Source organism: Citrobacter sp. TBCS-15 (genome assembly GCF_005280815.1).
GTDB lineage: Bacteria > Pseudomonadota > Gammaproteobacteria > Enterobacterales > Enterobacteriaceae > Citrobacter > Citrobacter werkmanii.
The window spans coordinates 229,913-283,852 of sequence record NZ_SZWK01000313.1 but is presented as its reverse complement, the minus strand read 5'-3'; the positions used below and the strand labels follow the sequence as shown (position 1 = coordinate 283,852).

72 protein-coding genes and 2 tRNA genes (2 of these 74 only partly in view) are annotated in these 53,940 nt (G+C 51.6%); 17 read left to right on the top strand and 57 right to left on the bottom strand.

Annotation, left to right across the window (positions count from 1 at the left end; all coding sequences use genetic code 11):
• The 5 genes in view from FDW96_RS24250 to prmB are tightly spaced (at most 39 nt apart) and all read right to left on the bottom strand, a layout consistent with a single transcriptional unit that may run on beyond the window.
• A protein-coding gene (locus tag FDW96_RS24250; RefSeq protein ID WP_042307050.1) for an elongation factor P hydroxylase crosses the window boundary here: on the bottom strand, nt 1–334 show its 5' portion. The gene continues 215 nt to the left of window position 1, outside the view; 334 of the gene's 549 nt are visible here — the first part of the coding sequence; it begins with the start codon at nt 332–334; its stop codon lies beyond the left edge, outside the window.
• Nucleotides 334–1,143, bottom strand: coding sequence for a sulfite exporter TauE/SafE family protein (locus FDW96_RS24245; RefSeq protein WP_038642367.1), 810 nt, complete (start codon nt 1,141–1,143; stop codon nt 334–336). Before FDW96_RS24245 ends, FDW96_RS24250 begins: the two co-directional genes overlap by 1 nt.
• Nucleotides 1,143–1,967: a penicillin-insensitive murein endopeptidase gene (gene mepA / locus FDW96_RS24240; protein WP_137366466.1), complete on the bottom strand. Its 825-nt coding sequence runs from the start codon at nt 1,965–1,967 to the stop codon at nt 1,143–1,145. Before mepA ends, FDW96_RS24245 begins: the two co-directional genes overlap by 1 nt.
• A gap of 3 nt (nt 1,968–1,970) precedes the next feature.
• On the bottom strand, nt 1,971–3,056 hold the full coding sequence (aroC, locus tag FDW96_RS24235; protein ID WP_042307046.1) for a chorismate synthase: 1,086 nt from the start codon (nt 3,054–3,056) through the stop codon (nt 1,971–1,973).
• Nucleotides 3,057–3,095: 39 nt separating this feature from the next.
• On the bottom strand, nt 3,096–4,028 hold the full coding sequence (gene prmB, locus FDW96_RS24230) for a 50S ribosomal protein L3 N(5)-glutamine methyltransferase (RefSeq protein WP_038642381.1): 933 nt from the start codon (nt 4,026–4,028) through the stop codon (nt 3,096–3,098).
• 166 nt (nt 4,029–4,194) lie between these two features.
• Here prmB and smrB point away from each other — a divergent pair, with 166 nt between their 5' ends.
• Nucleotides 4,195–4,746 carry an endonuclease SmrB gene (smrB, locus tag FDW96_RS24225; protein WP_006683613.1) on the top strand — a complete coding sequence of 184 codons (552 nt, stop codon included), beginning with the start codon at nt 4,195–4,197 and terminating at the stop codon, nt 4,744–4,746.
• Nucleotides 4,747–4,820: 74 nt separating this feature from the next.
• On the opposite strand, the gene sixA is transcribed toward smrB, so the two are convergent.
• The 4 genes from sixA to FDW96_RS24205 form a co-directional block, all read right to left on the bottom strand.
• Nucleotides 4,821–5,306 (bottom strand): phosphohistidine phosphatase SixA, encoded by a 486-nt coding sequence (sixA, locus tag FDW96_RS24220; protein ID WP_137350052.1) that lies wholly within the window; start codon nt 5,304–5,306, stop codon nt 4,821–4,823.
• Between the two features lie 209 nt (nt 5,307–5,515).
• Nucleotides 5,516–7,663, bottom strand: a complete 2,148-nt coding sequence (gene fadJ / locus FDW96_RS24215) for a fatty acid oxidation complex subunit alpha FadJ (RefSeq protein ID WP_137350053.1) — start codon at nt 7,661–7,663, stop codon at nt 5,516–5,518.
• Complete coding sequence (gene fadI / locus FDW96_RS24210) at nt 7,663–8,973, bottom strand: acetyl-CoA C-acyltransferase FadI (protein WP_038642387.1); 1,311 nt, start codon at nt 8,971–8,973, stop codon at nt 7,663–7,665. The genes fadJ and fadI overlap by 1 nt, the downstream gene beginning before the upstream one ends.
• A 176-nt stretch (nt 8,974–9,149) precedes the next feature.
• A complete protein-coding gene (locus FDW96_RS24205; protein WP_038642389.1) occupies nt 9,150–9,434 on the bottom strand; it encodes a YfcZ/YiiS family protein in 285 nt (94 codons plus the stop codon).
• A 371-nt stretch (nt 9,435–9,805) separates the two neighbouring features.
• Here FDW96_RS24205 and fadL point away from each other — a divergent pair, with 371 nt between their 5' ends.
• On the top strand, nt 9,806–11,086 hold the full coding sequence (fadL, locus tag FDW96_RS24200) for a long-chain fatty acid transporter FadL (protein ID WP_137366465.1): 1,281 nt from the start codon (nt 9,806–9,808) through the stop codon (nt 11,084–11,086).
• Nucleotides 11,087–11,147: 61 nt separating this feature from the next.
• Here fadL and mlaA read toward each other — a convergent pair whose 3' ends face one another.
• Entirely contained in the window at nt 11,148–11,903 is a 756-nt protein-coding gene (mlaA, locus tag FDW96_RS24195; protein WP_038642393.1) for a phospholipid-binding lipoprotein MlaA, read from the bottom strand.
• 288 nt (nt 11,904–12,191) lie between these two features.
• Between mlaA and FDW96_RS24190 the strand changes: the two genes are divergently transcribed.
• From FDW96_RS24190 to FDW96_RS24175, 4 genes are all read left to right on the top strand, one after another.
• Nucleotides 12,192–13,133, top strand: a complete 942-nt coding sequence (locus tag FDW96_RS24190; RefSeq protein WP_137366464.1) for a formate/nitrite transporter family protein — start codon at nt 12,192–12,194, stop codon at nt 13,131–13,133.
• A gap of 75 nt (nt 13,134–13,208) precedes the next feature.
• Nucleotides 13,209–13,283: transfer RNA gene (locus FDW96_RS24185), tRNA-Arg, on the top strand.
• 163 nt (nt 13,284–13,446) lie between these two features.
• Nucleotides 13,447–14,616, top strand: a complete 1,170-nt coding sequence (locus FDW96_RS24180; RefSeq protein ID WP_137366463.1) for a tyrosine-type recombinase/integrase — start codon at nt 13,447–13,449, stop codon at nt 14,614–14,616.
• 93 nt (nt 14,617–14,709) lie between these two features.
• The gene (locus FDW96_RS24175) at nt 14,710–15,720 is read left to right on the top strand and encodes an acyltransferase (protein ID WP_137366462.1); all 1,011 of its coding nucleotides are present in this window, start codon (nt 14,710–14,712) and stop codon (nt 15,718–15,720) included.
• Between the two features lie 129 nt (nt 15,721–15,849).
• Here FDW96_RS24175 and FDW96_RS25505 read toward each other — a convergent pair whose 3' ends face one another.
• From FDW96_RS25505 to FDW96_RS23935, 47 genes are all read right to left on the bottom strand, one after another.
• Nucleotides 15,850–17,730, bottom strand: coding sequence for a hypothetical protein (locus FDW96_RS25505; protein WP_252362883.1), 1,881 nt, complete (start codon nt 17,728–17,730; stop codon nt 15,850–15,852).
• Nucleotides 17,731–17,786: 56 nt separating this feature from the next.
• Nucleotides 17,787–20,264, bottom strand: coding sequence for a host specificity factor TipJ family phage tail protein (locus tag FDW96_RS24165; RefSeq protein ID WP_137366461.1), 2,478 nt, complete (start codon nt 20,262–20,264; stop codon nt 17,787–17,789).
• On the bottom strand, nt 20,251–20,667 hold the full coding sequence (locus tag FDW96_RS24160; protein ID WP_137366460.1) for an NlpC/P60 family protein: 417 nt from the start codon (nt 20,665–20,667) through the stop codon (nt 20,251–20,253). Before FDW96_RS24160 ends, FDW96_RS24165 begins: the two co-directional genes overlap by 14 nt.
• On the bottom strand, nt 20,630–21,100 hold the full coding sequence (locus FDW96_RS24155) for a hypothetical protein (protein WP_137366459.1): 471 nt from the start codon (nt 21,098–21,100) through the stop codon (nt 20,630–20,632). The genes FDW96_RS24160 and FDW96_RS24155 overlap by 38 nt, the downstream gene beginning before the upstream one ends.
• Entirely contained in the window at nt 21,100–21,597 is a 498-nt protein-coding gene (locus FDW96_RS24150; RefSeq protein ID WP_137366458.1) for a hypothetical protein, read from the bottom strand. Before FDW96_RS24150 ends, FDW96_RS24155 begins: the two co-directional genes overlap by 1 nt.
• Nucleotides 21,597–23,924, bottom strand: a complete 2,328-nt coding sequence (locus FDW96_RS24145; RefSeq protein ID WP_373562182.1) for a tape measure protein — start codon at nt 23,922–23,924, stop codon at nt 21,597–21,599. Before FDW96_RS24145 ends, FDW96_RS24150 begins: the two co-directional genes overlap by 1 nt.
• 783 nt (nt 23,925–24,707) lie before the next feature.
• Nucleotides 24,708–25,379, bottom strand: a complete 672-nt coding sequence (locus FDW96_RS24140) for a DUF6246 family protein (protein WP_137366457.1) — start codon at nt 25,377–25,379, stop codon at nt 24,708–24,710.
• 57 nt (nt 25,380–25,436) lie between these two features.
• Nucleotides 25,437–26,180: a phage tail tube protein gene (locus tag FDW96_RS24135; protein WP_109174253.1), complete on the bottom strand. Its 744-nt coding sequence runs from the start codon at nt 26,178–26,180 to the stop codon at nt 25,437–25,439.
• 63 nt (nt 26,181–26,243) lie between these two features.
• Nucleotides 26,244–26,627 carry a hypothetical protein gene (locus FDW96_RS24130; protein ID WP_137366456.1) on the bottom strand — a complete coding sequence of 128 codons (384 nt, stop codon included), beginning with the start codon at nt 26,625–26,627 and terminating at the stop codon, nt 26,244–26,246.
• On the bottom strand, nt 26,624–27,064 hold the full coding sequence (locus tag FDW96_RS24125; RefSeq protein WP_137366455.1) for an HK97 gp10 family phage protein: 441 nt from the start codon (nt 27,062–27,064) through the stop codon (nt 26,624–26,626). The genes FDW96_RS24130 and FDW96_RS24125 overlap by 4 nt, the downstream gene beginning before the upstream one ends.
• Before the next feature lie 2 nt (nt 27,065–27,066).
• Nucleotides 27,067–27,417: a hypothetical protein gene (locus FDW96_RS24120; protein WP_137366454.1), complete on the bottom strand. Its 351-nt coding sequence runs from the start codon at nt 27,415–27,417 to the stop codon at nt 27,067–27,069.
• A gap of 318 nt (nt 27,418–27,735) precedes the next feature.
• The gene (locus tag FDW96_RS24110; protein ID WP_137366452.1) at nt 27,736–28,014 is read right to left on the bottom strand and encodes a hypothetical protein; all 279 of its coding nucleotides are present in this window, start codon (nt 28,012–28,014) and stop codon (nt 27,736–27,738) included.
• Nucleotide 28,015: 1 nt separating this feature from the next.
• Nucleotides 28,016–28,420 (bottom strand): hypothetical protein, encoded by a 405-nt coding sequence (locus FDW96_RS24105; protein WP_137366451.1) that lies wholly within the window; start codon nt 28,418–28,420, stop codon nt 28,016–28,018.
• A 62-nt stretch (nt 28,421–28,482) separates the two neighbouring features.
• Nucleotides 28,483–28,776, bottom strand: a complete 294-nt coding sequence (locus tag FDW96_RS24100) for a hypothetical protein (protein ID WP_137366450.1) — start codon at nt 28,774–28,776, stop codon at nt 28,483–28,485.
• Between the two features lie 9 nt (nt 28,777–28,785).
• On the bottom strand, nt 28,786–29,862 hold the full coding sequence (locus FDW96_RS24095) for a major capsid protein (protein WP_137366449.1): 1,077 nt from the start codon (nt 29,860–29,862) through the stop codon (nt 28,786–28,788).
• A gap of 17 nt (nt 29,863–29,879) precedes the next feature.
• Entirely contained in the window at nt 29,880–30,329 is a 450-nt protein-coding gene (locus tag FDW96_RS24090; RefSeq protein ID WP_137366448.1) for a hypothetical protein, read from the bottom strand.
• A 12-nt stretch (nt 30,330–30,341) separates the two neighbouring features.
• Nucleotides 30,342–31,607, bottom strand: a complete 1,266-nt coding sequence (locus FDW96_RS24085; protein ID WP_137366447.1) for a hypothetical protein — start codon at nt 31,605–31,607, stop codon at nt 30,342–30,344.
• Nucleotides 31,608–31,609: 2 nt separating this feature from the next.
• On the bottom strand, nt 31,610–32,536 hold the full coding sequence (locus FDW96_RS24080) for a phage minor head protein (protein WP_137366446.1): 927 nt from the start codon (nt 32,534–32,536) through the stop codon (nt 31,610–31,612).
• Nucleotides 32,496–33,845, bottom strand: coding sequence for an anti-CBASS protein Acb1 family protein (locus FDW96_RS24075; RefSeq protein WP_137366445.1), 1,350 nt, complete (start codon nt 33,843–33,845; stop codon nt 32,496–32,498). The genes FDW96_RS24080 and FDW96_RS24075 overlap by 41 nt, the downstream gene beginning before the upstream one ends.
• 55 nt (nt 33,846–33,900) lie before the next feature.
• Complete coding sequence (locus FDW96_RS25130) at nt 33,901–34,074, bottom strand: hypothetical protein (RefSeq protein WP_017383021.1); 174 nt, start codon at nt 34,072–34,074, stop codon at nt 33,901–33,903.
• Nucleotides 34,075–34,136: 62 nt separating this feature from the next.
• On the bottom strand, nt 34,137–35,384 hold the full coding sequence (locus FDW96_RS24070) for a PBSX family phage terminase large subunit (protein ID WP_137366444.1): 1,248 nt from the start codon (nt 35,382–35,384) through the stop codon (nt 34,137–34,139).
• Nucleotides 35,381–35,836 (bottom strand): DUF2280 domain-containing protein, encoded by a 456-nt coding sequence (locus tag FDW96_RS24065; RefSeq protein WP_137366443.1) that lies wholly within the window; start codon nt 35,834–35,836, stop codon nt 35,381–35,383. Before FDW96_RS24065 ends, FDW96_RS24070 begins: the two co-directional genes overlap by 4 nt.
• A 31-nt stretch (nt 35,837–35,867) precedes the next feature.
• Nucleotides 35,868–36,506 carry a putative metallopeptidase gene (locus tag FDW96_RS24060; RefSeq protein WP_137366442.1) on the bottom strand — a complete coding sequence of 213 codons (639 nt, stop codon included), beginning with the start codon at nt 36,504–36,506 and terminating at the stop codon, nt 35,868–35,870.
• A 3-nt stretch (nt 36,507–36,509) separates the two neighbouring features.
• Entirely contained in the window at nt 36,510–36,716 is a 207-nt protein-coding gene (locus FDW96_RS24055) for a hypothetical protein (RefSeq protein WP_025759832.1), read from the bottom strand.
• Nucleotides 36,717–36,916: 200 nt separating this feature from the next.
• Nucleotides 36,917–37,462: a KilA-N domain-containing protein gene (locus tag FDW96_RS24050; RefSeq protein ID WP_137366441.1), complete on the bottom strand. Its 546-nt coding sequence runs from the start codon at nt 37,460–37,462 to the stop codon at nt 36,917–36,919.
• A gap of 281 nt (nt 37,463–37,743) precedes the next feature.
• A complete protein-coding gene (locus tag FDW96_RS24045) occupies nt 37,744–38,208 on the bottom strand; it encodes a lysis protein (protein WP_137366440.1) in 465 nt (154 codons plus the stop codon).
• Entirely contained in the window at nt 38,205–38,699 is a 495-nt protein-coding gene (locus FDW96_RS24040; protein WP_137366439.1) for a lysozyme, read from the bottom strand. The genes FDW96_RS24045 and FDW96_RS24040 overlap by 4 nt, the downstream gene beginning before the upstream one ends.
• Nucleotides 38,671–38,874 carry a phage holin family protein gene (locus FDW96_RS24035; protein ID WP_137366438.1) on the bottom strand — a complete coding sequence of 68 codons (204 nt, stop codon included), beginning with the start codon at nt 38,872–38,874 and terminating at the stop codon, nt 38,671–38,673. Before FDW96_RS24035 ends, FDW96_RS24040 begins: the two co-directional genes overlap by 29 nt.
• 353 nt (nt 38,875–39,227) lie before the next feature.
• Nucleotides 39,228–39,299: transfer RNA gene (locus FDW96_RS24030), tRNA-Ile, on the bottom strand.
• Nucleotides 39,300–39,399: 100 nt separating this feature from the next.
• A complete protein-coding gene (locus tag FDW96_RS24025) occupies nt 39,400–40,089 on the bottom strand; it encodes a bacteriophage antitermination protein Q (RefSeq protein WP_137366437.1) in 690 nt (229 codons plus the stop codon).
• The gene (locus FDW96_RS24020; RefSeq protein ID WP_137366436.1) at nt 40,086–40,280 is read right to left on the bottom strand and encodes a hypothetical protein; all 195 of its coding nucleotides are present in this window, start codon (nt 40,278–40,280) and stop codon (nt 40,086–40,088) included. Before FDW96_RS24020 ends, FDW96_RS24025 begins: the two co-directional genes overlap by 4 nt.
• Nucleotides 40,277–40,501, bottom strand: a complete 225-nt coding sequence (locus tag FDW96_RS24015; protein WP_137366435.1) for a protein ninY — start codon at nt 40,499–40,501, stop codon at nt 40,277–40,279. The genes FDW96_RS24020 and FDW96_RS24015 overlap by 4 nt, the downstream gene beginning before the upstream one ends.
• Nucleotides 40,498–41,127 (bottom strand): recombination protein NinG, encoded by a 630-nt coding sequence (locus FDW96_RS24010; protein ID WP_137366434.1) that lies wholly within the window; start codon nt 41,125–41,127, stop codon nt 40,498–40,500. The genes FDW96_RS24015 and FDW96_RS24010 overlap by 4 nt, the downstream gene beginning before the upstream one ends.
• Nucleotides 41,120–41,557 (bottom strand): recombination protein NinB, encoded by a 438-nt coding sequence (locus tag FDW96_RS24005; RefSeq protein ID WP_137366433.1) that lies wholly within the window; start codon nt 41,555–41,557, stop codon nt 41,120–41,122. Before FDW96_RS24005 ends, FDW96_RS24010 begins: the two co-directional genes overlap by 8 nt.
• Nucleotides 41,558–41,758: 201 nt before the next feature.
• The gene (locus FDW96_RS24000; protein ID WP_137366432.1) at nt 41,759–42,085 is read right to left on the bottom strand and encodes a hypothetical protein; all 327 of its coding nucleotides are present in this window, start codon (nt 42,083–42,085) and stop codon (nt 41,759–41,761) included.
• A 68-nt stretch (nt 42,086–42,153) separates the two neighbouring features.
• Nucleotides 42,154–42,714, bottom strand: a complete 561-nt coding sequence (locus FDW96_RS23995) for a DUF551 domain-containing protein (protein WP_137366431.1) — start codon at nt 42,712–42,714, stop codon at nt 42,154–42,156.
• Entirely contained in the window at nt 42,711–42,962 is a 252-nt protein-coding gene (locus FDW96_RS23990; protein ID WP_137366430.1) for a hypothetical protein, read from the bottom strand. Before FDW96_RS23990 ends, FDW96_RS23995 begins: the two co-directional genes overlap by 4 nt.
• A 4-nt stretch (nt 42,963–42,966) precedes the next feature.
• Nucleotides 42,967–43,632 carry a hypothetical protein gene (locus FDW96_RS23985; RefSeq protein WP_137366429.1) on the bottom strand — a complete coding sequence of 222 codons (666 nt, stop codon included), beginning with the start codon at nt 43,630–43,632 and terminating at the stop codon, nt 42,967–42,969.
• Nucleotides 43,633–43,635: 3 nt separating this feature from the next.
• Complete coding sequence (locus tag FDW96_RS23980; protein WP_101701385.1) at nt 43,636–43,824, bottom strand: hypothetical protein; 189 nt, start codon at nt 43,822–43,824, stop codon at nt 43,636–43,638.
• 1 nt (nt 43,825) lies between these two features.
• Complete coding sequence (locus FDW96_RS23975; protein WP_252362882.1) at nt 43,826–44,245, bottom strand: ead/Ea22-like family protein; 420 nt, start codon at nt 44,243–44,245, stop codon at nt 43,826–43,828.
• 180 nt (nt 44,246–44,425) lie between these two features.
• Complete coding sequence (locus FDW96_RS23965; RefSeq protein WP_137366427.1) at nt 44,426–44,857, bottom strand: hypothetical protein; 432 nt, start codon at nt 44,855–44,857, stop codon at nt 44,426–44,428.
• An 82-nt stretch (nt 44,858–44,939) separates the two neighbouring features.
• Nucleotides 44,940–45,272, bottom strand: coding sequence for a hypothetical protein (locus FDW96_RS23960; protein ID WP_137366426.1), 333 nt, complete (start codon nt 45,270–45,272; stop codon nt 44,940–44,942).
• Complete coding sequence (locus FDW96_RS23955) at nt 45,272–46,684, bottom strand: DnaB-like helicase C-terminal domain-containing protein (RefSeq protein WP_170974740.1); 1,413 nt, start codon at nt 46,682–46,684, stop codon at nt 45,272–45,274. Before FDW96_RS23955 ends, FDW96_RS23960 begins: the two co-directional genes overlap by 1 nt.
• Before the next feature lie 11 nt (nt 46,685–46,695).
• Nucleotides 46,696–47,514: a replication protein gene (locus FDW96_RS23950; RefSeq protein ID WP_137366424.1), complete on the bottom strand. Its 819-nt coding sequence runs from the start codon at nt 47,512–47,514 to the stop codon at nt 46,696–46,698.
• Complete coding sequence (locus tag FDW96_RS25125) at nt 47,507–47,653, bottom strand: hypothetical protein (RefSeq protein WP_170974739.1); 147 nt, start codon at nt 47,651–47,653, stop codon at nt 47,507–47,509. Before FDW96_RS25125 ends, FDW96_RS23950 begins: the two co-directional genes overlap by 8 nt.
• An 83-nt stretch (nt 47,654–47,736) precedes the next feature.
• Nucleotides 47,737–48,279 carry a toxin YdaT domain-containing protein gene (locus tag FDW96_RS23940; protein WP_137366423.1) on the bottom strand — a complete coding sequence of 181 codons (543 nt, stop codon included), beginning with the start codon at nt 48,277–48,279 and terminating at the stop codon, nt 47,737–47,739.
• Nucleotides 48,280–48,309: 30 nt separating this feature from the next.
• Entirely contained in the window at nt 48,310–48,537 is a 228-nt protein-coding gene (locus tag FDW96_RS23935; RefSeq protein WP_032936025.1) for a helix-turn-helix domain-containing protein, read from the bottom strand.
• A gap of 110 nt (nt 48,538–48,647) precedes the next feature.
• Between FDW96_RS23935 and FDW96_RS23930 the strand changes: the two genes are divergently transcribed.
• From FDW96_RS23930 to FDW96_RS23880, 11 genes are all read left to right on the top strand, one after another.
• Nucleotides 48,648–49,352 carry a helix-turn-helix transcriptional regulator gene (locus tag FDW96_RS23930; protein WP_137366422.1) on the top strand — a complete coding sequence of 235 codons (705 nt, stop codon included), beginning with the start codon at nt 48,648–48,650 and terminating at the stop codon, nt 49,350–49,352.
• 13 nt (nt 49,353–49,365) lie between these two features.
• Nucleotides 49,366–49,761 (top strand): DUF3053 domain-containing protein, encoded by a 396-nt coding sequence (locus FDW96_RS23925; protein WP_137366421.1) that lies wholly within the window; start codon nt 49,366–49,368, stop codon nt 49,759–49,761.
• A 468-nt stretch (nt 49,762–50,229) separates the two neighbouring features.
• Nucleotides 50,230–50,442, top strand: a complete 213-nt coding sequence (locus FDW96_RS23920; protein WP_137366420.1) for a hypothetical protein — start codon at nt 50,230–50,232, stop codon at nt 50,440–50,442.
• Nucleotides 50,443–50,849: 407 nt separating this feature from the next.
• Nucleotides 50,850–51,110, top strand: a complete 261-nt coding sequence (locus FDW96_RS23915) for a hypothetical protein (protein ID WP_045325421.1) — start codon at nt 50,850–50,852, stop codon at nt 51,108–51,110.
• Complete coding sequence (locus tag FDW96_RS23910) at nt 51,110–51,289, top strand: hypothetical protein (RefSeq protein ID WP_137366498.1); 180 nt, start codon at nt 51,110–51,112, stop codon at nt 51,287–51,289. Before FDW96_RS23915 ends, FDW96_RS23910 begins: the two co-directional genes overlap by 1 nt.
• A complete protein-coding gene (locus tag FDW96_RS23905; RefSeq protein ID WP_064441788.1) occupies nt 51,264–51,467 on the top strand; it encodes a hypothetical protein in 204 nt (67 codons plus the stop codon). Before FDW96_RS23910 ends, FDW96_RS23905 begins: the two co-directional genes overlap by 26 nt.
• Before the next feature lie 72 nt (nt 51,468–51,539).
• Nucleotides 51,540–51,818, top strand: coding sequence for a host nuclease inhibitor GamL (gene gamL / locus FDW96_RS23900; RefSeq protein WP_137366419.1), 279 nt, complete (start codon nt 51,540–51,542; stop codon nt 51,816–51,818).
• Nucleotides 51,819–51,827: 9 nt separating this feature from the next.
• A complete protein-coding gene (locus FDW96_RS23895) occupies nt 51,828–52,745 on the top strand; it encodes a recombinase RecT (RefSeq protein WP_137366418.1) in 918 nt (305 codons plus the stop codon).
• On the top strand, nt 52,742–53,422 hold the full coding sequence (locus FDW96_RS23890; protein ID WP_137366417.1) for a lambda exonuclease family protein: 681 nt from the start codon (nt 52,742–52,744) through the stop codon (nt 53,420–53,422). The genes FDW96_RS23895 and FDW96_RS23890 overlap by 4 nt, the downstream gene beginning before the upstream one ends.
• Before the next feature lie 2 nt (nt 53,423–53,424).
• Nucleotides 53,425–53,883 carry a hypothetical protein gene (locus tag FDW96_RS25500; protein WP_252362884.1) on the top strand — a complete coding sequence of 153 codons (459 nt, stop codon included), beginning with the start codon at nt 53,425–53,427 and terminating at the stop codon, nt 53,881–53,883.
• Nucleotides 53,880–53,940, top strand: the 5' end (the start) of a protein-coding gene (locus FDW96_RS23880; RefSeq protein ID WP_137366416.1) for an MT-A70 family methyltransferase. It continues 533 nt past the right edge of the window; 61 of the gene's 594 nt are visible here — the first part of the coding sequence; its start codon is at nt 53,880–53,882; its stop codon lies off the right edge, out of view. Before FDW96_RS25500 ends, FDW96_RS23880 begins: the two co-directional genes overlap by 4 nt.

The window sequence follows — 53,940 nt, the reverse complement described above, 5'->3', positions numbered from 1 at the left end:
CCGCCATGCAGAACAGCCAGTCAAACGCCTGCGGCTTCACTTCCACATCTTCAAACTGGCATTGCGTGTTCGCGTCGCGTCCGTCCGGGCAGTACCAGTAACCAAAGTCAATCAGCTCACGACGCGCTTTACCCGCAATACACCAGTGCGAAATTTCATGTAAGGCGCTGGCGTAATAACCATGCGCAAAAACGATACGGTGATACGGTACTTCCGCATCAGCAGGAAGATAGATCGGTTCGTCATCGCCTTTAATCAGACGGGTATTAAATTCATCGGCAAAGCAGCCGTTAAAAATCTCAATTAACTGTTCGTAGTGATGGGTGTTATTCATTAGTTCATCCCCAGCCAGTGGAGAATCTCCTGTCCATGATTATCGTAAAGTAGCTTGGCGCTCATTACGGCGGAGACAATAACGATCATAGGCCGAATGAGTTTTTGTCCTTTGCTGAGCACCAGTCGCGATCCCATCCGTGCGCCAATAAACTGGCCAATGAGCATCACAAACCCGGTCGCCCAAATCACTTTGCCGCCGAGGGCAAACAGCAACAACCCACCGATATTCGAGGTGGCATTTAATACTTTGGCGTGGGCCGTCGATTTCGCCAGGTTATATCCGCACAGCATGACAAAAGCCAGCGCGTAGAACGATCCCGCTGCCGGACCAAAAAAGCCATCGTAAAAACCAACGCAGCCTCCGGCCACCAGCGCGAAAGGCAAACCGTGCAGTCGACGCTGCCGGTCTTCTTCGCCCACTCTGGGCATCAACAGAAAGTAGAGGCCAATACAGATAACCAGCACCGGCAGGATCTGGCGTAATATGTCGGACTGCACATGCTGGACCAACAATGCGCCGCTCATTGAACCGACAAAGGTCATGAAGATGTTGAGCTTCTGATCCGCCAGATTAACCACGCCCCGGCGAATAAAATAGATCGAGGAAGAGATAGATCCCCCGCAGGCCTGCAGCTTATTGGTGGCCAGTGCTTGCGCGGGCGGCATTCCGGCAGCCATCAATGCCGGGATGGTGAGTAAACCGCCGCCCCCGGCCAGAGAGTCAATAAAACCTGCCAGCATTGCCACAAAAAAAAGCACACCCAACAGCAGTGGCGACACCATAAACAGAGAGACAAAATGATCCATTAGAGTACATGCTCATCCAGTAGCGCCTGGCAGGAAGGCGGCAACGGCGGCGGTGTCTTCTTCTCAGGCTTGGTGGTTCCAGGTTTAGGAGGTTCGAACCAGCTTTGCAGCTCTGCGCCACAGCCGTCACCCGGTGGGGGCAAAGGTTGATCTTCGCACTCCAGGCTGTCAGCAGGACAACGTAATCGTACGTGCATATGCGCACGATGCTGGAACCACGGTCGCACTTTACGCAACCAGTCCCTGTCGGTCCCTGCATCCAGACACAGCTGCTGCTTAATCGCCGGATTCACAAAAATACGCGTGACTTCATTATCTTTTGCCGCCAGCCTAATCAGGCTGAAAATCTCCGGCTTCCACAGCGACGGCACGACATGTTTGCCATCGCGTGAGACCAGATCTAACGCCTGAGGACGCAGCAGTTGTGACTGGGTCCAGCGCGTTTTCGGCAACTGCAGGAAAATATCCACATCCAGCCCCGTCTGGTGGCTGGCGTGACCGCCATTGAACCGCCCACCGGCCGGCATGCCCATATCGCCAATTAACACCGTGCCCAGCCCCAGATTATTCGCCTGATTACTCAGACGCTGGATAAACATCACCAGGTCCGGATGACCAAAGTAACGACGCTGATCGGTGCGCATCACCTGATAGTGCTCAGACTGTACAGGCAGCGTATCTGCACCAACAATGCAGCCATTGGAGAACGCGCCGATAGACTGCGCGCTACCTGCAACCGGATGGGTAATTTTCTGCCAGGGCGTCGCCGCCAGACAGGCGGTACTGGCAAAGAGAGTCAGCGCCACAAGTGCCGTTTTTTTCATCTTTTACCAGCGTGGAATATCGGTCTTCACGTCCGCGTTTTGCGCCCGCTGACGCAGCAGGTGATCCATCAATACGATCGCCAGCATCGCTTCGGCGATCGGCACAGCGCGGATCCCAACGCATGGATCGTGACGACCTTTAGTGATCATGTCGACTTCTTCACCGAAGCGGTTAATGGTACGACCTGGAACGGTAATACTGGACGTCGGTTTCAGCGCCATATGTGCAACAATTTGCTGCCCGCTGCTGATCCCGCCCAGAATGCCGCCCGCATGGTTACTCTGGAAACCGTCTTTGGTGATTTCATCACGGTTTTGGCTGCCGCGCAGCGCGACAACGTCAAACCCATCACCAATCTCTACGCCCTTAACGGCGTTAATGCTCATCAGCGCATGGGCAATGTCGGCATCCAGGCGGTCAAATACAGGTTCACCGAGACCCGCAGGTACGCCGCTTGCCACTACGGTGACCTTCGCTCCGATGGAGTCGCCCTCTTTTTTCAGGCCGCGCATCAGTTCATCGAGCGCCTCGATTTTATCCGGATCCGGGCAAAAGAACGGGTTAAGCTCCACCTGAGACCAGTCTTTAATCTCCAGCGGGATATCGCCCATCTGCGTCAGACAGCCGCGAATTTCAACGCCGAATTTTTCCGCCAGATATTTTTTGGCAATCGCCCCGGCCGCCACGCGCATCGCTGTTTCACGTGCGGATGAGCGTCCACCTCCACGATAGTCGCGCAGACCGTATTTTTGCTCATAGGTATAGTCGGCGTGACCAGGACGAAAAACATCCTTAATCGCGCTGTAATCCTGTGAACGCTGATCGGTATTTTCGATCAGCAGACCAATGCTGGTACCGGTGGTCACGCCTTCGAACACACCAGAGAGGATTTTCACCTGATCCGGTTCACGGCGCTGCGTAGTGTAACGCGACGTCCCCGGGCGACGTCTGTCGAGATCGTGCTGCAGGTCAGCTTCTGTCAGAGAAATGCCCGGCGGAACACCATCGACAATACAACCGAGCGCCAGCCCGTGTGATTCGCCGAATGTGGTTACGCGAAAGAGTTGCCCAATTGTGTTTCCTGCCATCACGGCTCCGTTATGAGTGTTGTGTTTGTGCGCGTGTATTTAGTCTTTATAAATGCTGAAATGCTCGCGAGCAGCAACTAACTGTTCTTTGGTCAGCATGAATACACCGTCACCGCCGTTGTCAAACTCCAGCCAGGTGAACGGTACATCCGGGTATTGCTCTATCAGATGTACCATGCTGTTTCCGACTTCACAAATCAGAATACCGTTATCTGCCAGGTAATCTGGAGCGTTCCCCAGAATGCGGCGAGTCAGTTTCAGCCCATCGCTACCTGACGCCAGACCCAGCTCAGGTTCATGACGATATTCGTTTGGCAGATCGGACATATCTTCCGCATCGACATACGGCGGGTTGGTCACAATCAGGTCATACTGCACTTTCAGCAGATCGCGGAACAGATCGGAGCGGATCGGCGTCACGTGATGGATCAGACCATGTTCCTCAATATTGTGTTCGGTCACGGCCAGCGCGTCAGTGGAAATATCCACCGCATCCACTTCGGCTTCCGGGAAAGCATACGCGCAGGCAATAGCGATGCAGCCGCTGCCGGTACACATATCAAGGATATGCTGCGGCTGCTCATTGATGAGGCCCGCAAAACGATTATTGATCAGTTCGCCAATCGGTGAGCGTGGAACCAGCACGCGTTCATCAACATAAAACTCATGCCCGCAGAACCAGGCTTTATTGGTCAGATAAGCAACCGGGATACGCTCGTTGACGCGGCGAATCACGCGTTCAACAATACGATGGCGCTCACTGGAGGTCAGACGCGCAGTGCGCATATCTTCAGGTATATCCAGCGGTAAATAGAGCGACGGCAGCACCAGCTGTACGGCCTCGTCCCATGGGTTATCCGTGCCATGGCCATACCAGATGTTCGCCGCGCTAAAACGGCTGACCGCCCAACGCAACATGTCCTGAATGGTATGCAGTTCACTCACTGCTTCATCGACGAAAATTTTATCCACGTATTCCTCCAGGGCATGCTCGTATTAATTTCGGCGGCTAGTTTGCCACGAAGACGGCGATAAATCAGCATCCACACCGGGCCTGAACGCGAAAATTGCGTTTTAAGCGATCGGATGCCCGTCGAGTCGGGTTAAACTAACGGAAAATAAAAGATGAGACTCTCGAATGAAAAAGAAAACATCGCTCAGCGAGGAGGATCAGACGCTGTTTCGCCAGCTGATGACCGGCACGCGTAAAATTAAGCAAGACACTATTGTTCACCGACCGCTACGTAAAAAAATCACCGAGGTCCCGGTTAAAAGGCTGTTGCAGGAACAGGCTGATGCCAGCCACTATTTTTCTGACGAATTTCAGCCGTTGCTGAACACGGACGGCCCGGTGAGATATCTGCGTGCTGACGTCAGCCATTTCGAACTGAAGAAAATGCGTCGTGGCGACTACTCCCCGGAGCTATTTCTCGATTTGCACGGACTGACCCAGCAACAGGCCAAACAGGAATTAGGCGCGCTAATCGCCGCCTGTCGTCGTGAGCACGTATTTTGCGCCTGCGTTATGCATGGCCACGGAAAGCATATTCTTAAACAGCAAACGCCTCTCTGGCTGGCACAGCATCCGCACGTGATGGCCTTTCATCAGGCGCCGAAAGAGTATGGGGGCGACGCCGCGCTGCTGGTGCTGATTGAAGTGGAAGAGTGGCTGCCGCCAGAACTTCCCTGATGCAGAAAAACAGAAAGAGCCGCGTTTGCGGCTCTTTTATTTTCCGGATGGTGGTTGTGCCTTATCCGGCCTACTTATATCGCTTTCGCCATTTTGAGGTTACACGGGCTCATCTGCCAGTTGAAAACCCCTTTTCCGCTTTCATCAAGCGTTACGCTGGCAATCGCTGACGTGGTAAACATCGGCGGAGTTTCGCCTGGGCAAAGCTCAGACACCAGATACCCCACTAAAGGCAAGTGAGAGATCACCAGCGCCGTGGCGATACCTTCATTGGCCAGAGCCTGTAAATAGGCGCTGACCAGACCGACATCGCCGCAGGGAGTCAGCTCCGGCAAAACATCCACGTCGGTTGGCAGGTTCATGCATTCCCCCACCACATCCAGCGTTTGTTCGGCTCGCAGGAACGGGCTCACCAGAACGCGTTCGATATCCACTTTTTGACCTTTCAGCCAGTTCGCCATCAGGCGAGATTCGTCACAACCACAAGAGGTTAAAGGACGAACCGAATCACTGGCGGCATCGAGGGCCGCGTCGCCGTGACGCATGATAAAAACTTGCATATTGCACCGCTTTTGTTAACCAGAATCACCAACACCAGTTAGTCACAGCCCCTATTGACCGTGGTAACGATATGGTGGCCGGCATTGTGCCTTATCCATTCACCGAATGAAACGCTGTTTTTTACCTCAACGGCGTAAGTATAGTCAATCTCTGTTTACATTTTGAGCATGGGCCATACATTCAGTGCGGATTCATCCTACCTTTGACCTCATGAATTCAGGTCAGTTTCCCTACTATTCCAGAATCTTTCACCACGTTCCGCCATCAGCAATAATTGCTCACACGGTGTAAACCGCGAGCCATATTGTGTTGATAGCCGTTGCAGAGCCGCAACTACTTCACCCGCGCCGAGGGAATCCATATACCGGAACGGGCCGCCGAGGAATGGCGGAAAACCAATACCAAATACAGCACCGATGTCGCCATCACGCGCGCTGCGGACGACCTTCTCGTCGAAGCAGCGTGCTGCTTCATTGAGCATTAACATGATGCACCGCTCAGCAATTTGCGTGGCGGGGAGTCGGGCCTGGCCCTGAGCGCCAATAAGCGTATAAATTGCAGGGTCGACCTGTTTTTTGCTTTTACGCCCTTTCGCCCCATAAAGATAGAAACCACGACCATTTTTTCTACCTTTGCGATCGTCATTCAAAATTGAAGCAACAACATTTGCAGGCGCGCTAAAACGTTCTCCATACGCGGCCTCAAGCACAGGTATAATTTTAGTGCCCGTATCAATTCCGACCTCATCCAAAAGTTGGATTGGCCCAACCGGAAAACCAAACTTAACCAGCGCGGCGTCAATGGCTTCAACCCGCTCGCCTTCGGTTAACAGGCGTATAGCTTCATTGATGTAAGGCGCTAAAATGCGGTTAACGTAAAACCCGGCCTTATCTCTGACGACTATCGGTGTTTTACCCTGTTTTTTCGCCAACTTGACGGTTGTTGCAATAGTTTGCTCAGAGGTCGTTGCATGCGGAATGACCTCAACCAGCGGCATTTTTTCAACCGGGCTAAAAAAGTGCAAACCAATCACTTGTTCAGGTCTGGCAGCCTTAGCCGCAATATCACTAATCGGTAAAGATGAGGTATTGGAAGCAAAAATAGTGTGAGGTGCGCAATTTTGTTCAACTTCTGCCACCATCTGTTGTTTTAACGCCAGATCTTCGAACACGGCTTCAATAACCAGATCGCGATGCGCAAAACCGCGATAATCGGTGGATCCCGAGATTAACGCCAGCTGTTTATCGCGCTCGCTGGCTTTGATAAGACGGCGACGAACCTTCGTTTCAAGCTGATCCCAACTGTACTTCAGCGCGTGGTTGATTCCCTTAGCACTAATATCTTTGATACGGACTGGCAAGCCACCTTTACAGGCCGTCACATAGGCGATACCACCGCCCATCAGACCGCCACCCAGAATACCGACGCTGCTTAGCGGCCCCGCCTTTGCATCACTACCAGGATCCTTTTTCACGTTGGTATTGGCAAAAAAGACGTGCCGCAGCGCCTGAGACTGAGGGGTCATCGCCAGCTCCCCAAATGCGCGGGCTTCTGCGTCATAACCGCTACTGCTTCCTTGTGCAAGGCCGGTTTCAATGACCTCAAGGATACGTTCCGTCGCGGGATAATTTCCCTGCGTTTTTTGCGCCGTCTTTTTACTGGCCATACGGAATAGCAGCGCTCGTCCCAGCGGTCCCGCTAACACCCGCTCACGTACGGGCAGGTCCCGGTGTGAAGAACTGTCTTTTTTAGCCAGTTCAACGGCAGCTTCCAGTAAAATAGACTGCGGCACGACCTCATCCACCAGACCCACTTTAAGTGCCTGTTTTGCGCGCAATTGTTTCCCTGTGAGGATCATATCCAGCGCAGTACTGACGCCAATAAGGCGTGGTAAGCGTTGCGTACCGCCGGAGCCGGGCAACAGGCCAAGCTGGACTTCCGGCAAACCCAGTACGGTTTTAGCATCATCCGTACAAATACGGTTATGGCAGGCCAACGCCATCTCCAGGCCACCGCCCAGACAAGCGCCATGAATCGCGGCGATAACCGGGATCGGTAACGCGTGAATTTCTGCCATAATCTGCTGGCCCTGGCGGGCCAGCGTTTCGGCTTCCTGCGCGCTGCGACAGCTACCAATCATGTTGATATCAGCTCCGGCGATGAAGTTATCGGGTTTCGCTGAAATGAACACCACACCGCGCAGCGCTTTGTTGTCGCGAATTTGTTTCAGGATGGCCCGAACCTGAGAAGCAAACTCCGCTTTCAGGGTATTCATTTTCTCTCCGGGTACATCAATGGTGACAACAGCGACGTTATCCAAACGCACATTAAGCGTAAAAGCCGATGTCATTTCCATTATTCCGCCTCCAGAACCATTGCCGCACCCAGACCACCTGCCGCACAGGCGGTCACTAAGCCAAAACCGCCGCCACGGCGGCGTAATTCATTGAGGGTTTGCGTAATCATTCGCGCACCAGTAGCGGCGAAGGGGTGTCCATAGGCAATCGATCCGCCCAGCACGTTAAATTTACTGTCATCAACCTCGCCAGTGGCATGTGCCCTCCCCAACACTTCGCGGGCAAAACGTTCGCTGCCCAGCAACTGAAGATTCGCCAGCGTTTGTGCGGCAAAGGCTTCATGCATATCGATCAAGGTTAAATCCGCCATCGTCAGTCCAGCTCGCTCCAGCGCAAGCGGCGTTGACCACGCCGGCCCCAGCAGCATGTCCTGCCAGACATCAATTGCGGTGAAAGCATAGCTGCGTAAATACCCCAGCGGCACCAGCCCCAGCTCTTTCGCTCGCGACTCTGTCATCAATATCACGGCGGCTGCGCCGTCCGTCAGCGGGGTACTGTTCGCCGCAGTCACTGTACCGTGCTTTCGGTCAAATGCCGGACGCAGTTTGGCGTAATCGGCCAGCGTAGAGTTGCCGCGAATGTTGTTATCTTCGGAAAGAGGGTCTTTAAACGGTGGCGCGTAGGTGGTCATCACCTCATCGGCGAGCTTTCCTTCAGCCCATGCCTGAGCGGCACGTTGGTGCGAACGATGCGCCAGGGCATCCTGCTGCTCGCGAGTAATGCCATAGGTTTTCGCCATCTGCTCGGCCGTATCCCCCATGCGCAAGCCGGTGGAATATTCAGCGACGGCTGGCGGCACAGGCATCAGGTCACGTAAACGCAGCCGGGAAAACAGTTTCAGGCGTTGCCCTGTCGTGCGGGCTTTATTGACATCCACCAGCACACGCGCCAGTTTTTTGCTGACGCCAATCGGCAGGACTGACGACGAGTCCGCCCCGCCGGCAATTCCGGCGCGAATCGTTCCCGCCATCAGGCTTTCCGCGACATTCGCTACTGCCTGGAAACTGGTGGCGCAGGCTCGGCTTACGCTGTAGGCGTCCGTGTGCACATTCATACCGGTTCCCAGCACGATTTCACGAGCAATATTGGGGGCTTCAGGCATTTGTACCACCTGGCCAAAGACCAGTTGCTCAATCACATCAGCGGGTATTTCGCTACGCGCCAGCAGTTCGCCAACAACCATTTTCCCCAAATCTACGGCGGGAATGCCATGAAATGCGGTTGCCTGACGGGCAAATGGCGTACGCAATCCGCTTACAATGGCGATGCGATCGCCCTGGCGGGTAACCAGCGGTAAAGCCTGACTCATAACACTCCCCTGTAAAAAATAAAAATAAGTGGTCTGACCTGATCACAGTCTTAACCAATTTTTTACATTTAGCCAAGCGGAGAGAAAAGAAAGTGGGAGCTAAGACACAGTGAATAATCACTGACTGTTACGAAAATGCCCTTGCCACCAGGTAGCAAGGGCATAAATAGAAGGGATTAACGCAGGCCCAGCTGGAAAATCAGCGTTTCTGCTTCACAAGCAAAAACAAAGTCAATATCCAGACGCACACCATCTGACTCTTCAGTAAAAGTAGAGGTGATTTGGCAAGGCTCAGATTCCACGCCACGCGCCTTTTCAGTCAGAGCGGCCAGCGTTTCTTCTGCCTCTGCGCGATTCGCGAACACACGGCTGTATGACGCGGTGCAATCGGAGTTGTCCATGATGGTGCCAACATCCATACAGCAGCAAACCGGGGTTTCATCAGCACTGCATTTACTCATTGTAGATTTCCTCTGTATTCGCACCTGAGGTGCCAGATAAACGATGGGGATATTTTACGCTCCCCTCTTTCGCCTCTCCAGTCGTTAATTGTATGAAATGCGATAAGTGACCGAAATCACACTTAAAAATGATCTAAAACAAAAATCACCCAAACAGGTGAGTGCGCATACCCGCAATTTTGCCAGCTGGATCGCGTTTCCGAGATCAGAATTGAAAATATTTATAAACATACTTGCAACATTTCAGCTGGTCAGACCTATACTCTCGGCACTGGTCTGATTTCTATGTCGTACCTCAGACCCTACACTTCGCGCTCCTGTTACGGTATGTAACATTGTTTGTATAAAAATAAATCTATGAGGTTATGGTCATGAGCCAGAAAACCCTGTTTACAAAGTCTGCTCTCGCAGTCGCAGTGGCAATTATCTCCACACAGGCCTGGTCTGCAGGCTTTCAGTTAAACGAATTTTCTTCCTCTGGCCTTGGCCGGGCATATTCGGGTGAAGGCGCTATTGCAGATGATGCAGGTAACGCCAGTCGTAACCCGGCACTGATTATGATGTTTGATCGCCCCACTTTTTCTGCGGGTGCAGTGTATATCGATCCAGACGTTAATATTTCCGGTAAATCGCCATTCACCGGACGTAGCACCGACGCAGATAACATCGCCCCGACGGCGTGGGTTCCTAACGCTCACTTCGTGATGCCTATCAACGAACAGTTTGGTTGGGGTGCATCTGTCACCTCTAACTATGGCCTGGCGACCGAGTTTAATGACAGCTATATCGTCGGTGAATACGGTGGGAAGACTGACCTTAAAACGGTCAACCTTAACCTGAGCGGTGCCTACCGTCTGAATGACAGCTGGAGCTTTGGTGTTGGTTTTAATGCCGTTTACGCCGATGCAAAAATTGAACGTTATTCTGGTGAGCAGACGGCTGCATTACCGAAAGTCAGCAACAAAATTGCCAGCCTGAAGGGTGACGAATGGGGCTACGGCTGGAACGCCGGTATTTTGTACGAGCTGGATAAAAATAACCGTTACGGCTTGACGTACCGCTCTGAAGTTAAAATCGACTTCGATGGCGATTACAAAAGCGGTATTCGCACCCAGGTCAATGGGTTACCTGGCGCAGGCACCGTGTTCCCATGGGGAACAACCAATGCCACCGTCCCAGGTTCTTTGACGCTGAATCTGCCGGAAATGTGGGAACTGTCGGGCTATAACCGCATCGCTCCGCAATGGGCTATTCACTACAGCATGGCTTATACCAGTTGGAGCCAGTTCCAGGAGCTGAAAGCCACCGGCACCAACGGCCAGACACTGTTCTATAAAGAAGAAGGCTTCAAGGATTCTTACCGCATCGCTCTGGGCACAACCTACTATATGGATAAAAGCTGGACCTTCCGTACCGGTATCGCCTATGACGACAGCCCGGTTCCTGCGAGCAAGCGTTCCATCTCCATTCCAGACCAGGACCGCCTGTGGCTGAGCGCGGGTACGACTTACGCATTCAATGATGACGCATCTATTGATGTCGGTGTTTCTTATATGCACGGACAGAAAGTGACCGTCAAAGAAGGCCCGTATACTTTCGATTCTGAAGGTAAAGCCTGGCTGTTCGGTACCAACTTCAACTACGCGTTCTGATTTCCTTCCGACATAAAAAAGGTGAGTTTTTTTAGCTCACCTTTTTATTTGCACCAATTCCTTACTCGGAATCGATATCTTTTAAATCATCCTGAATGGCTTTCGCGTTCGGGTTTTCTTCTGGTTTAAGTTTCCCGCCGTTCGCGATGAAGTCATGACGCTGGAAGTAGGCTTCACGTACCATGATGTAAGGGTCGGAAGACTGACGCAGCAGACCGTCGGAATCAAGCAGCTGTGCGCGGGTTTCAATCCCTTCAACGGTCCATTTACCTATCGACAACGGCCAGGTCAGCCAGGACAATACCGGATACAGCGTATCCACCATATCGCCACCATCATCGCGCAACGTGAAGCTACCGTAGAACGGAAGCTGCATATACGGTCCGTAACCCACGTCATAGTGGCCTAACGTACTGCCAAAGCGGTGTGGTTCAACGCGCTGTAGCTTCGGATTCGCCATACCCGCCACATCGATAAATCCGCCCATCCCCAACAGGGTGTTCAGGAAGAAACGGGTAAAATGTACCATCCCCTGATAAGGATCGCCTTGCAGGAAATAGTTGACCATGACGGCCGGCTCTTCAAGGTTGCCCGTAAAGTTGCTTAAACCATTACGCGCCGGCTGCGGGACATAATCACGCCAGGCTACTGCTACCGGGCGAACAACATAGGGATCTAAAACATTAAAGTTAAAGTTGTACATGGTGCGGTTGAACCCTTCAAATGGATCCGAACGCCCCTGCTGTTCAGTACCGGAGCTCGCACACCCCACCAAAAGTGTGGTTCCCAGCGCAAGCGCCGACAGGCGAAGCTTCATAAGTGTCTCCCTGTGTAATATGGCTATCGCTGATTGCCATCCATGACGGAACGATGACGTATCCGCCTGTTAAGATGTGAGCGATTGTAACAGCACGTCAAACGATGTCTATATACCCGGTCTTACTGATTTGATCATAGCCTGGTAATGCACACTACGCGGCGGTTCTATTTTAGCTAACCCGATAAAAACAAACGTTACCATTTTTGCTATCTCAGACTTTGTCCCGCTGATTTTCGGATAAAAACCGCTACGCTTTAGCAATACGTGCTTATTCAGGATTCGGCTATGAATGATATTGAGAAAGAAAAAATCAATCGGCACAGCGACGAAATCCAGGTCGAAAGTGATGAAAAGCTAGAAGGTAAAAAGATAGAGGTCGATGAGGACAGACTCCCCTCCCGGGCGATGGCGATCCATGAACATATCCGCCAGGATGGGGAGAAAGAGATGGAACGTGATGCGATGGCGCTGCTGTGGTCGGCCATCGCTGCCGGGCTGTCGATGGGCGCCTCGTTACTGGCGAAAGGGATTTTTCACGTACAGTTAGAAGGCGTGCCAGGCGGATTCTTACTTGAGAACCTGGGTTATACCTTCGGGTTTATCATCGTCATCATGGCCCGCCAACAGCTTTTTACCGAAAATACCGTCACTGCCGTACTGCCCGTTATGCAAAACCCCACCCTCGGCAATTTTGGCCTGCTAATGCGCCTGTGGGGGGTAGTTTTACTGGGCAATATTATCGGCACCGGCATTGCGGCATGGGCCTTTGAATATATGCCGATTTTTGATGAAGAGACCCGCGATGCCTTTGTCAAAATCGGTATGGACGTAATGAAAAACAGCCCAACAGAGATGTTTTCTAACGCGATTATTTCTGGCTGGCTGATTGCCACAATGGTCTGGATGTTTCCTGCGGCCGGTGCGGCGAAGATTGTGGTCATTATTCTGATGACCTGGTTGATTGCGCTAGGCGATACTACGCATATCGTCGTCGGTTCAGTGGAAATTCTCTATCTGGTCTTTAATGGTACGCTGCACTGGGGTGATTTCTTCTGGCCCTTTGCGTTACCGACACTCGCCGGAAATATCTGCGGCGGTACGTTTATTTTTGCGCTGATGAGCCACGCGCAGATTCGCAATGATATGAGCAACAAACGCAAGGAAGAAGCCAGGCAGCAAGCCAAACGCGACGAGCAAAAGCAGAAAAACCAGAAAAAACAGGCTTGAATGGTGACTGTTTGAGCAGTCAGGCGGCTTGAGACTTACCGTTGAGGGTAAAAAACGCTATACTCGTGCCGCTTTGTCCCCTTAGTTAAATGGATATAACGAGCCCCTCCTAAGGGCTAGTTGCAGGTTCGATTCCTGCAGGGGACACCATTTCTTCATTACCCGCCATTTCCTCTCATTACCAAAATCCCTGATATTGCTGTCACACAAACAATTCTACGTTACCGCACATTGCCCAACATGAATTGACTACGCCAAACTTTTGCGGGCATATTGTGGGCATACTGAAAAATGACCACGGATTCATGCCCACATGCTTACGGTAAAGCAAATCGACGCAGCAAAGCCTGCGGAAATATCATATCGCCTGGCAGATGCCGGAGGACTATTCCTGTTCGTTCCCCCATCAGGGAAAAAGGTGTGGCGCATGCGGTACCGGTTCGACGGGAAAGAAAAGACGCTGGTTATCGGGCCGTACCCTCAAATATCTCTCACAGAGGCCAGGTCAAAACAGTCAGAAGCAAAAATGAAGTTGCTGGCAGGTGTCGATCCGGCAGAACAAAAGCAAGCCATTAAGAAGAAAGAGAAAGAAGCTGTAGCTGATTCGTTCGGTGACATTTTCCGAGAATGGCATGCTCACAAATCAAAGGTGTGGTCGAAAGGATATGCTGACGAGATGATGAGCATGTTCACGGATGACATATTGCCGATCATCGGTCACTTACGCATGGAGGAAGTCGAGCCAATGACTCTGCTGAAGGTCATCCGGCTGTTCGAGGACAGGGGCGCAATGGAACGAGCTGATAAAGCGAGGCGCAGATGCGGTGAGGTTTTCAGTTATGCGATAGTAACCGGCAGGGCTAAATACAATCCATCCCCAGACCTTGCAGGGGCCATGAAAGGATATCGCAAGAACAACTACCCTTTCCTTCCCATGCATCGCATACATGAATTCCAGCGTGCATTGAACGCGTACGGTGGCTGGATAGTAATGAAGATAGCAGCGCAGGTACTGCACTATACAGCTATGAGAACCGTCGAGATGAGATCGATGGTATGGTCAGGAATAGATTATGAGAACAGGATAATCAGTATCGACCCGTCGGTAATGAAAGGAAGGAAGCTTCATATCGTCCCTATGTCAGATCAGGTCGTTGAGCTATTTAAAGTATTGCAGCACATAACCGGCCAGTATTCTCTTTGCTTCCCCGGCAGAAACGACAGGAAGAAGCCAATCAGTGAGAATGCTGTTCTTGGCGTGATTCGCAGCATTGGCTATGAGGGACAAACAAGTGGTCACGGGTTCAGGCACCAGTTCAGTACTGTGCTGAATGAGAAACACTGGAATAGCGACGCAATAGAGATGCAACTGGCGCACGTAAGTGGCGGAACCCGATCAGTGTACAACCACGCAGCTTATCTTGATACACGCCGGGAGATGATGCAGTGGTGGGCTGACTGGCTGGATGAGAAGGTGTCGTAGGGACTCAGAAGAAATCCTATTCTGTCGAAAAACTTATACATCAATGATAGTATCTTTAAAACATTTCAGCTAATTAGAAAATTTTGGTGACGAATGAACGGTAGAATTATTTGGCTAGATAATGTACGTGCGGTCGCATGCGTACTTGTTGTTGTGCTACATACGGTAACGTTGTACGCCATCGCGTTCGATAAAAGCGGGGTACAATGGAATATAGCTAACATAATTGATTCGTTTTCTAGGATTTGCGTGCCTTTGTTTTTCATGATTTCAGGATTTATATTCATGCAGAACAAGGACATAAAAACCAAAAACATATTAAAGGTTTTGGCAAATCTAATTTTATATACGCTTATTGCAGCAATTTATTTAGTTGTTTTTAAATCGAAATCATTAGAATCTGTTTTATCACCTGGTATATTCTTCAATTCCTTTGAGAAACCATTATTTTATCATCTTTGGTTCTTCTATAAATTATTGATTTGTTATTTTATATTCTCGCTAATATCCATTAAGTCAATTAGTTCTATAAAGTTCTTGTTGATTGCCCTGGTGATATTCACTGTCTTTAACCCTACAACATCAAACTTTACCTCACAGTTTTTTGGTGTTAGTTATGGCGGGATACTGACAATAAACGATCAATTGATTTTCTATATACTGTATGGCGCGTTTGGGGCATCTATTGGCACTATGGATATAAAACCGAATCGGGCATATTTATATCTTTCTCTATTTATATTGTTCTCATTACTGACGGCAGCCTTCACATACTCAATTTCTGCTGCAAATGGTAGATATAACAGCTCATACTATTCTTACACGGCACTATTTGTAATGTTAGCGTCAGTGTTTTTGTTTTCTTTCATTAAGTCAAAAGGTAATGAGTTTAATGTTTTTGGGCCTGCAACAAAATACATAGCAACAGCATCACTACCAATATATGGGATACACGCATTCATTCTCGAATGGCTCCTTGATGCGCGCATTGATCAATACATATCACCATTTGGTTTCCCCATCACTTTTATTATAGTATTTGTGCCAAGTTTGGCTTTTGGTATGCTGCTGGCCAAAGTAGATAGAAAGCATATATTCTCATAAATTAAAGCCCATAAATTCTTTCATCATAAACACATAAGCCCCGTAATGGGCTTATGTGTTCCAGCAAATAATGTTCCTCGCGTCAACTGGGGATAAACCGCAATACTTTATATGTCAGACATTTACTCATCAAACACCTGTTAATGTTATTGGCGCTGCATAAATTCCAGTAGGTACCGCACCGGCATAGTAACCTAGCGTAGATGTCCCTCCCAGGTGAAATATATCACCATATAAACCGTACGACTTTCTCACTACTCCATCAAACTCGAAGCAAATTCCTGAAGCATTATCTGCTTTACGCCATGTGTTTCCATGCGATGTAACCGATATGCCGGTAACCCCCGCAGTTTGCGATGTGCCGCCGGTGGTTACCCACCGTGTAACGTGATCCATATAAATAAGACAATTTTCAAAGTTTAGTGAGCACCACCCAATAACATTGAACATAACAGTATTTTTCGTATCAGATGTTTCAAAATACGTTCCTTTGAACGACATACCGGCGGATTCACGAACAGTTGTGGGGGTGTTAAAACCTTCTATTGAACCACCAATAAAGACTGCGTTTTTGATCGAAAAATTATTCTCTACAATCTTATTTACATATGCTCGAGAGTTTATGTGCTTGGTGTTGAATGTTGGCTCACCAGCAGCAGATGAAGCGCGCCACATACAAAAGCAGTATTGCTGAACGCAGTTTGTATATGTAGTGTAGTAATCCCCTCTAGAAACAGAATCCCACGGATTAGAGTCAAATGGATATTTAAACAACACCACCGTAACGTTTTCCGGCTTGATATATTTACCATGTCGAATTCCTGATGTATTTAAATATGCTGATTCAACAGGAAGAGCGACACTTAAATTCATTCCTGTTGTTGAGTATCCTCGACCATAAAGAAGGAAAGTTGATGGAACAGCGCCCTCTCCGCATCTGAATGCTTCTCCGGAATCAGCGTCATAAAAAACAGCTGAAGTAACTGTATTTATTAGTGATGGGTCAACTCCAACATGTACGCCTTGAAAATTTGTTGGATTAAAAATTTCAGAATAAATAGATGTAATCTGTTTAAAAGAGCCGAATGTTTGCTTATTAGGTATCTGTACGAAACTTGTGGTTCTGTGTCTGCGATGCCACCGCCATAAACCACCACGACCAGCAACGTCAGCCGTCTTCTGGAATTCGATAGTGCTGTCGTAAGTGTCGCCTGGGTTCCATGAAACAGCACCGAAGAATTCAGCTAGAAGACAATCATAATCTTTTACGCGTAGCCAGCATCCTGACCCTGATGCTGACGCTGTAAACCATGAATTTTTACCCGCATCATCCCATGTTGCGGGAAATTCCTTGTCTGGATCAATGACAGTTCCTCCGTTATGCGAAGTTTTTGGAGTGGATGAAGACCATTTAAAAGTACCACCACCAACACCACCATCAAGATAGATAATAGACCCAACATGAAAACCTAACACCGTAACAATTGCCGTTTCATCAGTATTTAAAGCAACGAGATCGCTAATTGACCCGGCAATTTTTCGAGTCTTAATAATATTTATCTCTTCCTGAACAGTGTTGCCTGATTCAGATCCAATAATTCCTGCACCAGTTTGCTGTGCCAGCTCCCCTCTCAGAGTAGCATCACCTACTGACAACCAAGCTCCAACGCCAATACCTCCTGATGAATCTGGAGTTGAACCTGATGGCACGTATTTTGGCAATGCTCCATCCCAGCGATAATACGCACCAGTAGACTTAAGACGTAAAACCTGGTTAGGCAGAGTTAGCGTATTTCCATCTTCGAAACTATCCAAAGTGACATAGCCAAACGCGGCAATAGCCTGTTGAGCAAGCCAGCGAATTCCTTCAATGGTGTAGTGATCCTGACCAAAGCGGTCGGTATATTGCTTAGCCATCGACGTCACGAATTCGTCAATTTTCCCGGCATTGAATTTCAGGTCGCGTGGCGATTCACTCGGTACTGGCTGATTAGTAGGTTGAGTAGCCATATTTATTCCATAAAAAAACCCGGCACATAGGCCGGGTCTGGTTTGTCGGGAGGTTCTTATTGGTAGATAGCGTCGCTGTATTCCGCTACGGTCAGAGATACCGTGTTATCTGTGTTGGGTTTTATGCTGCTAACAGTCCATAACTGGCTGTCCAGTTCTTCCACTGTAGCTATGAGATATCGAGATGGAAGTTGCACAGTATCTCCATTCCAGATATTGAGCTGGATGTCAGGTATTGCTGAGGTGAAGCCGTATTTCGTATCGCTTCTTGCAGATGCCAAATAGCGAGGGGTTGGTTTACCCTGGCTATCGGTGACAAGAACATACATTGAGCCGGAAAACGTAATAGGCTCACTGGTGTCAAAGTCATTACCAGTTCGCCCGGTGATGTATCCCTGTTGCTGGTTGCTGTCGTAGATGTCCGACATCTGAATGACGCTTCCAACCTGGATAATCCCGTCCTCGAACACCTTGGCGTTCATCTTCACCCGTGAGTAAATAAGACGCTTCGTTTCGCGCAGCGCACGTTCCCGCGCCTGATACTCGTTCCGAAAGCCGACTATCTCAAGCTTGTTCGGGTTCTCCGCTTCCTGTTCGACGACAGAGCCGTTCAGCACGCGGTAATTGATGTATGTCTTATTGTTTGTGGTTGGGTGAACATAGGACACTTGCACGCCGTCATAACCGCCTGGTAGCGTGGCCTCGTATGTCATTTTGTACTCGTCGGTCTTCATGTTAGCCCGGTTAAATACGGCTGCCGGGTAATAAACCTTCTGATCGCGGGTGAACGTCAGTACACCGTCATCCCAGTACGCCATGACAGACGCCGCATTGCATATCGCCTGCACCCTGTCGCCAAGAGAGTCGTTTTCATCATCGAAGGTGTAATCGAAGTATCCTAGTCGCTCATCAGTCAGGCTCTCAGCGATGGAATACAGCCCGTACAGGTCAATGCTGTTTTCCGGTTGTTTCCCCATTACAAGCCACGTATGAGCCACAGCATCAGCAAATGAACGCGACGGACGCAATGTGTAATCGACGGTCTGTCTCATCAGGTCGTAACTGATAGTCTGACGAGTTACCAAAGCGTTATATTTTCGGTCACGGCTTCCCAGTGCGTTCTCTGTTGCCCGCACCTTGACGCGAACCAGAGTATCGGTCGGATGAACTACGTTGCTTCGGATGTTGACAGCGTGTATTTCCTCAACCTTAAGAATTGACGCATCATTGGAGTTGTTTGTCCGCTGGAAGTTGATGGCGTATTTACCAAACCCTCCTGCTGGAATTATTTTATCGGTCCGATAAAACACTTCGCTGGTCGACTTATGTGGTGTTCCCTGATGATAGGTAAAGGTCTGTTGTGTGCCGGGGATCTGATTGTAATCGTCGTCGATTTTCCAGATTGTCACCGTCCAGTCAGTCCAGTTACCGCCACCAAGTGATGACTGTGTATGCAACCAAAGCTCTGTTGACTCAACCGGCGAGAAGAAAGGCCCAACAACAAGAGCCTCATTATCGTTTAGAATGAATTTCGTCGTGTTAATAGTGGCTGTAGATGGAACGGTAGGCGGCCCCTGCAAATCTGTCATGGTGAATGTGTACCACTGAACAGGATTAATAACGGCGCCATCATTAGTCTGCACTGCGGAAATTAACGTTCCTGAGAACACCACATCCTCAGTAACACTACCGGATGCCGTATTATACGTGACATTAATGGTGAATGTGACGGAGTGTGGTAGCACGAGCCCCATGAAGTAGTCGAACTCAGCCTGCTTGACGATTTTCATCGCTATCTGTCCGCCAGCATAATCCCCACTTACTACGGTATTGGCAGTTGCCGATTCTACCGGGAAATTGTCGCTTTCGTTTGGCCCTGGCATCTCCTGCCCGTCGACATCGTCGAACGAATAGCCCTCGTTAATAGTCGGTATTACCTCACCAGGCTGATAAAACTGGTATTCGGCACCGGCCATCGATCCGAGACTCGACTCGGAGTAACGCACAGACTCATAGTCATACTTACCGATACCGATACACATCCACTCAGTGACGTATTTCAGGCCGCCGTCGTTCTCACTCTGCCGCACATATTCAAACATCGATTCCTGAATCAAGTCGGGAAACGATCTGACCTGACCATAAATGTCAGGCTTCGCTTTGTATACCCTGGCGGTATTTGTCTGCCCGGTCAGGCTGTTATTCGGTGAGTCGACGGTGTTGCCGCCGTTGTTAGCAATTGCAGGCTTCGGAGCCAGGAAGGAAAACACAGCCCCAACAACTTTGAAGATCGGGCTCAGGATATCGCTGACGATGCTTTTTGGCTGGTCGAAAATCTGGATGGTGTCCAGTTCGCTCAGTTCAAATGCCAGCTCATCATCATCACTTAACCTCACGCCGTTGCGGACGATCAGCAGATCACTGTGAAAGGTGGCATCATTGGCCGCCAGCCAGTCATAAAAAAGGGTGCCGTTAGGCACCCTGCAACGCAGCTTAGGCGTTCCTGGAAAATTCGATATTTCAACCAGCGCCATATTCGAAAAACTCCACTTTAGTGAATGCCCGCTGAATAACCAGTAACGAGTCCATGCGCACGCTGCCGTTCTCGCCCCTCGAGTGCAGCGCCTGCCGGTTAAGCACCAGGCCAACGTGCGCCGGTTGCGCGCCGCGGTATCCGACAAATATCCCGCCTTCGACAGGTTTATCGGTCTGGCACCAGAAAACGACGTCGCCCTGATAGCAGGTGAAGAAGTCAGCTCCGGCTTCGTAGTCCGGAGTCTGGTGCAGCTCAATGCCGAGAACGTGACGGTAATACAACACCACCAGTCCCCAGCAATCCACCCTATCGAACGAGCAGGCCCGGTTAGCCCACGGCACGCCGATCACCTTGCTGATGAAATCAGAGGTACTGCAGTCCGGTGTATTCCTGCGGATCATAAAGTCGGCCTATATTGTTGTTCAGCGGGTTAGTGACAGAAAGCGTCACTGAAGCGGCATCGGCGTCAATATCGACCGTCTTGACGTATAACTGCCACGACTTAATCGGCACTGACACGTCACCGCTGTCGAATATTTGCCGGGTGGCAGTGATGGCCGTCAGTCGCGCCGCACCATTCCACTGCTTCATCAGCGTTTTGATATCAGACGATAGTCGCCCTAACTTCACAGTAGCGTCGATCACCGGCGTGCCGCTCTGCTGGCTCTCTTCAATTTCAAAGCGCGCTGGTGTGTACGTCTGTCCGCCAAGCGTCTTCGGGAAGAACTGCTTGTCGACCATGCGAACGTAGCCAAAGGATGGATGGTAGAAAGTAATGGTGTCGTACAGTCCGCGCGTCGGGCGCTGCTGTTTGTATTCCCTGAAGCTCGGCATTACGGCACCCTCGGTAGTGATTCCGGGTCGCGTCCGTCCGGATAACCCGTAACCACGATGTCCAGCCACGAATCCCACGGCGGCGGAAGCTCAACAATGATGTCGTCGAACTCGTCGTCGGAGTTGTAGAGGTGGTTAGCAATAACCGTCCCAGTCCATGTAACAACGCCGTTTGTGATGTTTGTCTGAACAGGCATCTGCGTGAAGTGGAGTTCCTGCAGCTGTAACCCACTGCCGCCGAGATTCACCATCATACGGAACCAATTTAGCCCACGGTTTAGGTAGTTAGGACTGCGCAGCCACTGCTGGAATGCGCGCTCCTCTGCCGAAGTAAAGATCCATGTCAGTGACCAGGTCACTTTTAGATCATCGGTCTGGTTCTGAAAGATAGCCGGGCCGACCGCTGGCTGATCGGTCTGGAACCCGGTATCGAGCGTCATATTTTTGCTGGCCTTCTGCGCCAGCGGAAGCCAGTCGGGATAGTCGATAATTGGCATCAGCCCTGCCCCCTTGGCGTGCGTTTAACGTTCATATTGCTGGTTATGGCGCTGCTTGCAGGACCACCGTTATTCATGTCAGCGATAAATGCCTCAAGCGTCCATGAACCATCACCGTTCTGCTTTGCCTGAGCATCAACAGAAGCGGATGAATAGTTGTAGATGTTGAGAACAGGAGCTCCACCACCACCGCCAGAAGTCATATCCTTGTTGCTGATAACCCTGCCGTTGTCACCCGGTATCATGTACTGCTTACCGGTGCTGGCCTGGTAAATCTCAGGCATGCCGCCTTCGCCTACCTGATACATCCCGCCAGCACTAACCGGTCCACCATTTTTGCGCTTGCCAAGCAAGTTCGCGCCAATAACGCCAGCCACCGCGCCGAGACCGATAGCCGCCGCCGTACCCATTGAGGCAATGGAGGACAGGATAGCCGCCGGAGTCCACGCCGCAGCTGTTGTCGCTGCAGCTGCTGTGCTTGTCGCCGTCTGTGTGGCTACTGCTGCCGTCTGCACTGCCGTCACCGTGCCGATAGCCGCTGTTTGTGCCGCCTGTCCCATGATGGCTGATTTAACCCACTCGATACCCATCTGGACGAACGAGTTAATGACGCTATTCAGGACTGTCATGCCAATACTGCGCATTGCATCGCTGGCAGACATGCTGCCGGTGATAATCCCGGTAAGCGCATTACTGGCGACTGATCCGAGAGAGTTGAAAGCTGCAGCCGCTGCCTGCGTGGCCGCGTTCTGCTGGGCCCACTCTTCCCACATCGCCGCGTTACGCTGCTCCCGGTATTGCTGTTCGATAGCAGCTCGCGCCGCCTCAGCCTCTCCAATCTTCTGCGGATAAAGCTGGGCATACTGTTGGATATCAGCGATGTCTTTCTGGTACTGGCTATCCAGTCCGGCAGTTTTGCTGGTTTTACCCTGGATGGTGCTGAACTTATTGGCAGCCTCTGTGCGCTCACGTTCAGCCTTTGCCTGCTCACGCAGTGCGTTGGCATTATCCCATGCTTTCCCAGCAAGTTGCCCGGCAAGCATGAGTTGCTCCTGCGTGGCGGTATTACCGAGAGACTGCTGCGCATTAAGCACAGCCTGCGCTCGCGATAATTCACCAACGCTGCCTGCTGACAGCTCGGCTTTCTGCCTCAACTCGTCCAGTTTTTGGTTAACAGATTCTTGGGCTTTTGCGTATTGCTCTGCCTCTTTCTGCGCTGCAGACTTTCCTCCTTTAGATTTGCTGCCAGTAGCGGAACCAGTGGTTTTAATCTCTATCGGCTTCGTATTCGCCGCTGTCTGTGACGCCTTGGAAACAGCAGCCAGATCGCCAACCAGCATGGCGGCTTTATTGCTTAGCCCTGCCAGCGCTTTGTTTTGCGCCTCCCATCCATCAAGCCCAAGCCATGACCAGGTACGCGCCCGGCGCGTGAACATTTCTGCCGTACTGTTCAGATCCGATATCTGAGCATCTGCAGACGCCGCTTTACCCACCAGCCTGTCGAGCGCAGCAGTCATAGAGTCGATTATTGCCACCAGACCACTACTGGCACCAGTCGCCTGGTTAACAGAGTCGATCATTGACAGGAACGAGTTGGTCAGTGCGGTGTTGGCCTGTGACAATGTGCGAGGTAGTTTCTCAAACTCAGCATTCACTGAACCGGTTTGCTTCTGAATAGCGTTGAGTGCATCTTCTGCCGTCAGTTTCCCGTCCAGCATCAACTGGCGAAGCTCTCCAATGCTAACTCCCATCCCGGCAGCAATCTGGCGCGCCAGCTCCGGCATTTGCTCAAGGATGGAGTTGAATTCCTCCGCCCGGACAGTGCCGGATGAAATTGACTGGCCGAACTGACGAAGAGCATTCGCCATTTCTTCGGAAGAGGATCCGCCGATGCGCCCGATTTTCTGAAGTGTCTCGGTGAGCTGAATAATCTGACCGTTCGTCGCTCCGGTATCGCGCAACGCTGTGCTTAGGGTTTCCCACAGTTTTGCGGTGTCCTGCAGCGACCCGCCCGTTGCCGAGCTTATGCGCATCAAACCCTGCATTGTCTGGGTGGCGGCCGCGGCGCTGCCGGTTAACCTTTCGATCCTGGACTGCATTTGAGACATGGCGTCAGCCGCTTCAAGGAAGCGCTTACCATAATCAACTACCTGAGATACGGCGATCGCGGAAGCTATTGCAGACAGCCCTGTCTTTAATCCAACAGAAGATTTTGCTGTCTGATTTTGCGCTTGCTTGAGGTCGTATAATTTACCTGCAAGCTCGCCAATTTCTTTTCGCTGAGCCGCAGTAGCAGATGATCCAGCCTGGAGCCTGGCCGATAGCATTGCTGCACTTCTCGCGCCATTTTTCTGCTCTTCATTGAGAACAGCGATCTGCTGCGTAAGGCTCAAAGAAATTGAGCGCAATCTTGCCGCGTCATTGGCCTGTTGCGCCGCCTGTTTGGCTGCTTCAGACGATGCTTTTGCTGACGCATTTTGAGCTGATTTAAGGTCATAGAGCTGGCCGGCAAGCTGAGAAATACGCGCCTTTTGCTCGTCAGTTGCCCCATTCCCCGCTTTCATTTGGGCGGACAGAATAGCGGCGCTGCGAGATCCCTCAATCATCTCAGCATTCAGGACGGACAACTCACCTTCAAGGGATGAGATCGCCGATTCTGATGCTCTGAAAGCAGCGGCACTATCGCTATTTGCTTTTGCAGCATCGATAGCGGCCTGCTTTACGTCAAAAAGTTTTACCGCAAGGTTACCAATCTCCCTGCTCTGCGCCTCTGACGCATCACCTGACGCTGCAATTTGAGCTGCGAGGGCTGCAGCGCTGCGGGCACCATTTTTATTTGCCTCTTCAAGAACTGCTATTTCATTACCAAGCCGCTCCATGATTTTGGCTGCATTGCTCGCATCATCCGCAGCCCTTGCAATCGACTTGCCAGATTTATCAGCAGATTTTTCAAGCCCGGAAAAGTTATCGGCGGCTTTACCTGCGCCATCACCCATTCCGTCAAGTGACTCAATGGCTTGTCGGCCAGCCTGAAGTAATGGGGCTATATCAGCGCTTACTGTATAGACGATGCTACCGGCGTCTTTCTCACCTGCCATGTCATTCTCCGGTTATTGCTTTGCTTTTGCCCTGCGCGCAGCCTGTTTAGCCAGGTATTCGTCGGCGATGCTGTCGTACTCATCGCGTGTGAAACCTTTTTGATCGGGATATTTCGCCGCCAGCAGCATCTGAAATTCGGTCATCGTTAACTGCGAGGCTTCGGCGCGGTTCATGCCAAAGTGGCTACGTGCCGCACTGATGTAGTCGAAGGCCTTAAACTCTGTAGTGCGCTCACCAGTCTCATGGCGCTGCAGCTGGCGAACCTTTGCCTTTCCGACGACACCGTGCTGCATGAGATGCTGAGCCAGTACGATGATGTCGTTCTTCGGCATCTGGCCCGGGCGGTAGACGACGCAGTGCCGCCACCCTTTCCACTCGCCGATCATTGGCGTCAGATCGCTCTCACAGCACGCCTGTAAAACATGCATACACGTTGATAAAAGCTTTTCAGCAGCTCGGTTGAATGATGGTGACAGCCATTCAGGAAAACGCCCCAGCGTGCCTGCGCACACCTCAATGAGCTGAGCGACATCATTGCCGTGTATGGTGGCGTACGCCTGCACAATCTCTTCAGGAGTGCCGATCCTCGTCATAGCCTCGAATGAAGGACGCAGCAGGTAATCTTTCCCGCCATCACGGCTGTCGCTGATGGAGATTTCGCCAATATCGGTTAAAGCGGTCATAGGCATTCCAGTAAACGGTCATTATCAAGGGCAGCACGCCGCCCTTTGGAATGTCCGTTAGGTAACGGTAACCGTATGTACGGCCACAAAGTTGCCGTCTTCGGTGTTGATGATGATCTGCGCGCTGCCGGTGGCGACACGCGTCACGGTAACGGTGTTGCCAGAGGCGGTGGCCGTTGCTTTGGTCGCATCGGTAGTCGCTACAGTGAAGTCTTTGTTGGTTGCGCCGGTTGGTGCGATATTCACCGTGAAGGTGCTGGTACCACCCGCAGTTCCGGTGCTGGTAGTCGGGGTTACCGTCACGCCAGTCACAGCGACCGCGGTGATTTCGTTCACTTCGATGGTGCTCGCGTCGCCGACTTTGAACTCAGTCGAGAAAGTGACGATGTCGTTGGTACCGCCGTCTGAGCTCAGCGCCGTGATGTTCATGTAGCCGATGAATTCAACCGGGCCATATTCCATTCGCACCCAGATACCCGTTTGACGCTTGGCAGCAAGCTCGTCAGCAAAGTACTTAATGAATTTTCCGACGCCGTACTGATCCAGCTTGTCCTTCTTGCGTACTTCACCTTCAAAACTGAAAGTAAGATCACTGTTGGTGATGATGGTCTCGACATAGCCGCCGCCGTCATCCGCATCAGAGGTAACCGAGTTCGGGTTGAAGTCGAAGCCTTTCGACGTACCAGCAGCCAGCGCCTTCCACTCAGATTCAAGTGGCTTGACGTCCGGGCAGCCATCGGCGACTTCCAGCACGACCGCACCGCCGAACAGGCGCTCGTTCGAGTTCTGGCAATTAGCCATGTGAAACTCCTCTTTGACGTATAAAAGAAAACCCGCCGAAGCGGGTTATTTGGTTGGGAATGGCTAGTCGCCAAACGTGCAGGCAAATTGCAATCGGAAGACTATTCGCCCTTCTTCTGTGAGCACCGGCGCGGGAATTGCGCCCATGTTCTGGATGTAGCCGACGCACTCGTCAACCATGGGGTTTGCCTGAACGTAATCGACGATGCGCTGCACAGCGTTGAGCGCGTCTTTGCGCTTATCTTTCGCGCCGACAACGTCGACCAGGACGTGATACTCAGAGCCGAGGTCCGTGCGGATATTCGAGCCTCCGTTAGGCCTGAACACCATGATCGCCTTCGAAAGGTCTCCCGGGTCGTCATACATCAACTGCTGCACCGTGAAACCGGTAGTTAGCCCGGCGTCGCCGAACATGTTGCGCACCCGCTCGTGCATCATGGGTGTCATAGCGAAAGCTCCTTGCGCATCACCGCATCAACGTTATCGCGCTCGTCATTTGCGCCTTTGGTCAGAAATTGCGGCTCACCATGCGGATCCCAGTAGTTGCCCTTTTCGGTACCGCCGCCGAACTGCTGCCCGGAACGGGTCGTGCCGAAATGAGCGCGCGGCTGGCCTTTCAGCTTGCCTGAGGCTTCGTGCACGTATGCGGCATAGTTGGCTGAGTAACCGATGCGCCCGGTGATGAGAACCCCGCCAGCGTCGATTTCTCGGAACTGGCTGTTAATCAGCGTAGAGGTGTCGATCGGGGTGTAATAGGCCGCCCTGTCACCGATGAGAATCATCGCCGACTGCAACGCGCGAATGACTTTGCGCCCCTTGACGTCGTTGATGACATCGTTCAGGTGCTTCTTCGCCTGGCTGATGCCTTTCACTTTGATGCCCATGGCTACACTCCCGTAAGGATGGCGTAATCATCCGCCAGCCGCTCGAACGTGTCGGCGTAGCGGATAACCTGCCGCACCTCGTCGGCACCGGCCACAACAGGGTCCGCTTCGGTCGATACGCCAATCAGCAGGTAATCACCCGCGGCCGCCAGCGCGAACTCGCTCCAGACGGTGTTCTTCACGACGATTTCGGAGCCCAGACTGGCTAACTTCTTGCTGAGCCCGCCCTCGTAATCACAGAGGATTTGCTCAGGCTCGGCATAGCCCAGCGAATCGCCGTATTCGTCATTGCCTTCCAGTTTGCGCCAGATGGTCGCCGTGGCAGTGTATGACCAGTTAGCTACCGATGACATCAGCCCTCCTTCCGGCGCAGAACAACCGTCACGTGTCCACCATGGCCTTTAAGCCGCTCACTGCGGTTAATGGTAGTTGGTGGTATGAACGAGCTCATGACGCCCTCGCCAACACGATAAATCCTGCTGTTTTTCAGTAATCCACCTAGTTTCATTCCTTCCACCTCAGCACCTTCGCACCAGTAGCCCGGATGCGCGGGCAGTTAATGAACCACTCGCCATCTGATTTAACGTAGCCGGTAGTCTCCCGCCCGGTGTCGGTCATCACCCATACGCGGGTGAACGAGCGCGGCAGCCAGTGCTTAACAGATTTGTACGTCATGACTCTGCACCAACCACTGTGAAACCGGTAAGCTGTCCGTCATCGTCATACATGGCTGCTGCGTAGCCTGTTCCGGGCTTAGCCATGGCATTCACGAACCCGACCAGCCCCATGGTGATAACTCCATCTCGAGACTGAGAGCAAACGAATGGAATATCGCTACCGAGGAACGCGTCGTTGCATACCACCCGGTGATTGATCAGGTCAGCAGTAGCCACACGGTCAGTAGCGAATAACTGGTTCAGCAGCTCGGCAATTTGTCTTGCTTCCAACATGTTATTTACTCCCATTACACATGCAGCCGCCCTTCCCGATCCAGATACCAGCGAATGCCGGGGCGGCGGTAGGGTCAGAAGGAATTAGGGAAGTGGCGCAGCCGTACTTATCCAGCCCACGCAACAGATTCACTGACGCTTTCCAGCGGTCCGTGAACGACTGATACCGGAACGAGCGAGACGCTCCGCTTGGAGCCGTCTGGCTGGAGATATATTTATCCCCCTGCCCGAGACCCATAAGCGCCAGCAGATAGAGCTGAATCAGCAGCGCGGTCGATGCAGGATAATGCGCATCGAGACACTCCTGAATGCTGTTAGCCTGGTCTACGAGAGCCTGAAGAACAAAATCGGGAATGGTAATTCCCTGGCTCTCCAGATACTCCTTCGCCTGTTCGAGAGTTACCATTATCGACTCCGTGAAATACCCCGCCGGAGCGGGGCATAAAAAAACCGCCTTAGCGGCGGCTGTTATTCAGCAGGGAAAAGCTTTTCGAGTTCGCCATCAGGCAACAACTCACTGAGCTTTTCAGCACCCAGGTTGCCTTTAAACTCAATACCCAGCTCAGTAAGGCGGCCCTGAATAATCTCTTTGCGAGATTTCTCACCGGTACCGGCATCAGGCGTAGACGGGGTAAGTTCTCCGCCTGCCTCACCATTCATGAGACGGACGTTAGAATTCAGCGCAGGGTGAAGCTCTTTCAACTCCACCACGTCGCCAACCTTTACGCCGAACCACGGGCGCACAACTTCGTATTTAGCCATGTTGTTCCCTTACGCAAGGTTAGCGCCGTAGACAACTCCAGACAGGCCCTGATCGTCTGCGGTGATTTGCAGACCTTCAGCAGACATAATCTGGAAGTTGTAGTTAACGTTAGGCAGTGGACGCGGCAGCGGAACAACGCCTACAGCCATACCCACTAGTGGAGAGATCACGTCACGGCGACGAACGTACGCGATAAACTCGTTACCGGTCAGCGCGAAGCTCATGCGGATTTCTTTCACCGGCGCGAACGGCAGGACAGCCTGCAACACAGTGCCGCTTACAACGCCGTTAACCACGTACGGCTGCGCCAGGTTTGCCCAGATTTCTGGAGAAACCCACATCACATCGTATGAGGCGACTTTGTTAGTGCGCGCGGTGGTGCCGAATGCGCCTTTACCGAAGAATGCAAAGATCGCGGTCATGTCAGCGGTGGTCAGGTCGATGTTCGCACCACCAGCACCAGACCCGAGGTTAATCTTCTTGGTGTTGCGGTGGTTCTTGATGCCCTGCGCCGGGTAGGACTGAACCTGAATTTTTGAATCGCCGTTCAGGTAGTAGTTGACGCGTTTCTGGTTGAACTTGCGCATCTTCGCCATCTGGGAGTCCAGCACCAGGTCAATGCCAACAGAGTTCAGGCCAGCAGCATGACGCCAGTTTACACCGTAACCAGCAGTGAACACCGGAATCGGGTCGCCATCGCTCGCGTAGTCAGTGTGGTCGAATGAGAACGGCGCCTGCCCATCGATGCTTACCGACACGTCATCAGCAATGTCGCCAACTACGTTATACAACTTGGCGGTTTTACCGACCGGCAGCACCGTCTGAACGCCGATCAGGTCGTTCACGATTTCCATGCCGACTTCCTGATCGCGCAACTGCAGCACCTGGTTGTCAATCTCAGCCCAGAAGTCACGGGAGAAACCGCCAACGGCGTTACAGGCCAGCATATCAGGCGTCATGATTGCGCGGTTAGCTGCAATGATGGAATCGTTCTGGAGGTTCCACATGTTGCGGTTTGCCCACAGTTCGCTCCAGTGCCCGCTGAGGCGGGAGTTAGTCGCCAGCGTCTCTTTAGAGAAGTACATATGTGTTTGTCCTTTTGTTACGCGCCAGCTGCGGCGACAGTGCCAACGCGCATGCGCACGCGAATGAAGTCGGTAGTGCTGGCTGCGATGGTGTATTCATCCTGGCTGTAGCCGATCACTGAATCAGTGTCTGAGGTAGCAAGGGTGAACTGACCAGACGTTCCCAGCTTGATCGGGCTGTCTTTCTTATAAGCGCCAGGCGCACACAGCAGCGCCAACTCACGCCCTTCCTCGACGTAGTTACCGACAGCAGAATCACCGGCAGGGATTGATTCGGTGATGGTTAATCCCTGGTGATAACCAACATCGATGATGTACAGGCGGCCGGTTAGCGCAGTGGCCTGGGCGAATTTATCGGATGAGTTGATGGTTGCGGCGGTTCCCGGAAGCAGCGCTGCAGCCGTGGTTCGGGTTTCGGTCTTGTACAGAGACTGACCGTCGATATTAACGCGACGATAACGAGGCATTATTCCGGCTCCTTATTTGAAGTATTCGGCAGCAGAAGGCGCGCCGGTTTCTTTGTGCTGCTGTGCATTGTTGGTGCCCAGCGGAGCAGCTTCGCCCAGTGACTTAAACATCGCGTCCAGGGGCTCTCCTGAAAGCGCATTCGCGACGATATCGCCATGCACCTTAGCTACCGCCTCACGCTTGGCTTTCTCTTCAGCACGCGAATTGGCGGTCAGGGTTTCCGCGAGTTGATTCTGATTGGCCTGCAGCGCATCAACCTTTTCCGCGAGAGGCTTGATAGCCGCTTCAGTATTGGTCGCAACAGCCTGGCCGATCATGCTGCCGATTTGTTCCAGTTCTTCTTTGGTTAAAGGCATGTCGCCCTCCGTTTTGTGGTTTGGTGCAGGCTGTTCCTGCGGTGTGAATAGAGCTTTGAATTTGTTGGCCACGACGGCCACCCACGATTCCTGACGCGTCACTGCGGTTCCGGTATCGTCGATAGTGATCTTTTCGCCATCGGCGGAATAACCGTAAACCTGAGCATCACCGCCATTTCGCACGATAACCACCTGCGAGTCAGTGAAGTCAGCAACCCAGGCGTATTCATCCGCGCCCGCCGCAAACTTCGCTTTGGCCGCCCGATCGAGACGCTGCTCTCGCTCCCGGTAGGATTCACCCACCAGCGCGCCAGAGTTCGCCTTAAGAGGCTGAGCCAGATCGGCGTTAACCATCAGGCCAACACCTTGCTCCGGAGTAGCCGCTCCAACTTCGTGCAGCAGGATCGCGTCATGGTCCATGCCGTGGATATCAGCTACCCACTCAGCACCCGTTGCGCGCTGCTGATCGTTCGGTTCAAGCTGGTCGAGGAATGCGGCAACACTGGTATGAATCGGCGGAACGTCTTCGCCGCGCTCAATGGCAGCAACGCGATCAAGTAGCTCTCTGCCACCTTCCGACTCGCTTGCACGGGCCACATCAACCCACTTTTCGAGGTATATGCGATTACCGGACTTCTTAACGTTGCGGTTCCATGCGCCGATATGGCCTGCGTTAATCCCCTCTGGGGAGAAAGCAGATACGAACTGACCGTTAACCTGAGGATGCCCAAGCGGTGCCAGGGTGCCCTCCAGCCCCTTATAGTGGGCGTCGATTTGCTCTTGCGTGTACAGCCCGCCATTCATGACGACGTTCGCCGGAAGTGTGTAACTCGGCAGCACCAGATGCTCGCGACCGTTGTATGTTTCGCGCCGGATAGACTGGCTGTTCACCTTCGTGGTGATGTTGACCTGCATAGGCATAGTTATTTCTCCGCCCAGGCGTAACCACGCGCCTGCATCGATTTATATTCCTGTTTGAGTTTCGTGATGGTGTCCGGGTATTCCGGCTTACCGTCCGCATCCACCAGCACCGACTGCTGGCTGCATTTGCAGTTGATGGAGTTCCCATCCTTGCTGTACCAGTCACGAACCTCTTCATTGGTGTAGAGATTGGCGTGGCGCACTGCGTGGGTATGTCGGGTTGTCGGTGACAGTGCCGAGATATGAACCAGAAGGGTTTTAAGGCCGTAAAGGTCATTAGCCTCCTGGTCTTCATCCCACTTAGCCCGGCGCAGCGCGGTAGTCACTTCAGTGCGCGCTATTCTGTTCGCCCTGCGTTTCTCAATACCGGTCTGGTCTGTCAGGTTTCGGGCAATATCCAGCGGGTTAAGCCCTCGCCCTACTCCATCAGTAAGCACGCGCGCCATATCGCGCTTAACATCAGCAGTAAGCCCCTTCATTTCCTCAAACACACGGGCATGCACCAACGCCATGCGTTGCTGATACGGGTCGCTTGCGAGGATGGATGCTAACGACTCACGACCAGCGGCGTAAACCGGCGACTGCTGGCTGAGGTTGTAGAACGACTGCCCGGTCCCTTTCTCCGAAGCCAGATCGATGTACTCATAAAACCACAGGTCGTAATCGCCACCTTCAAGCAGCACCTGATCAACCAGGTAACTGGCATCGTTCAGGATGATGGATAGCAACGTTGGGTTTAGCTGGTATTCGTATCTGGCGTTTACTGCGAGGGAGGAAGGTATTTTGTCGAGTGCTGATTTGTACGCTTTGCCAATTTTATTCATCCGCCTGGCGAAGTCTTTCATTGCCCGGCGTTCCAGCGAATCGGCTCCGGTCGGATCCTGATAGTTACGCGGTAGAATCGGTGGCTTCGTCTTCTTCGTTGCCATCCTCTTCTCCTAACGGCTCTTCGTCGTCATTATCATAACCAGCAGCTGTACGAATCTCTTCACGGCTGAATGCTGGTTCGTCACCGCTGCCCTGCATGGTCTGGTTAATCTCTCCCATGGTCTTAGCGTTGGTGAGTTTCTCAGTACTGGTCTGTTCGTTAAGGTCATCCCAGATAACAGCCTTCTGGCTGACTGAGTCTACGATTTGCAGATCGATAAGCTTGTCGCAGAAGTCCTCTATTTCGAAAGAGAGGTCTACGCGTCGCGACTGACAACGAGCATTAAAGTATTTCTGGTCTTCGGTGCTGGAGCGCTCGGCCTGCTGATTACCAACCAGAATGCGCGTCGGGATATCAACTCCTGCGGCGGCTGTTTGCAGGTTTACGTTATAGGTCGCTGACGGATCCGCTACAGCAGTGACCAGTGGCGTGACTGTGGCCCCTTGGGTTGTCATCAGAACATCGTTACCACGGTTCATTTCCCCGGCAACTTCGTTAAACTTATCCTGCAACTCGTCAATGCTCACGCCATAAAGAGACGCGAGATTGTTGAAGTCGATTTCCTTCTCAAAGTTGACATTAAGCTGGCGAGCGGCGTTCTTCAGGAATGACTCCCCAGACCCGCCCTCTACTTTCTCCAGACTCACAAAGGCGTTATATGCTGGCTCAAGAAAGCCAATAGCATCGTCAGAGTAATCACCAAGGATGAAAACGCGATCGGGGTGGATATTGACGCGGCGACTTGAACCATTCGGCAAGCGTTCGGCGTACTGCCACATCTTCGGTTGTCCGTACGTCTTCGAGTTCAGGCCGGTATCCCACTCGCTCACCGTGAGCGATCCAGCCCATGCCACAGATAATTTCTGAAGTCCTCGCCCCTTTGTAACCGGAAGGTTCCAGTCTTTTTCGTCGCGTACGTGCAGAAGGATGCCTGCATAACGTCCGACAAGACGGCGGCGATCCGCCTCAGAGAATGAGCGCCAAAACCGGTTGTTGAATACCTGCTTGGACTTTTTCTCCCATGCTGTTTCGTCTTCGCTCTCGTCGTTATCGTCACCTTCGATAATTTCCGGGTTGGTCTGCCAGCACTTGCCCACCAACTTCTCTACCGCTCCGTGGGCTATGCCACCGCGCCGATACAGGGAATAAAGGTTTTCGTAGGTAATCTGCTCAGGGAAGCCATACTCACACCATGCGGAATGGCGCTTATTGTCCAGCCCCATCGTCGGTGCCATCAGCCCCATACGGGCGCGCGCCATCCGCGCATCGTTCAACGCATGGTTGACGGCGAGAGTTAATTTGTCAGTCATTGTTTGTCCGTTGGTGGGGTTAAGGCATGAAAAAGGCCACCGAAGTGGCCTGAACTTATTGGTAGCTTTTCAACTTTATCGTATCGCCCTTAAATTGCTTCTGAAGCGCCTCTAGCAGAGCTGATTCCGTCTTCCCATTAGCAAGAACATCGTTTAGCTTTACCTGATTGCCAACCGTTGAACCCTTCGCGATACGCTGGAAAATGACGTTTTTAAAATGATGCTGCATAACTATCTCCATGTAAGTACATCATTAAGAAATAACGTCAATTCTTGGTGAATCTTTAATTTTTAACGCAACCTTTTGGGGATCATCATCCCTGCCATCTGGCCCTTGCGCTTAATGTGCCCGTCAAGGCTGTAGCGAATGCCGTCCCAGCAGTGTTCATAGCCATCGGCGAGCTTCGGCAACACCTCGCCGGTGATGCGGTCCGTTTTGTACGACCACATGCGGGCCTCGCGCGCCACGTTCTTGCAGCGGGGATGGATAATGATTTCGTCGAATCCGCGAAGGTGTGCGATCCCGTCCTCAACGCTTCCTTGCCATTTCTCAGCGGCTGAGATGTTGAAGCCCTGCCGCTTGAGATAGCTGATTGTCTCAGGGCGCGCGGAGTCGGCCTTGATGGGCCAGTCTCGCGCGCCTGGAATCGTATCGTAGAGCTCTGGCATGTGGTCGAGCTCTGTCTGCTGACCGTATGCCTCATATTCGATGTACAGCCGGTTATGCAGGATGAACGAACGCACCAGCGTGTTAGGGTCTTTGGCGAAACCGAAGTCGGCACCGAAGAACAGGCGCTCAGCTTCTTTCCAGAGGTTTTCCGAGAACTCAGCGATCCGGTATTTACCGGCCAACACCTGCTTATCAGAGTTTTCGAGGTAAGCACCTTCCCAAACCCACGAGTATGTTGCCGGGTCAAGACGGCGCTGATCGTTTTGTCGCTCACCTTCCAGCACGTCGGGGAACCACGGGTTATCCGTGTAGTTCATTTCAACGGTGATGCAGTCGTCACCAGCCTCTTTGCGGAATCGCTTGTCCGTGGCGCTACCGTCGCGCTCCGGGTTCCACGTCACCCAAATTTCTGAGCCTTCTTCACGAACTGTCGGGCTCAGCTTCTGCCAGGCTATTTCGCTGACTGATTCAGCCTCATCTACCCAGCAAAGCAGGATGCGCGCTTTCGACTTGATGCTGTCGAGGTTATGCCGGAGACCGCAGAACACGTAGTTAACGCTCTTGTCGATGGTGCGGATGTACTTCTCGCCGATATCAAAGTTGGAAGCCAGCCACGGTACAGACAGGATCGCCTGTTTCACCTCCTGCATACTCGACTCTTCCAGAGAGTTCATGAACTCACGCGCGCAGAGCACCACCCCGCTTTCACCGTTCATCATCGACTGATACGCCTTTACGGCAGTCATTAGCGCAAATGTGCGAGTCTTCGCGCTGCCACGTCCACCGTGAGAGCATCGGTAACGCTTATTCACGGCAGTGAACAGTGGCGCAAGCTTTGCGGGGATCGGCAGTTGAACGGCGTTACTCATGCTTTCGGCTCAACGGGTAATAACTGGATGATGGTCGGCTGCGGCGTCATGCTGCCATCAGGGCTTGTGTGCTCGACTTTTTGGCGATTGGTGTAGGCATCGCCCATTTCTTTGGCGGCCTGCTCGATAAACTGCGAGGTCATGCCGTAGTTCTTCATCTTTTCAGCATTGGTCGCCATTCGGTCGAGGACACGCAACCGGTACGCTTTATTTGCGATCGGGATGTCGGCGATCTCATTCTGGAATCGTTTACGGGTGGTGTTGAACAGGTCAATCCACTTCTGGCTCAACTTGGCCGCCATTGCGTTGCCGGGCGTATATTGCGACACCTGCTGGCGTGAGACATCGATGCCATATTCAGCCTTTACAAGCTCAATGACTTTAACCGGGGTCTCGTAGCAGGCGAGCGATTGAACGATGAAGGCTTTAACCTCTGTCGATAATGCTGCCATCGGTTACCTCCATGACAATCTGAATAAAGCGTTACGCCAGCTTTAGCATGCACGTCCCGCATGATCTGGCTATATCGATGTGAGCCACTTCTGCTGGCGCATTGGCCGCATCAACGAGCTCCTGTACTTCTTTGCTGGCACCGTATCGACGTACGACACCAGTGAATTCTTCGACGTCGTGGCCGCGCAGTGTGAGCACTGGCTGCCCGGTCTCTTTGTTGAACTTAGGCGCGCCGAAATCATCGGTGGCCTGGGCGATATGGTAAAGCTCATGCTCTACCAGTGCGCAGAACTCGAGGTCACTGCACTGCGAGCAGTAATCGGCTGCCAGCGTGATGATGAACTTCGGGATGCGCCCGAACCATTCATGCATCTGCTGTTCCATTCTGGCTTTCTGCCAACCACCGGAGCGGAGCATTACCTGCTCGGCTTGGCCGAGGACATACCGCCCTTTCTTAGCGAACGAATCGGACGCCCACATGAAGCAGAGGTCAGCCTCTAACAGGTGTTCGTGGTCAGGGTTATGGATGCTTCCGGCATCGCTGATGATTTGCCGGTTTATCCACTCATGCACTTCGTTAGCTGGGATCAGCCTAGTGTATGGCTGCCAGTTGTCGGATTCGATGAAGTTAACTGGCGGGTATGGCCTGCGCTCGTCATCGTTAGCCATGGGTTACTCCGTTGCTTGTTCGGTCTGCTCTGCTGGTACCGGCGTGAACTCCACGCGCTTTACATCGGCCGGAGCGAAGTAAAGCCACTGGCCTGTCTCCGTCGCCAGCGGCACAAAACCGTTAACCAGCTCAGGCTGACGTCGTGACATCTTGCCCGTGAAGGTTTCGCCTGTTTGGGTGGTTAGCGTGATTTGGTAGATGTCGGACATGATTACCTCTTTGTCTTGTCGCAGCTGTTGCCCTGCTTCTCAGAAGTGCTTAGCCACTTACGGCTTACCCGTCAGCAAGATGTGATCACCATCCTTGCGGGGTTACACAAATCATTATCAAGCCCACCCGCAGATGAGCTTTGTAATGGAGAGCCGTTGTGAAAGTGGCTCTCTTGTCGACGAGCTCCATTTTGAGCCCGTTACGCTGCTTCGTCTTTTTTTGGCAGACCGGGGATGACCAACTGAATCTGCTCCTGCATATGAATCCTTTCAGATTCAATACGGCGTTTTTCACCGCCAACGCCCCAGCTATTCATAATTCGAGCGGCCGTACTGACGCGCTTGGTCTTATGCTGATACTCCAACTCAAGCTTGTTGGCCTCAGCAAAGAGGGAAAGCTTGCCCATCACGACATCGCGGAAGGTCTGATAAACTTTCACTTCGAAAGACGCAGAAAGCCATGCAGCATACTTTAAGGCGATCAACTCATGCGCCCACGTTCCACGATTAGCTCCGCCGTGGATAACATCAAGTATCTGATTTTGCTCCAAAGTGTCTTTTAGCACTTTGGAAACCTCATCGACAAAAGCCTGTACTCCATCAGCACCGATAAACTGACTAGGCACCTGCCACTTCTTGGCAAGTCCACCGGCAATTGCGGCTCTGTGCATATCGTTCAAGTTATAGGTTCCGTGCTCATTACTTCTGACGTGAACATTTTCGATAACAATGCTTGGGTGATTCATAGCGTTTTTACCTTTTAGAAAGATGAGCCTGTTCGCACAGAAAAGCCGCCCCGAGATGGTCGCCACCATATACGGCAGTTCTCAGGCTCAGCTTTCTGAAAGACTCGGGATTGCCATGCGCTGCGATGCGCAGTTTACTGCGGGCATAAAAAAGCCCCGCAATCGCGAGGCTTGATTAAATCATTTAAATTCAGATAGATATAATCACTCAATGAATAGATATTCGTTGAATTGAATAGCTATAAATAGACATGACCAACTGAAATATTTTTCAATTTTGCTTATTTAAGGCACTGCGTGTTGATGTATTCATGCAGCCCATTAATCATTTCTTTGGTGACTTCGATTCCGTCCCGGTGATCGAAATAATTCCGTCTAGCGTCTGGAGTAAGTTCGGGGGCTCCTGCATCATCCACGCCGGTGGCGGAGGTGGTTTTGGACACTCGCAAACAGGTTGCGGCGACGCGCAGCCGTATAGCACCAGAATCGACATCCCGACGCAAATTGCTAATGGTCTTTTTCGCATCGGCCAATTCCTTCGTGTATTTGGCATCCAGAGCAGCAACATCTCGCTGCCTGGCTATCATGTCGGTGATGGTGGCGTTAGCCAGATTCAGCGCCTGAGTTTTCTCATCGCGCTGTTTCTTGTATTCGGTGGCGTTGTCGCGGTAGTGATTAACAGCCAAGCCAAGCGACACGATGATGCAGACGACAACGGCAATGATGATTGCGGTTAACCGGCTCATTTCTGACTCCAGGTGCAAACCTCATATTCAACATCGCGCCGGTTCATCAGCCCTTTCCACTTCTTGCCACCTGCATATACCCAGCGCTTTAGCTCAGAGCATGCTCCTGCGTAATCTTTCGCGTTGAGTTTCTTCAGCAGAGTGGAGTTGATGGTTGCGGTAGCGCCGACGTTGTAAGCAAAGCTGTAGATTGCTGCTCGCTGCGTTTCAGTGGTCTGCACTTTGATGTGCGGATCAACCTGAGCGGCAATGCGTGTTAAATCTTTCCGGGTTAGTGCATCGCATTCTTTATCGGTATATCGCTTGCCGGTGAGGATGTCGGATCCGGTATGTCCATCACAGACAGTCAGCACTCCAACAACATCTCGATAGGCCACATACTCACGACCTTCAAGCCCATCCTTTCCGGATAGCATCACGGTGGCAATTGCGATCGCCCCGCCACCGATACTGGCAGCGATTTTATTTCTGAGCGCCGGTGACATTCCCATTCAATCTGTCCTCGCGCTCTTTGCGCTTGTAGTACCAGTTGATTCCGAATGTGCCGACAGTACAAAGAATACCAATGATAACGGCCACGTCATTAAGCGAGAGAACGCCACCCATTGCAGTCAGCCCCCCGAATCCGTAGCTGAACCATTCTCTTATTTTGTCCATACGGTACATGCTCTACCCCCAAGATGATGGGGATCTGTTCAAATTAGGAATAGGGATGATGGTCGATTGAACAAATCCAGGATACGTTCTCAGTAACGTGGTTTGTTCGTGACTAAAGGCATGAGCAAATCAGGCAGGAGGCTGTTAGCGCAGTCTCTTGCCGCCCATCTTCACGAAGCCCAGCCATGTGCTGGGTTTTCTTTTTTGAAGCGCACTAGACCACCGTAGCCACAGATATTCAGCAATGAGTTGGTTGGGTCTGGTTCTTGGTGGTAATGCGCTTTAAAAAAGCCAGCGGCGATGCTGGCAAGATGATGGTGGTGCGTTGAGCTTTCGCTCTTATGGTCCTGGTAGGTATTTAGTTCGCCAGGCTGGATTCGAACCAGCGATCATCCAATTATGAGTTGGGTGCTTTACCGCTTAGCTACAGGCAAATAAAAAGCCCAAGGCGTTAACCTCGGGCTATGAGTTCTTCGATACCGCCAGCGCATACAACATTGGCACAATATCAGATTTACATAAAATATATGCTTTTCAATCCAGTTTTGCAAGACTTGTATGTAAATTTGTCGTCTTTTGTTGTGAACGTGATCGCGTTACTTGCAATAAAGCGCTGCTATCAAGGCGCATGAATGTGCGTTTCATCTCCAGCCATCGATCGGTAAATGTCTCAGACCAGTTCTTTGGTGTGACGCCAACCAGTTCTGCCAGTTGCTGATATTCGTAAGTTTCTCGCCCTGCCAGTTCTGCTTTCACGTCCTGAGCTGCTAACCAGATAAGGGCCTTCAGCCTATCCAGCGTCTTCCCTGCTACCTTCTTTGTGCCAAGGGAGGATTTAAACTCTGACCACGCCCATTGAGTGATAGAAACCTGATTCTCCCATCGCGCATTCTCGCTATAGTTCCAGAGAAGCCATGCTTTCTGATGTTCATCGAGTGACAGCACTGCGCGCCGCCATGATGCTGTTGAATACTCAACTGGCTGAACGAGTGGGATGTGTGAGCCTTTGGCTCGTGATTGCTTGCCTGGTATTGGCGGGTTGTCCAGCGTAATCATTTCCCCAGTCACTTCATCCAGTACCCGCAGTTTCTTGCGCTTGAATGTACCGGTATCGAATTGCGCATTCTCCAGCCATGCCATCAGTTGGCCTTTCGTCGCGCCGCTTAGGTCAGCCGTCGCTACAATGAGCTGCTCGCGTACAAACTGCAGGTATTGAGTGTTCATGCTGGCTGCCCCTTGTTCATGTTTGCGCGGTTGATGATTTCACGGCGTAATTCGTTGTTCCGATCGATGCGTTTCTGAAGCTCTGCTGTCTCAACATCCAGACGGGCTATTTCACTTCTTGCGTAAGGAGTCAGCCTGGTAGCACGCTCTACTGACGAGCGCTGATAGTTGTCGATATCGGTGCGGGTCATGCTGCCTCCGCCATCAACTGGTCATGAGTCAGGTAAAGCCCCCAACAACTGAACAGCACATTTCCCCTCACCACTGCGATTTCTTCGTTATGCCAGCGGCAGAACCATCTGAGTGCCGATTCAACTTCATTCGCTATCTGATGAGGACCGTCGAGGTTAATTGGGTAAACCACATCATCAAAAACAGCCGCGGTGGTCATTGGGTATTGTATATTGCTCATGTTGCATGCTCCTGTTGACGGGCGCGACGCTTCTCAAGTTGTCGGGCTTTACGGGTGAAAATGGATTTAATGCGCTGCAGGTATGGGATATCGAACCGGCGAGGCTCGTTGTCAGATTCAAGACGCTCGACACGCACCAGACCAATGCGATCGACCAGGCGAATACGGTACTCAACGGCATTGCCGCTTAATTCTCTGTTGCATCGAGTGCAGGCTGAGTGGACGTTAAACACGTTGAATTTGAGGTGTGATGCAGCACCGCGGGAACGGTAGTGACTAGCATCGATAGCACTGCCGGTCAGATAGTTGCTTTTACCAATGAGGGGATTCCCGCAACTGACGCATTCCTTCCCTTCGTCACGGATCCGGATATACCGGTTAAAGGCAGACTGAGCCTCTTTATCCCACTGTGACTTAGTCTTGAACGCAGCTTTTCTCACCTTCAGCTCGCGGCGTTCCTGCTGCGCTTCCTGCTTACGTTTGCGATCGGCTGCCAGTTTCTTCTTTGCCAACAGCAACTGGCTGTACTCGAAGCCATGCTCAGGACAGCACCACCATACGTTGTCGTAGGTAGCAGTGAATTTGGTCTTGCAGATTTTGCAGCTGCGGCGGGTTGGTTTACGCATGGGAACCTCCAAATCGGGAAGCCCACTCCATAGCGAGGCGGGATTCATCTCCCCAACGGACATTACGCTCTGCGCCAAAGGCGTGGATCAGTTCGATAAGGTCGCGCATCTGGCCGACTGTCATCTTGCTGGTTGACTGACCCAACACCACGAATCCATCACCGGTCAGGTTAGGCACCACCTCCTGCTTAATCAGCGCGGCGGTGAAGATATGCTTCCACGATTCGGATGAGAGCTTTCGTCCATGCCATTCAACCTGGCTGCTGACGTCGCCCAAAATAGCCCAAAGTTTGGCGTTCTGGCCGATAGAGCGCGTCATCTCTTTTATCTCAATGACGACCGGGCGTTTCTCATCGAGATGCAACTGGTTAATCGCATTGATGGCATTGGCGCGGATGTTGGTGTTGCGGAGGAGATATTGCCGCTTCATACGCTACCTCCAAGAGGTAACGACGAATGCAGAAAATCGCAGGTGCATTTCTGCAACTGTGACAAGGTGAAGAGTTCAGATTGTGGTCGCATTTAAGTCCCCTTAAATGCGCAGAAGTCACCAGAGTTGTTCAGGCTCTGGTGATATGATTATGGCTGGTTGATTATGGGAAATCAAACGTTGCTTGCTGTTGCTAGTGACTTATATCGGTGATGAGTCAGCGGCATCTTGAAGAGCAGAATTAATGAGGAACGTGACCACGCCGATCACATCAACATCATCCAGAGACTCTCCTTCAAGCGCCTCACCTTCTGACGTTATCAGCGCCTCACCCATCAGCTTTGCGAACTGAATACGACCACAGTGATTGATGAGGATTGGCGCTCCCTGCTTAACCCTGAGAGCGCGGTTAATCACTGCATATCCGGATGACGTATCAATGACTATACAGTTGGCATCCATGTGGCATAAGCGATCAACAGTCAGGCATGATTCAACGTAGTCATTAGCAGGAGACGGGAAGCCCATATAAACACCTCACAATAAATACTGTACACATATACAGTATAATCGTAATTTGTAGGTGTCAATGAGGATTACTTTTCCACCTCCTGCTGCGGTGCTGCTGGCAGCGGCATCCAGTGAGTAATTATCACCTGGTAATGAACACAGTCATCTTCAATTGGTTTCCATTCAGTCCAGCCATGAGTTGGATGTATAAAGAATTCCGCAGGAATAAAACCAGGATCAGAACCTTCATAATATTCCCCCCAGCAAAGATACAAACCATTTACATCAGGCATGCGTTCGCTGCACTTAACCCAGCCATCTTTACTTGGCGGCTGCTCTGATAAGGCTTCACGCATAAAGCGGATAAGAGATGCGTTTCTGTTTATCGGCACAAGTTGTTCTGGATATTCATCAAGAACCTGGAGAAATCCCTCTACAGCCTCACGCAATTCTTCGTTCGCGTTAGCTTCCTTCTGCAGACGTTGAATTTCGCTAATCATTGCTTCATTGTTTTTAACGTCGCAACCAAGAGCGTCAGCAACTTCTGTGAACAATACCCGCATGCCTTCCCAGCGGTTTTTCCAGATAGTGACCTCTGACTGAAGTAATCTAATTTCGTCAGGAGTTGAATCGTGTTCGTTGCTCATCGTTCTCTCCAAATCACACCGTTCAACATAAGCCCGGTGGGGTAACCGTTTTTGGTAATCAATGTTGCGCCTATTAAATCATCGCGACCGAACAAGGAATCTTTACGCAACTGATATGCAGCTACGTCAGCAAGACCACGCAGCACCGATATCTTCAATTTAATAACGCCGGAATCGGTTATTACTGCCCCGTACTTTTCGTGGTAGTCATCTTCAAAACCACGTATTACATATTTTTCCTCTTCCATCGCATCACCTTGCATTACGCGCTGCACTACATGCCACACCCCAGAACTCAGCAAACATATCGTATGCGCCAGATAGTTCAGAAGCAGCATACCCGCCAAGCTCACTTTTAATCTGAACGGCTCTCATCATTTCTGGCGTCATATCCTTCGGCACCATAACCCAACCATCCGGAGTTACCGGAGAGTTGCCAGCCTGAAGCATGGCTGCGCTGATAACAGAATATGCATCGTCACCATGCTGTTCGCTGTAATCGTCCATTTTAGCGCTTATGTGGCGAATCCATTCCTGAGCGTGCCCATAGTTTCTCTCCCGATAATCATCAAGCATGCATTGTACAAGCCTAAGTGCCTCGATTAATGTTTCGTCAATCGTATTATCTAACTTCGCTGGCGGAGCGGTGTAGACAATACGAATCGGTGATTCGTGAATAGCATGGTCGTGGTATTGCTCCTCGGTTATGTCTCGCCAACACTCTCCATACATTACCTGATAGATAGTCTCTACACTTCTCGCCGCTATAGCCACATTAATCACCTTCACAGCATCAGCCATTGCGTAGCCGAGATTACCGCCGTCACTTTGTGCTGCTGCTTTGCTGAGTATTTCGCGTATCTGGTGCAGGCGCTCGAGTGATACAGGGCCGTGCGCCGGGTGGTTATTAGTTGTCATGGGTTAGTCCTTACCGATAACTGCGTTAATTTGATTGAGAACGATATCTGTCATCAGGCCTTTCCCGTTTACGCCGACATGGGCCAGAATTTCACTGCGTGCGGCTTTGAGTGTTCCGACGCTCACCATGACCATTCTCTGATTATCTTTGTTTGCAGACTTCAAGCGCTCTAAAGGAGATTTGTCAGCCATCTCATTCCCCCTTCACGCCAATGCCAGCGGCGATTGCTGATTCTTCATGTGCGCGTTTAGCAGCGTTAAGGATTGCTGCCAGTGGCGTATAGCCGCCATCCATTCGGATTGTGTTGTGGATGGTTGCCATTGTGTCGCGCAATTTGCTGTGGCTTGCAGACAATTCGGCTATGCATTTCTCTGCTGCTTCCAGCGCATCCATCAGCGCCATAACGGTAGACGGGCTGGCGGCGGCAATGAATGCTGAGTCAACTTTAAGACAGTGTTGAGCAACCGCTTTTGCACCAACTCTTACTTCATATCCTCTCGCGCCTTTGTGCGGCTTATACGATTCCCACTTACCCCATGAAGCTATGTTTGCGGCATTAGCCACTTCACGCAGCGCCTGTTTGTTGAGTGCTGTCATTGGGTTGTTAGTCATCGCTGTTGTCCTCGCAGCAATGGTGCCGTCCTTCATGGCCTGTGCTTATGTGTCCGCAGACGTCACATTCGATTTCAGGCCCCTCACATTCATGATCATCAGGCTCATCTGCCTTGTAAAAACCACCGCAGATGCCGCACATAGCTTCAGGGACATCGTCATAATTCGCAGTTCCGGTAATCACGATTGCACCTCACAACATTTACCTTCACGCAACTCTTCGGCAAACTCACAGGCTTCATCTGCTGAAATACTGCAATGACGAGAAAACTCATAATCCCCGGCTTGCTCCTGCTCTGTTGCAATCTGGCGCTGCTGGATCGCAAACATCTCCACACCCTGCGCCCGCACTTCAGCCAGGAAGGCGTCGTGGCTTGGTGTTTCATCCCCCATGGTGTCGCATCTCATGTGCAGGTACCCTTCGTTTGTTGGTCTCATTCGGTTCATGATTCCAGCGATAAAATATTCCCGACACTCACTAACAACTGATTTCGCCTGTGATAATTCAGCAGCCAGCGCCGCGCACTTGTCTTCCAACGCGGCAATGGTGGTCACATGCTGCGCGTTGATTTCTGCCAGTTGGTTCATGGTCAATCCTTCGTTTTTGCTCATACTTCTGCTCTCCCGCCCCTGACTGATGCCAGGCACTGATTGAATAGGTTGTTAAGAGGGTTAGGTGTGCGTGTGAAGATGCTCATGCCGCTTCACCGCTAAATTCGATCACGTCTTCTGCTGTGATATCCAGCTCGCGCATCTCGCGCCCCAGCGCCTTCTCCATTCGCTCTACGCAGCCACGGATGCGGGTCATCTGCACTTCCGGGAACTGGCTACGGGACATCTCGGTGAGCGTGTTGAACAGGTTCCGGTTCTTCGCCTGGCGGGCTTTCACCTTTGCGCAGGCCCGGAGTGATTCGCCAATCTTGCGACCGTCGGCACGGGCAGTGGCGCGGCATAACTCCAGCGTCAGGAGAGTTTCAGGGAACTCGGAGTATTGTGAGTTCATGATGATTTGCATTGCTGTGTTCATTAAAAGCCACCTTTCTTCGCTGGTTTCGCTTCCTGCTGACGGCGGCGTGCTTGTTCAGCCGTCTGATCGCAGTCGTAGATAGCGCCATTGACCTGATTGCAGTAAATCGTGCCGGTGCTGCCGTGGCGGTTGAGGCGCAGAATTAACTCGGTTTCGCCCGGCGGAACGCTGTCATCGAAAGCGCCCTCCCGGTGAATGCCCACCCAGTAGTCACAGTCCTGCTCAATCTGGCCTGTGTCGCGTGAATCGCTCGGTAACGGTCGTTTGTTGACGCGCTTCTCCAGCTCACGGTTAAGCTGTGTCAGCAGCACGACGACGCAGCCAAGCTCTTTGGCGAGGTTCTTTAGCCCTTTGGTGATCATCCCGTAGGCCAGGTCGTTACGATCGGCTTTCTCGGCAGTCATCAGCGTCAGGTAGTCAACCAGCACCATGCCAACCTTGCCGCGCTCGCGTTTAATGCGCCGCGACTCAGCAACGACGTGTGCCAGACCAATGCCGGGGGTGTCATCGATCATCAGGTTGTTGGTGTCGATTAGCGCACTCATAACACCGGTTGCCTTCTGGATGTCACTATCCCAGTCGCCGCGGTAGCCAAAATCCTCTTTGGTCATATCCGGGTAGAACAGGTTAGGTGTCAGGCGGCTCTGTTGGGCGGTTATCTTTTCAACCATCTGCCCTTCTGGCATTTCCAGAGAGAACATCAGAGCGGGCTCGTTCTCCACGGTGGCGCAGTTAACGGCCATCTGCGTGTACAGAGTTGTTTTCCCCATCTTCGGACGGGCACCGATAACAAACAGACTTCCGCGGACAATGCGCTTAACACCAAGTAGATCGTCAAGTGAAGGAAGCCCGGTAGACAATCCGCGCGCCCTACCGTCTGGCTTGATACGCTCCTCGAATTCTTCAGTCCAGTCAGTTACCGCGTCGTAGAATGAGCGGAGTCCGGTTTTTCTTCCGGTTCTCGCGTAATCGCTGATCTCAGTAAACAGGCTCTGGATTGCTTCAAACTTCTCTGAGGTTGTCATGCCGTTGCGGGCGTAAAGCAGTTCAGTCGCCCTGGTGGTCATATCGATGCCGTAGCGCTCCATGGCCTTCTCGCGCACCACCATGGCGTAGTGAACGATGTTTGCCGCGCTGGGAGTGTTCTTCGAAAGCTCGGCCATGTAGGCGAAACCGCCAGCCTGTTCCTCCATCGACTTAGCTTCCAGCGACTCAATCAGGGTGATAAGGTCAACCGGGCGCTGTCTGGCCACCAGATCTCGCATCTCTGCGAAAATTACCTGGTGGGCGCGCAGGTAGAACGACTCAGGCTTCAGCATGGCAATGGCTTTCTGGCAACGCTCGCTACCGGTGTCCAGCATGATTCCGCCAAGTACGCTTTGCTCTGCTTCGAGGTTATGAGGTACGGTCAGGATTTCAGTGTTCACAGTGAACCCTCCCGCGTTTTAACCAGAGTTTCAGAACGTAGCAGGTAGTCAAAACTTGCACGCCAGCCGGTATCGTTTTCACCGAAATAAAACGGCTTAGCAGTACGGGAGAACGCTGAAAAATAGTTCTCAACTGCTTCTACCGTTGGTTCTTTCAGCTCAGACAACAGACGCTTGATACCACGGCGACGTTTGTCGTTAAGGGCTTCTGCCTGCGGCAGTCTGTCTCCCAGGGTGGAGTTGTATGCTGACAGCACGGCCTGATAGTCGATTGCTGGTTTTTTCTGTGAAACCGGTTTTTCTTCCTGCCCATCACATTCCCCCTTGGGGGATTTAGGGGGATCTTTTCTTTCTTTCTTTTGAATAGTTTCTTTTGTGTTTAGCTGAGTTGGCTTATAGGTATTAGCTGACTCGGCTAACGTTTCATTAGCTGTTTCGGCTAATGTTTTGCCATGTTGGCTAATGCTGAAATTCCAGTCAGAAATAACCTTGTTCACCCCGATCGCCAGGCCATTGGTAACGATGATGTTCATTGCAATCATCTCGTTCTTGGCCTTGCAGACATGTGTATGGTGAATGCCGGTCATCGCCGAAATCTGGGTATTGGTAATACGGTCAAACTTTTTTCCGAACCCGTAGGTTTTGCGGATCACCGCCAGAACGACCTTCAGCTGTCGAGCTGTTAAATCAGCAGCCATAACCGCTTCCAGCAGCTCGTTAGCGATGCGGGTGTACCCATCATCGATATCTGCCACCTGACGCTCCACGACCGATACAGACGGCCTGAAAGGTATTACTTTTGCGAGATTATTCACGACCGCTCTCCTTGCGTTTGAGTTCTTCCAGGATGGCGCGCATCTTTTCGGCCACTTCCGGGTTAACGGAACGGACAAAACGGTCGCGGGTAATGTTTTTATGTACAGCGGTATGGAAATAGCGTGGTTTTTTTGCCATTATTCCTCCTGCAACTACTGTCGTTTTTGCACTTGAAAGTCGGTTCTGTTCGCGCAGACCGGCTTTCGCCATTTCTGTAGTTCTCACATAACCCCCAGCATCGACGTGACCATCGTCATCAGCGGCCCTACCTGCTCCGGCATGAGGCGGAACAGCGAAGCTATACCCTCGCTTACCTCTTTCAGTTTCTGATGCTCTGGAGCGTCCAGCAGGACCGCTTGCTTTGCTTCTGAACATTCCTTCATGGCTGATGCAATAAGCGACATCGTGTCGTTCTGTGGCGCCAGGCGCGTACGAAACTCAACAGGAAGGACGGCCATGATTGCGGGAGTCAGCTGACGGACGTTCTCGCGGTACTGATCGGAGTCAAAACGGTTATCCAGGAAGCGAAAGAGCTTCTGTCGCGCACGGCTGATGTCGTCCGGAAAGCTGATGGAGGTCCCGCCCTGCTCCCGGTATTCGTTGATGATCAGCGCTGACACCACGTCCTGATTGTCCAGCGCCGACGACCATGCACGGACCGCATCGCGGATCTTTTCGTGGTCCGGCGCCGCCTTAGCTTGAGCGCGGTTTATCATCGCTCCCGGGTGTATTCCGGTATTGTGTTGATACGCAAGTGAATGCATTGCTTTCCCTTTCGTGGTTATGGCCGCCGATTAGGCGGCATGGTTTTCTGGGTGAGGAAACAGGTCAGGGAGATCAGGGCGAATTTCATGGGCCTTAATCTCGCCACCTGTAGCGTTAACGATGGCCGTCACTTTCTCTGGAGAAACGGACCCACCGTTAAGCCACTTATGCACCGCTGGCTGACTTACGCCGCAAATATCTGCGAGTCGCTTCTGGCTGCCAACGATGTCTAAAGCACGTTGAATAACTTTGTTCATGGATTTTACCTATCCGATTACTGGATTAATGAAAAGATAACCCAAGTTATGGGTATTGTCCATAACCTTTGTTATTTTACTCTGCATAACCTGGGTTATATATTGGCGCTATGAAAACATTCGCAGATCGATTAAACGCGGCCATGAACGCCGCAGGCATATCCCAAGGGCAACTTGCTGAAAAAGTTGGCGTGTCACAGCCAGCTATTCAGAAAATGACCTCCGGTAAGACTAATGGCAGCCGTAAGATGGTTGAGCTTGCGCATGCCCTCAATGTCCGACCTGAATGGCTTAGTTCTGGCACTGGGCCAATGCATGACGAAGATCGCAAAGACTCCTCCATTCCACCTGAAAGTGAATGGGGTAAGATTGATGCTTGGGATAGCAAAACGAATCTGCCTGATGACGAGGTCGAAGTGCCATATCTTAAAGATATTGAGCTGGCTTGCGGTGATGGTTCATGCCTTGAGGATGACTATAACGGCTTCAAATTGAGGTTCGCAAAGTCCACCCTAAGAAAGGTAGGGGCTCAAAAAGACAGTGTGCTGTGCTTCCCTGCCTCCGGAAACAGCATGGAGCCAATGATCCCAGAAGGAACCACTGTTGCCATAAACACTAACGACAAGAAAATTGTCGATGGAAAGGTATATGCAATCAGCCAGGACGGATGGAAGAGATTAAAATCCATTTATCGTGTAAGCCCCACTCGCATCGTGATACGCAGCTTCAACAGTGAAGAGTATCCGGATGAAGAGGCAGACATTGACAGCGTAGAGATCCTCGGTCGCATGTTCTGGACATCTACTATCTGGTAACGCTGAGGAATGGATGAAAGTGAAAGCAACATTCGCACCGTTATTATTTTGCATTATTGCCTTAGCTGGATGTGGAGACAAAAAACCAACTCAGAATGAGGCATTCCAGTTAGCCAAGAAAGAGATGTCGGTTGCACTCTGTGGTGATAAAAGTGCATCCTGCTTTATCGTTGAAGGAGGTAGCGCCAAGATATCAGACAAGAAATCTGATGGTACGTATGGCGTCTCAGCCACATTCGAATCAATCAAAGGAAAAGATAAACCACTTCAATATAGCGAAGGCGTTGTCTATTTCGACATAGACACTAAAACCGAGGATGTGCATATCAAGTCTATCGAAGCCTGGTCAGCAGACGGAAAACACTCCGTTGTTACCTGCGGACACAACTACAAGTTATGTAGAAAGTAATCCCCTCAAAATGCAAACCCGCTCCGGCGGGTTTTTTTACACCTAAATCTCACCTACCAACGTCTTTTTACAAAAATAAATTCATTTAGTTATCAGTGCATTATAACTTATGTGATGATAATTATAAATTAGGTTATTGCCATCACCCATAACTAAGGTTATCTTTAATCCATCGAAACGAAACATCGACAGCTGAGCGAAGTTAGCCAGCGGCGGACAGCAAGTCGCCTGCTTTTTAACAACATGCAAAGTCGGAACAGCACTCGGTAATCCTGTTTAGACCCCAACGCACAAAATGCGGCGTATCACCGGGCGCGATCCGGTCGGTGAGAAGGCTACCCCCTCGCGAGAGCGATAAAGGCGCGGGAACGGGCAACACTGGCGGGATGAGAGGTGCGAAGCGTAAAAAGATTTATTCCAGCCCATTCAAAGCTGAGTGGGCTGGGCTGAATCACAAGAGGATTTTTTATGACTCAGACATACATGCCGGCATGTTTAAGAGACCTGCCGAAGAAGCGCCAGAAACCACGCAAACAGGCGATTAAGGAAGCACAGGCTGAAGTTCTGAACAAGGCCATCGCATCAATCAAAGACGATATGCGTGCGTTCAAAACAGAAGAACAGCGTCGCGGTTACTACCTGGCAATCAGCACGCTCTCACAGATTCGTGACGAGTTGTAGTTCAGGGATGTACCGCAAACACGTTAAGCATTTCTCCCGCATCAGCGGATAACGACAGAAGGTAAGAGTATGCGTAAACCTAAAGCTACAAGCGAAACAGTGGTTCATTTCACCATGATGCGCCGACCTGATTGTGCAAAGCATGGTGATCAGCGCGGCAGAGTGTGGCGACATAAGTATCAATTCCTTGATAGCGCATTTTGCAGGGCTGCAAGCCAAATATCTCCCCGATCATTTAATTTCAATCAATAGCCGCCTAACCAGCGGCTTTTTCATAACTGGAGTCATTTACGAGTGGCTCAAGTTATGACAACCGGCGGCCATCCACCGCCCATTGAAACACTGAATAAATGCGTTGAAGTCTTGTATTAACCGTTCCGTTCGCCGCGATAAGGCCAAGAGGATTTATGAGCACTGTAAAGATGATTGGCGCCAGTCCACTAACTGGAACAATTTTCGAAGGACGACTTAACCCAGTCAAAAGCTGCTGGGTTGGAAAGAAAACAGATGTTACCGATATGGTTCTGAGAGCTACCGCTGACCACCTCTACGTTGTGAAAAAGGAATATGCGTTCCCGTTACGAGACGGAAAGGTGGCTGTGTTGAGCATGCAGATTTTCGATGAAATGCCAGAGCGCTTCATTGGTGGCACGGAGCATGGCGAATGATGACAGTCACCCACAACGGCAAGCAGTACACAGCCAAAAAGCTCAACGATAACGAGTGGCAACTGACGTCGGTATCGAACCCGCGTGAAAAGCTGACGCTTAACCGCTGGCAGATGCACATCGCTGGCCTCCTGGAACAGGTTGAGGTGAAACATGATGCACCATTACGGAGTGTTTGAAGTTAACCGTGGCGCCGTTCAGCCAGGAATGCTGGTAAAGCATAAAGATGGAATGTGGACTGCATCAGCAAACGCGCGCGGCAAACTCTACCTTCACCGCGGTTGCGAACGTACCTACACCAAAGAGTTGCTTGTTGAGGTTTATCTCGACGGGCGCGGTCACGGACTTAGTCACTAACCACCCTATTCAACCGATCGGCCTGGCATTACGCGGGCGGGATCTGCACATCCAAATTTCAGGAGTTCAGCCATGAACGCATACCTCACTTACGACCGCATCGAAGATCGGCGCTGGGTTGAGCAGCAGCTCGACGACGAGAAAGAGAAGTGGATCGACGACCGGGCGAAAGAACTGATCGCCATGTTCCCTGCGAAACCTCTAGAGATGAGCAACCTGTTCCTGCCCAAGGATGCCCAGTTTGCACTTATCGGGGAAAAGGCCGAAGAGTCATACAACGAATACATTTCGGCCTGCGCATATGCCCGGGCAGAAGAAGAATGGCAGCGCCAAGCACCCTGCCCGTTCTAAGGAGTGATTATGAGCTTAACCCTTATTGACTTCGTCAAACAACAGGAGCCGCTTTTCACTAAGGCGGCCACTGACGAGCGGATGGTGTGGGCGAAGGAAAGTCAGTTCGCCATCCAGCTGTTTCAGAACAACGACTACCTCGCGAAAGTTGCATTCCAGAACCAGACCAGCACGCAGAACGCGATCGTCAACGTTGCGGCAATCGGCATTTCGCTAAACCCAGCTCAGAAGCTGGCTTACCTGGTTCCGCGTAAAGGGGCTATTTGCCTCGACATCAGTTACATGGGCCTGATGCATATTGCGCAGCAGTCTGGCGCAATTAAGTGGTGTCAGTCGGCCATAGTGCGTCGGAACGACCAATTCCGACGCGAGGGGCTCGATAAGCCGCCGATCCATATCTACAACGACTTTGATACCGAAGAGCAACGCGGGGACATCGTAGGGGCGTATGTAACGGTAAAAACTGACGATGGTGATTACCTCACCCATACGATGCGCATCGATGCCATCTACTCCATCCGTGACCGGTCAGAAGCATGGAAAAAGTACAAATCTGACAACAGCAAGAAGTGTCCATGGGTCACCGACGAAGAACAGATGATCCTCAAGACGGTTGTGAAGCAGGCTGCAAAATACTGGCCTCGCCGTGAACGACTGGATGCCGCTATCGACCACGTTAATACCGAGGGCGAAGAAGGTATCAACTTTACAGCAGAGCGTCAGCCTGAGCGCGATATAACGCCGCTTAGCGAAGCTACGCAGAAAGAGATAAACGACCTGCTTGTCTCTTTGGATAAGACATGGGATGCCGATCTTCTCCCTCTCTGCTCACGCATTTTCAAACGCTCTATCACGCAGCTAGCCGACCTGACAGAACAGGAAGGTGTTAAGGCTCTCGGGTTCCTCAGGCAAAAGGCGGCAGCATGACACCAGAAATTATCCTGGCCAGGACCGGCATTGACGTAACCACTATCCAACAGGGCGATGAGGCGTGGCACCGGCTGCGCCTCGGCGTCATCACCGCATCAGAAGTTCATAACGTCATTTCAAAACCAAGATCAGGGAAGAAGTGGACAGATATGAAAATGTCCTACTTTCACACCCTTCTAGCCGAGGTGTGCACCGGTGTATCGCCTGAGGTTAATGCAAAGGCTCTGGCGTGGGGTAAACAGTTCGAGGAAGACGCGCGCACACTCTTCGAGTTCACTACTGACGTGACAGTTACGGAGTCTCCGATCCTGTTCCGTGACGAAAGCATGCGCACCGCTTGTTCTCCTGACGGCCTGTGCAGTGACGGGTTCGGACTTGAACTTAAATGCCCGTTCACATCACGCGACTTTATGAAATTCAGACTTGGCGGCTTCGAAGCTATCAAGTCGGCTTACATGGCGCAGGTGCAGTACAGCATGTGGGTGACAGGTAAAGATGCCTGGTATTTCGCAAACTATGACCCGCGCATGAAGCGAGAGGGAATTCACCACGTCATCGTTGATCGGGATCCGCAGTACATGACCGATTTCAACGAAATGGTGCCGGAGTTCATCGAGAAAATGGACGAGGCGCTGGCGGAGATCGGCTTCACGTTCGGTGAGCAATGGAGGTAGCGATGAGCGAACTTTGGCAACCGTGGGAAAACCTGTTCTTGCATGAAGTTGGCAGAACTATGCCGGTTCAGGTTATCGCAGAAAAGCTTGAGCGTTCCGAACCGGCAGTCACTCGCCAGGCATCACGTATCGGCGCACCACTTATCAGCAGGATGACCGGAAAGCCATGGACGGCAGCCGAGCTGTATCTGTTCGGTCGGTTCTCAGTGGAAGAGATAGCAACAGCAACCGGTCGCTCCATTTATTCAGTCAGAAGCAAGCGTTACTCACTGGCCCGCTCCGGAGGATTAACTATGCGTGAATGGACTGCATGTGAACTGGCTGCACTCATGCGCTACACCAACGCAGAAGTAGCAGAGATTACCGGTAGGAGTATCGAAGAGGTCGGAGATAAGCGGCTGGCTGTAAATATTGAGCGGAATGGATGGGATGTTAACGATCCGGAGCGGGAGGATTCATGACCGGTAAATACACTCTTATTTATGCTGATCCTCCCTGGGCATACCGCGACAAAGCAA

Coding starts and splice junctions, on each gene's coding strand:
- smrB (WP_006683613.1), top strand. CDS start 4,195: ATGAAAAAGAAAACATCGCTCAGCGAGGAGGATCAGACGCTGTTTCGC.
- FDW96_RS24165 (WP_137366461.1), bottom strand. CDS start 20,264: ATGGCGCTGGTTGAAATATCGAATTTTCCAGGAACGCCTAAGCTGCGT.
- FDW96_RS25500 (WP_252362884.1), top strand. CDS start 53,425: ATGAGCGAACTTTGGCAACCGTGGGAAAACCTGTTCTTGCATGAAGTT.
- FDW96_RS24155 (WP_137366459.1), bottom strand. CDS start 21,100: ATGCCGAGCTTCAGGGAATACAAACAGCAGCGCCCGACGCGCGGACTG.
- FDW96_RS25505 (WP_252362883.1), bottom strand. CDS start 17,730: ATGGCTACTCAACCTACTAATCAGCCAGTACCGAGTGAATCGCCACGC.
- mepA (WP_137366466.1), bottom strand. CDS start 1,967: ATGAAAAAAACGGCACTTGTGGCGCTGACTCTCTTTGCCAGTACCGCC.
- fadJ (WP_137350053.1), bottom strand. CDS start 7,663: ATGGAAATGACATCGGCTTTTACGCTTAATGTGCGTTTGGATAACGTC.
- FDW96_RS24005 (WP_137366433.1), bottom strand. CDS start 41,557: ATGAAGCGGCAATATCTCCTCCGCAACACCAACATCCGCGCCAATGCC.
- FDW96_RS24190 (WP_137366464.1), top strand. CDS start 12,192: ATGAATGATATTGAGAAAGAAAAAATCAATCGGCACAGCGACGAAATC.
- FDW96_RS24100 (WP_137366450.1), bottom strand. CDS start 28,776: ATGGCTAAATACGAAGTTGTGCGCCCGTGGTTCGGCGTAAAGGTTGGC.
- FDW96_RS24025 (WP_137366437.1), bottom strand. CDS start 40,089: ATGAACACTCAATACCTGCAGTTTGTACGCGAGCAGCTCATTGTAGCG.
- FDW96_RS24140 (WP_137366457.1), bottom strand. CDS start 25,379: ATGACCGCTTTAACCGATATTGGCGAAATCTCCATCAGCGACAGCCGT.
- FDW96_RS24020 (WP_137366436.1), bottom strand. CDS start 40,280: ATGACCCGCACCGATATCGACAACTATCAGCGCTCGTCAGTAGAGCGT.
- gamL (WP_137366419.1), top strand. CDS start 51,540: ATGAACGCATACCTCACTTACGACCGCATCGAAGATCGGCGCTGGGTT.
- FDW96_RS23985 (WP_137366429.1), bottom strand. CDS start 43,632: ATGACAACTAATAACCACCCGGCGCACGGCCCTGTATCACTCGAGCGC.
- mlaA (WP_038642393.1), bottom strand. CDS start 11,903: ATGAAGCTTCGCCTGTCGGCGCTTGCGCTGGGAACCACACTTTTGGTG.
- FDW96_RS23905 (WP_064441788.1), top strand. CDS start 51,264: ATGATGCACCATTACGGAGTGTTTGAAGTTAACCGTGGCGCCGTTCAG.
- FDW96_RS23915 (WP_045325421.1), top strand. CDS start 50,850: ATGAGCACTGTAAAGATGATTGGCGCCAGTCCACTAACTGGAACAATT.
- FDW96_RS23925 (WP_137366421.1), top strand. CDS start 49,366: ATGAAAGTGAAAGCAACATTCGCACCGTTATTATTTTGCATTATTGCC.
- FDW96_RS23965 (WP_137366427.1), bottom strand. CDS start 44,857: ATGAGCAAAAACGAAGGATTGACCATGAACCAACTGGCAGAAATCAAC.
- FDW96_RS24160 (WP_137366460.1), bottom strand. CDS start 20,667: ATGATCCGCAGGAATACACCGGACTGCAGTACCTCTGATTTCATCAGC.
- FDW96_RS23895 (WP_137366418.1), top strand. CDS start 51,828: ATGAGCTTAACCCTTATTGACTTCGTCAAACAACAGGAGCCGCTTTTC.
- FDW96_RS24015 (WP_137366435.1), bottom strand. CDS start 40,501: ATGAGCAATATACAATACCCAATGACCACCGCGGCTGTTTTTGATGAT.
- FDW96_RS24080 (WP_137366446.1), bottom strand. CDS start 32,536: ATGGCAACGAAGAAGACGAAGCCACCGATTCTACCGCGTAACTATCAG.
- FDW96_RS24045 (WP_137366440.1), bottom strand. CDS start 38,208: ATGAGCCGGTTAACCGCAATCATCATTGCCGTTGTCGTCTGCATCATC.
- FDW96_RS25130 (WP_017383021.1), bottom strand. CDS start 34,074: ATGCAGCATCATTTTAAAAACGTCATTTTCCAGCGTATCGCGAAGGGT.
- FDW96_RS24065 (WP_137366443.1), bottom strand. CDS start 35,836: ATGGCAGCATTATCGACAGAGGTTAAAGCCTTCATCGTTCAATCGCTC.
- FDW96_RS24075 (WP_137366445.1), bottom strand. CDS start 33,845: ATGACTGACAAATTAACTCTCGCCGTCAACCATGCGTTGAACGATGCG.
- fadI (WP_038642387.1), bottom strand. CDS start 8,973: ATGAGTCAGGCTTTACCGCTGGTTACCCGCCAGGGCGATCGCATCGCC.
- FDW96_RS24120 (WP_137366454.1), bottom strand. CDS start 27,417: ATGTCATCGGTAGCTAACTGGTCATACACTGCCACGGCGACCATCTGG.
- FDW96_RS24035 (WP_137366438.1), bottom strand. CDS start 38,874: ATGTACCGTATGGACAAAATAAGAGAATGGTTCAGCTACGGATTCGGG.
- FDW96_RS23960 (WP_137366426.1), bottom strand. CDS start 45,272: ATGAACACAGCAATGCAAATCATCATGAACTCACAATACTCCGAGTTC.
- FDW96_RS24040 (WP_137366439.1), bottom strand. CDS start 38,699: ATGGGAATGTCACCGGCGCTCAGAAATAAAATCGCTGCCAGTATCGGT.
- FDW96_RS23980 (WP_101701385.1), bottom strand. CDS start 43,824: ATGGCTGACAAATCTCCTTTAGAGCGCTTGAAGTCTGCAAACAAAGAT.
- FDW96_RS24145 (WP_373562182.1), bottom strand. CDS start 23,924: ATGCTATCGGCCAGGCTCCAGGCTGGATCATCTGCTACTGCGGCTCAG.
- FDW96_RS24090 (WP_137366448.1), bottom strand. CDS start 30,329: ATGCCTCGTTATCGTCGCGTTAATATCGACGGTCAGTCTCTGTACAAG.
- FDW96_RS24205 (WP_038642389.1), bottom strand. CDS start 9,434: ATGAGTAAATGCAGTGCTGATGAAACCCCGGTTTGCTGCTGTATGGAT.
- FDW96_RS23990 (WP_137366430.1), bottom strand. CDS start 42,962: ATGGAAGAGGAAAAATATGTAATACGTGGTTTTGAAGATGACTACCAC.
- FDW96_RS24105 (WP_137366451.1), bottom strand. CDS start 28,420: ATGGTAACTCTCGAACAGGCGAAGGAGTATCTGGAGAGCCAGGGAATT.
- FDW96_RS24110 (WP_137366452.1), bottom strand. CDS start 28,014: ATGTTGGAAGCAAGACAAATTGCCGAGCTGCTGAACCAGTTATTCGCT.
- FDW96_RS24125 (WP_137366455.1), bottom strand. CDS start 27,064: ATGGGCATCAAAGTGAAAGGCATCAGCCAGGCGAAGAAGCACCTGAAC.
- FDW96_RS24000 (WP_137366432.1), bottom strand. CDS start 42,085: ATGGGCTTCCCGTCTCCTGCTAATGACTACGTTGAATCATGCCTGACT.
- FDW96_RS24130 (WP_137366456.1), bottom strand. CDS start 26,627: ATGACACCCATGATGCACGAGCGGGTGCGCAACATGTTCGGCGACGCC.
- fadL (WP_137366465.1), top strand. CDS start 9,806: ATGAGCCAGAAAACCCTGTTTACAAAGTCTGCTCTCGCAGTCGCAGTG.
- FDW96_RS23910 (WP_137366498.1), top strand. CDS start 51,110: ATGACAGTCACCCACAACGGCAAGCAGTACACAGCCAAAAAGCTCAAC.
- FDW96_RS24085 (WP_137366447.1), bottom strand. CDS start 31,607: ATGCCTATGCAGGTCAACATCACCACGAAGGTGAACAGCCAGTCTATC.
- FDW96_RS23930 (WP_137366422.1), top strand. CDS start 48,648: ATGAAAACATTCGCAGATCGATTAAACGCGGCCATGAACGCCGCAGGC.
- FDW96_RS24095 (WP_137366449.1), bottom strand. CDS start 29,862: ATGTACTTCTCTAAAGAGACGCTGGCGACTAACTCCCGCCTCAGCGGG.
- FDW96_RS23995 (WP_137366431.1), bottom strand. CDS start 42,714: ATGAGCAACGAACACGATTCAACTCCTGACGAAATTAGATTACTTCAG.
- FDW96_RS24245 (WP_038642367.1), bottom strand. CDS start 1,143: ATGGATCATTTTGTCTCTCTGTTTATGGTGTCGCCACTGCTGTTGGGT.
- aroC (WP_042307046.1), bottom strand. CDS start 3,056: ATGGCAGGAAACACAATTGGGCAACTCTTTCGCGTAACCACATTCGGC.
- FDW96_RS24135 (WP_109174253.1), bottom strand. CDS start 26,180: ATGGCTAATTGCCAGAACTCGAACGAGCGCCTGTTCGGCGGTGCGGTC.
- FDW96_RS24175 (WP_137366462.1), top strand. CDS start 14,710: ATGAACGGTAGAATTATTTGGCTAGATAATGTACGTGCGGTCGCATGC.
- FDW96_RS23920 (WP_137366420.1), top strand. CDS start 50,230: ATGACTCAGACATACATGCCGGCATGTTTAAGAGACCTGCCGAAGAAG.
- sixA (WP_137350052.1), bottom strand. CDS start 5,306: ATGCAAGTTTTTATCATGCGTCACGGCGACGCGGCCCTCGATGCCGCC.
- FDW96_RS24060 (WP_137366442.1), bottom strand. CDS start 36,506: ATGGCTAACGATGACGAGCGCAGGCCATACCCGCCAGTTAACTTCATC.
- FDW96_RS24180 (WP_137366463.1), top strand. CDS start 13,447: ATGCTTACGGTAAAGCAAATCGACGCAGCAAAGCCTGCGGAAATATCA.
- FDW96_RS24055 (WP_025759832.1), bottom strand. CDS start 36,716: ATGTCCGACATCTACCAAATCACGCTAACCACCCAAACAGGCGAAACC.
- FDW96_RS24150 (WP_137366458.1), bottom strand. CDS start 21,597: ATGCCAATTATCGACTATCCCGACTGGCTTCCGCTGGCGCAGAAGGCC.
- FDW96_RS23935 (WP_032936025.1), bottom strand. CDS start 48,537: ATGAACAAAGTTATTCAACGTGCTTTAGACATCGTTGGCAGCCAGAAG.
- FDW96_RS23940 (WP_137366423.1), bottom strand. CDS start 48,279: ATGCATTCACTTGCGTATCAACACAATACCGGAATACACCCGGGAGCG.
- FDW96_RS23890 (WP_137366417.1), top strand. CDS start 52,742: ATGACACCAGAAATTATCCTGGCCAGGACCGGCATTGACGTAACCACT.
- FDW96_RS23975 (WP_252362882.1), bottom strand. CDS start 44,245: ATGACTAACAACCCAATGACAGCACTCAACAAACAGGCGCTGCGTGAA.
- FDW96_RS25125 (WP_170974739.1), bottom strand. CDS start 47,653: ATGGCAAAAAAACCACGCTATTTCCATACCGCTGTACATAAAAACATT.
- FDW96_RS24070 (WP_137366444.1), bottom strand. CDS start 35,384: ATGAGTAACGCCGTTCAACTGCCGATCCCCGCAAAGCTTGCGCCACTG.
- FDW96_RS24010 (WP_137366434.1), bottom strand. CDS start 41,127: ATGCGTAAACCAACCCGCCGCAGCTGCAAAATCTGCAAGACCAAATTC.
- FDW96_RS24050 (WP_137366441.1), bottom strand. CDS start 37,462: ATGAATCACCCAAGCATTGTTATCGAAAATGTTCACGTCAGAAGTAAT.